The sequence below is a fragment of the Tsukamurella sp. II2bb genome (assembly GCF_057815145.1).
On the sequence record NZ_JBYPZI010000010.1, the window covers coordinates 113,048 to 169,047 of the forward strand.

A 56,000-nucleotide genomic window follows, 5' to 3' on the forward strand; every position below is an offset into this window, starting at 1 on the left:
ACCGAGTAGACCTGTGCGGCGGACGGCGAGGTGAAGACGTTCCCCACCACGGCGCCGCTGGCGAAACCGGGACCGACCAGGCCCGCGAACGCGGGGTAGTGGCCGCAGCCGCCGCCGATCACCACGGCCACCTGGGGCGTGGGACCGCGATGGGCGACGACGCCGCCCGCGACGCCGGAGAGCCGATCCGAATACAGGTCGACGAAACCCGCGAGCTGGTCCTCCGCGAACTCGGCGGGGTCGTTGAAGATCTTCGTCATGATGTCCTACTCGTGCTGTCCGGGGAGGCCCTCGTAGGCGATGTCGCCCGTCTCGAGGTTCTTGTCGATGAGTGCGGGGAGTCCGGCGAGGAAGGCGTCGCGGTCGGTCACCACGTGCCCGAGGACCGCGCCGACGGTGTCCCGCGTGACCGGCGGCATGGTGTACGTCAGGTGCTTGCGGACGGGCCTGCCGCGGGCGATCCGCGCCGCGACGGCCAGACCGGCCGCCAGTTCGACGGTGCCGTGCTGCAGCGATGTGCCGACCAGCTGGCCCGACTCGACCGCGCGGAGGCCGTCCTCGATGCCGTCGATGCCGGCGACCTTGACCCCGGTCCTGCCCGCCTCGCGCAGCGCCTGGAGCGCCCCGAGGGCCATGTCGTCGTTCTGCGAGACCACGGCGGTGATCTGGTCACCGAATGCGGAGATCCAGTTCTTCATCTTGTTGACGGCCTGATCGCGCTTCCAGTTCGCGGTGTCCTTCGCAAGCACCTTGATGTCCGGGTGCTGGGCCAGGACCTTCGTGATGCCCTTGCCGCGATTGAGCTGCGGCGAACTGCCCAGCGGGCCCTCCAGGACCACCACCTGGCCCTTCCCGCCGATGGCGTCGACGATCTGCCGGGCGAGCTGCTCGCCCGCCGCCTCGTCGTCCGGCTGCACGCTGGCGGCCAGCTGGGACCCGGTGAGGGCGGTGTTGACGTCGATCACCGGGATGCCCTTCTCCTGGGCGCGCTTCACCTGGGGTTGGAGCGAATCAGCCTGGACGGGAACGACGATGATCGCGTCCACCCGCGCGTTGATCATCTGCTCCACCTGGTTCGCCTGGGTGGAGACGTCGCCGTTCGCGGACGTCCAGTGCAGCCTGATCCCGTTGGCCTTCGCGTAGGTCTGCATGCCCTCGCGGCCCTGCGCGATGAACGAGGACATGTCGTAGACGGTGACGCCGACGGTGAGGACCTTCTGGCCGTCGGGGCCCACGGCGTTGCGGGTCGGATCGCCCATGCCGCATGCGGACAGGGGCAGCAGGCACGCCACCGCCACGGCGAGGGCGCCGAGTCTGGTGAGAAACCGGGGCATGAGGATTCCTTCTGTGCGGGAGGGGGATTCGTCGTCGATCCGAGCGGGCGGCGGGCCCGGCGGGGCGCCGCTCACTGCTTTCGCTTGTTGGCCCAGATGTCGAGGGCGACGGCGGCGACGATGATCACGCCCTTGATCACGTTCTGCCAGAACGACGGCACGAGGAGCAGGTCGAGTCCGTTGTTGATGGTCTGGATGAGCAGCAGGCCGATGGCGGTGCCCCAGATCGTGCCGCGGCCACCCATGAGGGAGGCGCCGCCGATCACCACTGCGGCGATCGCGTCGAGCTCGTACCCCTGACCGAGGTTCGGGGCGCCGGTGATCACGCGGGAGGCGAGGAGCAGACCGGAGAGCCCGGCCAGGAGACCCGAGATCAGGTACACCGAGAACAGCACGCCCTTGGTGCGGACACCGGCGATCTTGGCCGCCAGCGGGTTCCCGCCCACGGCGTAGATCCGCAGGCCGTAGCTGGTGCGGTGCATGACGAAGGCGAAGACCGCGAGAGCCACCAGCATGAGCAGCACCGGGATCGTGATGCCGAGGATCTTGGTGTTGGCGAAGTCGCCGAACGAGTCGGGCAGGCCGTTGATCGGCGCGCCGTCACCGATGACGTAGGCGATGCCGGACGCGAAGGTGAGCATGCCGAGGGTGGCGATGAACGGGGGAACGTTCAAGCGGCTCACTGCGAAGCCGTTGATCCCGCCGGCGACGAGGCCCGTCAGGACCGCCGCGCCGAGGACGACGAGCGGGTTCGCGGAGATGTTCTTGGCGGTGTACGCGCTCGCCATGGCGCTCGCGGCGATGACGCTGCCGACGGAGAGGTCGATGCCGCCCGTGAGGATGACCAGGGTCTGGCCCAGCGCGATCAGGGCGAACGGCGCGGCGGCGATGAGGATGCTGCCCGCGTTGTCGATGGTGGCGAATCGCGCGCTGCGATAGGCGAAGTAGGCGACGATCAGCACCATGACCACGACCATGATGTGGCTGGAGAGCCAGTTCCGGGTGGCGACGAGGGCCGCACCGGGCGTCTGCTTCGGTGGTGCGGTGACGGAGGTCATGAACGGTTCTCCTTGTTCTGCGAGTGGCCAGCGGCGTGACGGAAGATGACGTCCTGGATGTCGGGGTCGGACAGCCGCTCGCGGCCTAGTTCGGTGACCACCGATCCCTCGCGCATCACCAGGACGCGGTGCGAGAGGCTGAGGACTTCGGGCATGTCGGACGAGGCCATGACGACCGCCATGCCGGCCGATGAGAGGTCCGTGATGTTCCGGTAGATCTCGTTGCGGGCACCGACGTCGACGCCACGGGTGGGCTCGTCGAGCAGCAGGGCCTCGACCTTGTCGGTGAGCCACCGTCCCAGCACGACCTTCTGCTGGTTCCCGCCGGAGAGCTCCCCGAGGTGCTGTTGCAGGCCCGCGCTCTTCAGTCGCATCGACTCCATCACGGTGGTCACCTCCCGCCGGGCGGAGCGGCGCGCGACGACGCCGAGCCGGCTGAACCTGCTCAGCCGGGGGAGGACCGCGTTGTCCAGGATCGAGAGGGTGAGTACGGCCCCCGCGCCCTTCCGGTCCTCCGGAACGATGGCGACGCCGCCCTCGATGGACCGGACCGGATCGCCCGCCCGCAGTTCCCGGCCGCCGACGCGGACGGTCCCCGCCACCGGGTTGCGGATCCCGTAGATGCACTCGATCAGCTCCGTGCGGCCGGCGCCGACGAGCCCGGCGAGCCCGACGATCTCGCCGCGGTGCACGGTGAACGTGATCGGGTCGGCGCCGGGGGTGGTCACCACACCGTCGACCTCGAGGACGGGTTCGTCGCCGGCGTCCGGAAGATCGGGGAAGAGGTTCTCCAGTTCGCGGCCGATCATCGCGGTCACGATCTCGTCGTCGGTGATGTCCTCGAGCGCGCTGTCGGTGATCAGGACCCCGTCCCGGAGGACGACGACGCGGTCCGCCATCGCGCGGATCTCCTCCATCTTGTGGGTCGTGAACATGATCGCCACGCCCGAGTCGCGGAGGTTCTCGACGACCTCGACCAGCCGCGCGACCTCGCGGCGTGCGATCGCGCTGGTGGGCTCGTCGAGGAGGAGCACCCGCGCACCGCGGCCGGTCGCCTTGATGATCTCCACGATCTGGCGGATGCCCACCGGGAGCGAGCCCATGCGGGTGGTCGGGGAGACGTCCAGACCGAACGACTCCAGTTGCTCCCGGGCCGCCGCGATCATCGAACGCCGGTCGAGGGTGCCGAACCGGGTCTTGTGCTCGACGCCGACGTAGAGGTTCTCGTAGACCGTGAGGTCGTCGATCGAGGCCAGCTCCTGGGGCACGATCGCGACGCCGTGCTCGGTCGCGGCGCGGGTGTCGCCGTGGGGCAGGCGGACACCGTCCACCTCCACCGTCCCCTGGTCGGGGCGGTACTGGCCCGACGCTATCTTCATCAGGGTCGACTTGCCGGCGCCGTTCTCGCCGGCGAGCGCGGTGACGGTACCGGGGTACAGGCGGACGTCGGCGCCCTTGAGCACCGGGATCCCGCCGAACGACATGTGGATGCCCGTGCAGCTGATCGCGCTGCCGCCCTGTGAATCCTGCGCCATCCGCTACTCCTCGACGTGGGGATGAGATGCGGGTCACGTTAGAGCCCGCGTACTCAATCGTGCAATCAGCATGCTCTGATGAGCACGCCTTGATGTGGCGGACGTTCTGTGCTCAGATGTGCACGGAGAGGGGATCGGATGGACGAGGAACCCGGGCCCAGCCGGATGTTGCAGCTCGCGCACGTCGCGACCGAGCACTACATCCGCGGCCGTACGCGCATCGAGATCGCCGAGAGCATGCGGCTGAGCAGGTTCAAGGTGGGGCGCCTGCTCGACGAGGCGATCCGCACTGGCATCGTGACCTTCCAGATCGCCAGTCCCTCCCGGATCAGCCTCGACGCGTCGATGCGGCTCAAGGAACGGTTCGGGCTCGACCACGCGGTGGCGGTCGTCGTCTCGGAGGACGCGCCGGCCGAGCTGCAGCGGTCGCTGGGCGACACCGCCGCCGACCTGTTGCGGGAGATCTTGACCGCGGACGACGTCCTCGGGGTCACGTCCGGCCGGACCCTCAACGCGATGGCGCGCTCCTTGCCCACGCTGCCGTGCGGCCAGGTGGTGCAGCTGGCGGGCGTCGCGGGCCCGATCCAGCACACCGGGCTCGAGGTGATGCGCAGGCTCAGCACGCTCGAGTCCGTCCGCCCGTGGCCGATCTACTCGTCGCTGGTGATGAGCGATCGGCAGGCCGCGGCCGGCGTCCTGCGCCAACCGGATGTGCGACAGACCTTCTCGCGTTTCCCGCGGGTCTCGGTGGCCGTGATGGCCATCGGCTCCTGGGTCCCGCAGGACTCGATGATGTGCGACAACCGCGCGCTGACCCCGCGCGACAAGGAGGCCCTCCTCGCACGGGGCGTGGTCGCGGAGACCGCCGCGACGCTCGTCACCGACGCGGGCCAGGTGATCCACGACATCGACGACCGCACCATCGCCATCTCCGAGCAGCAGCTCAGGTCCATCGAGACCCGCATCGCCGTCGCCGGCGGGGCGAGCAAGACGAGGGCGATCCGGGCGGTCCTGACGGCGGGGCTACTCACCGGGCTCGTGACCGACACCGGCACCGTTGAGCGATTGCTGGCGGCCTGACCGGTGGCCGTAGGAGCCCTCGTAGCCGGCGTGGATTCGTCCACGCAGCAGTGCAAGCTCGTCGTCGTGGAGGCGGGGACGGGCACCGTCGTCGACAGCGTGTCCGTCCCGCATCCGGACGGCACCGAGATCGATCCCCGGCGGTGGGCCGAGGCGCTCGACGCGACCGGTGCGGCGCTACGCACCGATATCGCCGCCGTTTCGGTGGCCGCGCAACAGCACGGCGCGGTCTTCCTCGACGCGGCGCACGAGCCGGTGCGCGACGCGGTCCTGTGGAACGACCTGCGCGCCGCCGACGCCGCGAGGCGCCTTCGTGCCGAACGCGGGGACGGGTGGTGGCTCGGGGAGGTCGGCCTCCTGCCGGCGGCGACGCATCCGGTGGCGAAGCTGCGGTGGCTCAGCGAGAGCGAACCGGCGGCGGCCGCCGCCGTCGCTACTGTATCGATGCCCCACGACTACCTCACCTGGCACCTCGGCGGTCGCGGTGAGCTGGTCACTGACCGCTCCGATGCGTCCGCGACCGGATACTTCTCCCTCGCCGCGGGGGACTGGAACGGGGAGGCTCTCGGCTCGGCCCTGGGCCGGGACGTCGCGCTGCCGCGCGTCGCGGGCACTGCGGAACGGGTGGGGCGAACGCCGGGCGGGGCGGTGATCGGCCCCGGCTGCGGCGACAATCCCGCCGCGGCACTGGCTCTGGGGGCGGGCCGGGGCGATGCGGTGCTGTCCATCGGGACATCGCTGACGGTGTCCGTGGCGACGCCCGGATCCGTGGCCGACCCCTCCGGCGAGATCGACGACATGCTTGCGGCGGACGCCTTCCACCGGCCGCTGGCGGTGTCCCTGAACGGGGCGAGGACTCTCGTGGCCACCGCGAAGCTGCTCGGGGTGGGCCTGCGCGAGCTGTCCGTGCTCGCCCGCTCCGGGCGGCCCGACGCCGACGGACTGACCTTTCTCGCCACGCTCGACGGGGAGCGGGGCGGGGCGTCGGAAGCGGGCGCGCTGGTGGGGATGACCAGGCGGAACATGGTGCCCCGCAATCTCGCCCGCGCGGCGGTTCTCGCACTGGCCGATACCGCGGCGCAGTTCCTCGACCGCTTCGGCCAGTGCGGCGTCGACGTCGGCCGGGTGATCGCCGTGGGCGGCGGGAGCCGCTCCGATTCGGTGTGCCAGGCGGTCGCGGACCTGACCCGCCGCGTCGTCGTCCGACCGCCGACGAGCGAGTACGCCGCGCTCGGCGCCGCCCGGCAGGCCGCGTGGACCCTGACCGGCGAGCTGCCCGGGTGGGCCCCGGCGACGAGCGGGCGGACGTTCGCCCCTGCGCCGGAGGAGAAATGGATGGCGGAGGTCCGCCGCCGCCGGCGGGCGGCGCAGCCCTCGCGGTGAGGACGCGCCGCCCTCACGGAACGTCGGTCCGAGCGTCAGGACCGCAGCTCCCGGACCGCGGCGATCGCGCTGAGCGCGACCGCCCACCCGGCGAGCACGACCAGGGCGAGCCACGGCGACCACGTCGCGGTCCGTGCCGGGACGCCGATCGTCGCGAACTGCGCACTGGTGGCCGGCAGCCACACCGCCAGCGCCCGCCCGAAGGGCAGCGCCGGCACGGCGATCGCCTCCACCAGGAACCACCAGCCGAGCACGGCGCCGACCGCCGCCGTGCTCGACGGGACGAGGTGGCCGACCGCGAGGCCGAGAACGGCCAGCAGTGCGCCCGCGATCGGCGCGCGCACCAGGAGATGCACCACCTCGGTGCCGGGGGCGGGCAACCCGGTGACCAGTGCGGCGCCGGTCGCCAGGGTCGCGCTCAGCAGGCCGGCCGCACCGCCCGCCGCCCCTGCGACCAGGGTCTTCGCACCGTATCCGAGCATGCGCCGCGGGAGCAGCATGCGCGTCAGCGCCAGCGTGCCGTGCTCGCGATCGAGACCGATCAGCAGCGCTCCGGCCACGGCGACGAGGGCGCCGCCGACCAGGCCGAAGCCGTAGGCGGCGGTCGTCACCGTCGGCCGGTGGAAGACCGGCGCGAAGACGCCGACCACCACGGTGACCACCGCGGCCACGGCGATAGCGCCGCCGAGCGCCGCGCGGACACCGCGGGAGGTCAGTGCCTTCCGGGCTTCCGCGGCCACGGAACGCCGGACGGCGCCGGGCGGCGGAGCGAGCGCCGTGGCGAGCGGAGGGGGACCGGCACCGTCGACGCCCGTGCACCGGAAGTAGAGCTCCTCGAGCCCGGACCGGCCCGGCGGGGCCGTGTCGACGAGGGCGTCGAGCGGCGCGTCCACGACCACGCGGCCCTCGTGCAGCAGGACGATCCGGTCGGCGGTCTGCTCCAACTCGCCGAGCAGGTGCGAGGACAGCAGCACCGTCCGTCCCTCGTCGGCGAGGGCGCGCAGCGTGCGGCGGATCCACGCGATGGCCTCCGGGTCGAGACCGTTGACGGGCTCGTCGAGCACGATGACCGGCGGGTCGCCGAGCACCGCGCCCGCGATCGCGAGGCGCTGCCGCATGCCGAGCGAGAATCCACCGACGGGCCGGTCGGCCACCTCCTGCAGGCCGACCAGCTCCAGCGCACCGTCGACGCGCCCGTCCGGGAGGCCGATCGCGGCGGCCATCCACCGCAGGTGCTCCCGGGCGGTCCGTGTCGGTGACGCCCAGCCGGCGTCGAGGAGGACCCCGACCGTCCGGCCGGGGTTGGGGAGGTCGGCGTACCGTCGGCCGTCGACGGTGACCGTCCCGGCCGACGGGCGCTCCAGCCCGGCGATCAGCCGCAGCGTGGTCGACTTCCCGGCGCCGTTCGGGCCGATCAGTCCCGTGACCAGGCCCGACGGTGCGGTGAAGGACAGGTCCTCGACGGCCACCGTCGGGCCGTAGTGGACGCTGACCCCGGAGAGTTCGATCACCGCGGCTTCGCTGCGACGGCCGGCCCGGGCTTGGCCGGACGCGCGGTCGTCGGCTGCACCGCGCCGGTGCCCCTGCCGCCGGCGGCGAGGTCCGCGAGTGCGGCGAGCCCGCCGGTCGCGATGGCCGACCACCTGCCGGTCTGCAGACCGATGAGCACCTGATCCTCCCAGGCCACGAGGCACGCGCCGGCGGGGCTCGCGGCCACCTTCTGGAGGGCGGGCGCGGCGTCGTCACCGGCTTGGGTCAGCGCCTCGATCACCTTCGGCCGGTACTGCGCGTACAGGGGCTTGATCGCGTCGTAGACGGCCTGCTCCGCGGCGTTGAGAGCGCCGACGGGGCCCGCGAGTGCGGGCTGCGACCGCTCGATGACGGGCTTGATCGCGGCCAGGAAGGGGCCGAACAGGCTGAGCACCGGGTCGTAGGCCTGACCGGCCGCGAAGGCCTCGTCGGTGAACGCCCCGGCGGCGGGCGCGAGCAGGATGAGCGAGGCCAACCCGCCCTTCTCCCGGGGCTTGGGCCAGCCGAGCGGGCACTGGATGTCGGCCGGGTTCACGCCCGGGGCGCCGGTGGGAGCGGAGGTCGTGGCTTTCGCGGGCGCGGCGATGCTCGGCACCGGCGTGGTGGTCGCCGGTGCGGTGGTTCCCGGCACCGGGGTCGGACGCGGCGAGGGGGTCGGCGCGGCGGTGGCGCTCGTCGCGGCGGGAACCGTCACCGCGAGGACGGCGGCGACGGCGGCACGGGCGAGCGCGGGCGGGATGCGGGTCATGGTGCCTTCTTCGGTGCGGAGGAACGGGACGGATCGGGCTGCCCGGATCCGGTGGGCGGGAGGCCGGGTTCGAAGACGCCTTCGAGGTGCCAGACGCCGGTGAAGTCGTTGAACGGCCCGCCCTGGATGTGGCTGGTCCAGTCGAGCGTGAAGTGCCGGGTCGCGGGATCGAAGGTGCCGGTCGCGGCGGGACCGGTGGATTTCGCCGCGGCGGGCTGGGCGAGCCAGCGCTGCGAGACCACGTCCCAGGCCCTCGCCACCTGCTCCTGGCCCGCCGCTGCGGCGTCGGTGCGCGGCACGGGTTTCGGCGCGCCCTGGTTGAACTCCTGGTTGTTCCAGGACGCCGCCCACGCCGAGACGTCCGCGGTCAACCGCGTCCCGGTCCGCGTGACCGAGGGTGCGGGCAGGGCGGCGCGGGTCTGCGGGTCCACGGCGTTCGTGGAGATGCCGAACAGCACGTCGAAGAACTTCGTCGGCGCGATCACCGACCCGGACAGCGAATCGCCATTGCGGAAACCGGGTTTCGCCTCGGACTGGTAGGCCCCGGTGCGCAGGCCGCCGGCGGTGCCGGGGCGCAGGGCGGTCACGCGGCCCTCGTCGATCGGCGAGTTGGCGTTGTTCACGAACGGCCCGTCGGCCGTGCCGCCGACGATCGCCATCCGGAAGTAGGTGCCGGTCGGCTTCCCGTCGGCGAAACCGCCGGGGGTGAACCGGAACAGCCCGACGAGGGGCTCGGGACCGTCCGGCTGCGCCGGTGCCGGCGTGCCGCAGGCCGCGGATGTCGCCGCGACCAGGGCCACCAGCGCAAGGGAGAGCGGCCGCCGGGCGACGGGGCGGGTGGTCGGGTGGGGCGTCACGGCAGGGCCTTTCGTCGGGTCCCGACCAGCGCGCCCGCCACGACGACGCCGAGGGCGAGCTCCGCCCACGGCAGGACCGCGAAGGTCCCGCCGGGTGTCGGAACGGCGGCATTGGTCGAGGCCAGGCGCCGGTAGTCGGGGAGGTTGTCGTTGATGGTGCCGGTGAGTGAGGCGAGGTCGGAGGAGACCGTCTGCCAGGAGGCGGTGAAGGCGCGGATCTCCGGCGTGCGGCGCACCCCGGTGCCGCGGTCGATCTCGCCGACCGCCCCCACCAGCGCGAGGAAGTCGTGCTGCAGGCGCACCACCTGCTGCTCGGTCATGATCGGCGCGAACCGGTCGATCACCCGGCCCGCGGCCCGGGCACCGTCGACGAGCCCGGAGGCGAACGGATGCACGAGCAGGACCACCGCGCACAGCGCCGCGGCGGTGGCCGCCCACCGGCGCGTCGGCGCCGAGCGGGAGCGCAGGAGCACCGTCGCCGCGACCGCCAGCACGATCCCCAGGAGCAGGAGCAGCTGGGGGAGGGTGCGCAGGCCGCGGATGCGGGTGAGGGCGTCGACGTCGGGCTGTGCGGCCCGCGCGGACGTGAGGAGCTCGCGGGCGTTGCGCTCGACCTCGCGCGAGCCGCTCGCGTAGCCGGCGGTGCGCGGCGCCCCGGTCAGCCGCCCCGCCGCGGACTCCACCCGAACGGCGTCCCCGAACCGGGCGATCGCGTCGACGTCACCGTCGAGCCGGTCCAGGGCGGCGGGTGTCAGCTGCGGCGCGAAGGCGTCGAGCATCTTCGTCGCGCCGGCGGTCGTGGTGGGCAGGCCGCCCGCCACCGAGCCGAGCACTAGGGCCAGCCCGGCGACGAGCAGGAGCCACGCGGGTGGGCGGCGCGGGGACGCCGTCTCCGCCGTGCGGGTCGGCGCCACGGCGCGCAGCCGGGGGACGTCGCCGAGCAGCGTGCCCGTCGCTACTTGCTGTACGTACCGGTGAGATGCCACAGGCCGGTGAAGTTGTTGAACGGGCCGCCGACGATCTGACTGGTCCAGGTGAGGGTGTAGGTGGAACCGTCGATCGAGCCCGTGATGCGGCTGGTCTTGCCAGGGAGGCCGCCGCCGGGCTTGGGCGCGCCCTGGTTGAAGACCTGGCCGTTCCAGGCGACGCCGAACGCGGAGAGGTCGCCCGACAACGAGGAGCCGGTGCGGGTGATCGTGGGGACGGCGGTCGCCGAGCCGGTCTGCGGGTCGACGGCCTTGGTCGAGGTCACGAAGTCGGAGCCGAAGAAGGTGCGCGCCGATGTGACCTGTCCCTGGTACGAGCCCGAGGTCAGCGATCCGGACAGCGGCGTGATCGTCTTGTCGGCGTTGGGCGAGTTGCCGTTCGCGAGGAACGGGCCCGACGCGGAGCCGCTTGGGAGGATCATCCGGAAGTACGAGCCGGAGTCGATCGAGAACGTGCCGGTCAGGGTGTCGGCGTGCGCCGCGGGCGCGGCGACGACTCCGGCAGCTGCGGCCGCGGTCGCTGCCACCGCGGCGACGAAGGTCCGGCGGGGAAGAGTGCGCATGGGGCGATCTCGCTTTCGATGGTGATGGAGGAACCCGATGGAACGAGAACGCTAGTTGCGGTCCTTTGCCCCGCGAAGAGTTCGGATCAGCGCGATCCGGGATCCGTGATCTCGATCGCAGGCGGCGGCGACGGTTCCGGGGTGCGGATCGCGCGGCGCGGCGGTGCGGATCGTGCGTGGCGCGGGCGGCGGGAGGGGCGCCCACTACAGTCGAAGCGTGAGTACTTCCACCATCGCGATCCTCATCGCCGTCGCCGTCATCCTCGTGGTCCTGGTGGCTCTGGCCACCGGCTTCTACCTGAACAAGCGGCGGCGGGTATCGCTGAAGGACGAGACTCCGGAGCCGAAGAGCATCGACAAGTCGGGCGGCTACAAGGCGGGCGGGGGCTTCACCTTCAGTGAGGGCACCCGCGAGGCCGAGGCCGTGCCGCTGGTCCCGAAGGCGCCGCCCGCGCCGAAGACGGCGCCCGCCCCGGAACCGGAGCCGAAGGTCTCGCTCGAGGACCTGCAGGAGACGCCCGAGCAGGAGACGGCCGAGGCCGCGCAGGCGCAGGCCGATGCGCGGGTCGCCGATGCCGAGGAGATCGAACCGGGCATCGCGAACGTCGCGCCCGAGGCGCCCACAGAGATCGAGCTGATCGAGGACGCGGCCCCGGCGGAGACGCCCGTCGTCCCCGAGACCCCCGTCGAGCCCGAGCCCGAGACCCCCGCTGAGCCCGAGGCGCCGGCGGAGCCGGAGGTGCACGCCGAGCCCGTGGCTCCCGCGGCCCCGGCGGTCACTGCTGAGCCGGCGGCACCGTCGGCCCCGCAGCTGGACGAGATCGCCCCGACGGCGGGGCGCCTGGACCGGCTCAAGGGCCGGCTCGCCCGCTCCCAGTCCACGGTCGGCGCCTCGCTGCTCGGCCTCCTCGGCGCGGGTGACCTGGACGAGGAGTCGTGGGAGGAGATCGAGGACACACTGCTGCTCGCCGACCTCGGCACGCCGACCACGATGACCGTCGTCGAGAAGCTGCGCGATCGGATCGCCACGCAGGGCGTCGCCAGTGCGGCGGAGGCCCGGGCACTGCTGCGCCAGGTCCTGGTCGAGGAGGCGCATCCCGAGTACGACCGCAGCATCAGGGCCCTGCCGCACGCGGGGGCGCCGTCGGTGCTGCTGGTGGTGGGGGTCAACGGCACCGGCAAGACCACGACGACCGGCAAGCTGGCGCGCGTGCTCGTCGCCGACGGGCGGCGGGTGCTGCTCGGCGCCGCCGACACCTTCCGCGCCGCCGCCGCCGACCAGCTGCAGACCTGGGCCGAGCGCGTCGGCGCCGAGGTCGTCCGCGGCAAGGAGGGCGCCGACCCGGCCGCCGTGGGCTTCGACGCCGTCGCCAAGGGCACCGAGCAGGGCGTGGACGTGGTGCTCATCGACACCGCCGGCCGCCTGCACACCAAGACGGGACTCATGGACGAGCTGGACAAGGTCAAGCGCGTCGTCGAGAAGAAGGCCAAGGTCGACGAGGTGCTGCTGGTCCTCGATGCGACCATCGGCCAGAACGGGCTCGCACAGGCCAAGGTCTTCGCCGAGGTCGTCGACATCACCGGCGTCGTGCTGACCAAGCTGGACGGCACCGCCAAGGGCGGCATCGTCTACGCCGTGCAGCACGAGCTGGGCGTGCCGGTCAAGCTCGTGGGCCTGGGCGAGGGTGCCGACGACCTGGCGCCGTTCGAACCCGCCGCGTTCGTGGACGCTCTGCTCGGGTAGGCGCCCGGATAGGCACGACGACACCCGGGGAATCGGCGCGACGCCGGTCCCCGGGTGTCGTCGTTTCAGCGCACGGAGTGACCCTGGACACACGCACCCGTCCGACTTATACTCATGAGAATAATCGTGTCGGTCAATTTCTAAGGAGAGCTGCAGTTGGCCACGAAAGACCAGGAAGGCGCGGGTGTGGACCCCGTCGCTCTGTTGACGGAGGAGACCGAGGTGGTCACCGAGGCGCTCGATCGCTGGGCGGCCGTCAGCGGGGAGCGGCGGTTCCTGTTCGACGGTGACCGCGACGTGGAATGGACGTACCGGCGGTTCGCGGACGCGACCGACTCGATCGCGGGGAATCTCGCCGCCTTCGGGATCGGGCAGGGGGATCGCGTCAGCGTCTTCCTCGAGGACTCCGTGACGACGATCCTCTGGATGTTCGGCATCTGGAAGTCCGGCGCGGTGTACTGCCCGATCAATCCCGCGTACACGGGAAGCCTGCTGAGCTACCAGCTCGAGGACACGAGCCCCGGCCTAGTGGTGACCGAGTCGTCCCTGGTCGAGCGGGTGGCGGACGTTCGGTCCGCGCTCGGGAAGGACGTCGCCGTCGTGCTGGCCGCGGTGGAGTCCGATGAGCTTGCGGCGTCGGCGTCCATCGAGGTCGTCGGCGGGGCCCGGTTCCTCGAGCCCGCGGCCGCACCGGTGCTCAGGATCGGCTACGCGGACACCGCCAACATCATCTACACCTCCGGCACCACGGGGCGCTCGAAGGGCGTGGTGCAGAGCCACCGGTGGATGAACCAGTACACGTTGCCGGCGCGCCGGCTCACGACCACCGAGGACGTGATCTACAGCGATCTCCCGATGTTCCACGTCGGCGCCGCGATGTACAACGTGGCCCGTGCGGCCTGGGCCGGCGCCTCGGTCGCGGTGTGGCGCAAGTTCAGTTCGTCGGAGTTCTGGAACCGCGTCGAGTCCTCGGGAGCCACGATCGCGACGTTGATGGGCGTCATGGTGCCCTGGCTGATGAACGCCCCGGCGCGGCCCGACGACCACGTGAACACGCTCAACAAGGTCCACATGCAGCCGCTGCCGAACGATCATCACGAGGTCGCACGCCGCTTCGGGTTCGACTACATCACCACCGGATTCGGTCAGACCGAGGCCGGCCTGGCGATGCTGGGCCTCATCGAGGAGTGCCGGCCGGGGGAGGGGACACCCGCGAGCCACTACCGCGGCCACACCCACGAGGAGCTCAACGAGCGCCTGCGGTCGATCGGCATACCGGTGATCGACGGGCGCACGATCGACGAGCGAGGGTTGATGGGCGGGCCGTCGCCCTTCATCGAGGCCGCGGTCCACGACCCCGAGGGCTACCCGTGCCCGCCGGGGGTCCCCGGTGAGCTCGTCGTGCGCCCGAAGGCACCGTCGGTGATCGCCGACGGGTACCTGCGCAAGCCCGAGTACACCGTGCAGGCCTGGCGGAACCTCTGGTTCCACACGGGAGACGCGGTGTGGCGGCGCGAGGACGGCATGTGGTTCTTCCTCGACCGGATGGGCGACCGGATCCGGCGCCGCGGCGAGAACATCTCCAGCCAGCATCTCGAGGAGCTCGTCGCCGAGTACCCGGGCGTGACCCTGGCCGCAGCCATGCCGATCCCCAGCGCCGACGGCTCCGAGGACGACATCGCGGTCTACGTCCAGGGCGACGACCTCGACGCCGACTCGATCCTCGAATGGGCCAGGACCAGCATCCCCGCGTTCATGTGCCCCAGCCGGATCATCGTCGCCGATTCTCTGCCGACCACCCCGACCGGCAAGATCCAGCGATTCAAACTCCGTGAGCGGTTGCTCGCGGACACCACCTCTGACCGTCAATGACGAGAACGGACACGACGAACCCCATGACATCCCCCTCCACCGGGGCTCCCCGCAGACTCATGGTCGCCGGGCTGCTCAGTAGTGCTCTCGAGTGGTACGACTTCTTCATCTACGGCACCGCGGCCGCACTCGTCTTCGGGAAGTTGTTCTTCCCCAACGTCTCCGGTCCGGTGGGCATCCTGGCATCGTTCGCCACCTTCTGGGCGGGGTTCATCGCGCGCCCGATCGGCGGCGTGATCCTCGGCTCGCTCGGTGATCGCATCGGACGCAAGCCCGTCCTGCTCATCAGCCTGGTCATGATGGCGAGCGCGACGATCCTCATCGGTATGCTCCCGACCGCCGCCACGGTCGGGATCCTCGCCCCGGTGCTGCTCGTGCTCCTCCGGTTCGCCCAGGGCATCGCCGTCGGCGGCCAGTGGGGCGGTGCGGTCCTGCTCCTGACCGAGAGTTCGGGGCCGCGGCATCGCGGCCAGGCCGGGACCTTCGGCCAGATGGGCGCGCCGCTGGGTTTCGTTCTCGGCAGCCTGGTCTTCATCCTCGTCAGCTTCTCGACGACGACCGCGCAGTTCCAGTCCTGGGGCTGGCGCATCCCGTTCCTGGCGAGCGTCCTGCTGGTGCCCATCGTGCTGTTCATCCACTACCGGATCGAGGACAGCCCCGAGTTCCGCAAGCTCAAGGAGTCGAAGGAGCAGACCACGACCGTCGAGGCGGCGCCGATGCGGGAAGTGGTGCGCAACAACCTGGGGCGTGTGCTCACCTGCGCGGGCCTGCTCTTCGCCTGCAACGCCATCTCGTACGTGATCATGACGGGTGTCCTCGCCTACGGCGTCAATCATCTCTCGATGAACCGGAGCGAACTGCTGACCGTTGCGCTGGTCGCCGCCGTCGGCATGATCGTCACGGTCTACTGCAGTGGTGCCGCCTCCGACCGCTACGGCCGCCGGCCGGTGATCATCGTGGGCGCGGTACTGGTCAGTCTGTGGACCTTCCCGTTCTTCTGGCTGGTCAACACCGCGAACATCTGGTTGGTGGGCGTCGCGTCGATCGTCGGTTTCGCCCTCGCCGGCATCACCTTCGGCCCGGTGGCGGCGTTCATCGCGGAGCTCTTCCCGCCCCGGCTGCGGTTCTCGGGTGCGACGCTCGCCTATCAGACGGCGGCGATCCTGGTCAGCGGATCGACGCCGTTCGTGATGACCGCCCTCATCGAGGCGACCGGCGGAACCGCCGCGGTGTCGGGATTCCTGTTGGCGATGGCGTTGGTGACGCTCTGTGCGGCCGTCGTGCTTCCGGAAACCCTCGACCGGAAGGGCGCAGGTGCGGTGGCGTCGTCCGCGACCGCACCCGGGGTGCACGACAGTGGGCAGGATTCGGCTCCATTGCCGTCGTGACACAGGCCTCCCGCTGGTTTATACTTATGCGTATAAACCAGCGGGAAGGTTTCGAAGATGGCGAGCAACGGACCGGTCGAGGTCGGCCTGCGTGGAAGCGTAGTCCGCGATCCCGAGCATCGGGAGAACCAGCGTCGCGAAATCCTCAAGGCGGCGGCGCGGGTGTTCGCGCGGAAGGGATACGAGTCCAGCACCATGGTGGACATCGCCAACGAGATGGGCGTCAGCAAGGGGATCCTCTACTACCAGTTCCGCAGTAAGCAGGAACTGATCGTGGCCACCCGCGTCGCCGCCTCCGGCGCGGCCCTGCATCGGCTCGAAGAGATCGTCGCGAGGCCGGACTCGGTGGTCGACAGGATGGCGGCCGCGCTGAAGAACCTGATCGAATCGAACTTCGACGAGCTCGCCCGGCACGTCATCCTGATCGCCACCAACTTCGGCCTCGACGAGGAGCACGCGGCGGAAGTCCGCCGCACCGAACGCGAGTACGAGCGCCTGATCCGGGATCTCCTGACCGAGGGGATCGCCGACGGCTCGTTCGTCGACGCCGACACCCGCCTGACCACCTTCACATTGATCCGCGGGGCCCAGACCCCGGCCATCTGGTACCGCCCCGACCGCGGTCTCACCCAGGACGAGGTCGTGGTCGGACTGACCGATCAGCTCATGCGCAGCATTCTCGCCCCGGCGCTCCCCGCCGGGGCCTCCGATACACCGTAAGGACCTTCACCGCCATGACCGAAGCAGCACGGGTACTCATCGCCAACCGGGGCGAGATAGCGATCCGCATCGTTCGCGCGATCCACGAGACCGGAGGTGCCGCGATCGCGGTGCACCCGGCGGACGACGAGGACTCGTTGCACGTCCGGACCGCGGACGAGGCCGTGCTGCTCCCCGGCGCCGGCACCGCCGCGTATCTGGACATCGAGGCCGTGGTCGCCGCGGCGGTGGCCGCGGGGGCGCGAGCGGTGCATCCGGGCTACGGGTTCCTCAGCGAGAACGCCGACTTCGCCCGTCGATGCGCGGCGGCGGGCCTGACGTTCATCGGCCCCGCGCCGGAGACGCTGGACCTGTTCGGCGACAAGGCGCGGGCCCGTGACTACGCGATCGAGCGCGGCGTGCCCGTGCTGCCCGGCACCACGACGGCGACGTCGCTCGACGAGGCGCAGAGCTTCGCGGCCCGACACGGTGCGGTGATGGTCAAGGCCCTCGCCGGTGGCGGCGGCCGGGGGATGCGAGCGGTTCTCGACCCCGCCTCCCTGCCGGACGCGTACGCCGAGGCGAGTGCCGAGGCGCTCCGCGCCTTCGGGGCGGGCGAGGTCTACGTCGAGAAGCTGCTGACCGCGCCCCAGCACATCGAGGTGCAGATCCTCGGCGACGGCACGGGCGCGGTCATCGCGCTCGGCGAGCGCGACTGCAGCATCCAACGCCGGCACCAGAAGCTGGTCGAGGTGGCCCCGAGCCCCTGGCTCGACGAGGCCCTGCGCGCCCGTCTGGTCGAGGCCGCGACGACCCTGGCGAAGGGCGTCTCGTACTCCGGCCTCGGTACCTTCGAGTTCCTCGTCGAAGGCGGCGAGTTCTGGTTCATGGAGGCCAATCCGCGCGTTCAGGTCGAACACACCGTGACCGAGGAGGTCACCGGCGTGGACCTGGTCGCGGCGCAGCTGGCGGTCGCCGGCGGAGCGACCCTCGAGAACCTGGGCCTGACCGAGCCCCCCGCGCCGCGTGGTGTCGCGATCCAGGTCCGGGTCAACGCGGAGACGCTCGGTCCGGACGGTGCCCCGGCCCCCAGCGCGGGTCTGCTGCGCCGCTTCGAGATGCCCTCCGGTCCCGGGGTGCGCGTCGATACCTACGGCTACCGGGGTTACCGCACCAGTCCGCGCTACGACTCCCTGCTCGCGAAGGTGATCGTGCACGGCGAGGACCTCGCGCGGGCGAGCGCGCGTACGGTCGGGGCGCTGGAGGAACTCGCGATCGACGGTGTCGCCACGAACGCCGATCTGTTGCACGGGATCGTCTCCTCGGACGGGTTCCGGACGGCTCCGTGGGACACCGGATTCATGGCGCGCAACATCGACGCGCTGGCCGGGCACGCGCGGCCGGCCGGTGCCCACGAAGGTGACGAGGGCGGCGAGGGCGAGCAGGTCCTCGTCGACCTACCGGAGGGCGCGATCGCCGTGACGGCCCCCATGCCGGGAGTCGTCCTGAGCATCGCCGTGGCCGCCGGCGACGTCGTCGGCGCGGGCGGGATCGTCGCCGTGGTGGAGGCGATGAAGATGGAGGTCGCCGTCCGCGCGGAGAGCCCGCTCCGCGTCGAGAAGATACTGACCCAGGTGGGTGACCTGATCGAGGCCGGGTCGGTGCTCGCCTACGGTTCGGCGGCGGACGCGACGGACAGCGCGACGGCGCACTCGCCGCAGACCGAGGAGCGCGACGACTGGTCGCAGGAGGTCGCGGAGATCGACCGGCGCCGGCGTGCCGCGCTCGGCATGGGCGGTCCCGACAAGGTGGCCAGGCAGCACGCGAACGGCAAGCTCGATGCGCGAGCACGGGTCGAGGCGATCAGCGATCCCGGAACCTTCATCGAGATCGGGGCCCTCGCCGGATTCACGGCTCACGGCGACGGTGACGAGCCCGAGTTCACCCCCGCCAACTTCGTCGCGGGCACCGCGAAGATCGACGGCCGCAAGGTGGTCCTGGGCGTCGACGACTTCACGCTGCGCGCCGGCTCCGGAGACGCGGCGATCCACGACAAACAGATCTTCGCCGAGCGCTACGCGAACGAGATGCGCCTGCCCGTCGTGCGCCTCCTGGACGGGGCGAGCGGAGGCGGATCCGTGAAGATGATCGCCGAGGCGGGCTACACCTACGTGCCGGTCAATCCGGGCTGGGACGCGGTCGTCGACAACCTGTCGACGGTTCCGGTGGTATCCGCCGGCCTGGGCCCCGTCGTCGGTCTCGGTGCGGCGCGGATGGTCATGTCGCACTTGGCGATCCTCGTCGAGGGCGTGGGGCAGATGTTCACGGCCGGGCCGCCCATCGTGCTCGGCGGAACCGGGGAGCGCCTGACGAAGGAGGAACTCGGTGGTGCCGGTGTCCACCGGGACAACGGCGCCGTCGAACGGATCGTCGCGGACGAGGAGGCCGCGTTCGCGGTGATCCGCGCGTTCCTGTCCTACCTGCCGCGGAGCGTGTACGAACTACCCCCGGTGACGGCGTCGTCCGACGCGCCGGATCGCCGGGAGGAGTACCTGCTCGGCGCCGTTCCCCGTAATCCGCGGCGCGCCTACGACGTCACCGCGATCCTGGACGCGGTCTTCGACGCGGGCTCCGTGTTCCGGTACGCGGAGTACGGCGGGGGCACCGTGACGGCTCTGGCTCGGCTGGACGGCCACCCCGTCGGCGTGATCGCGGCCGACCCGGAGCTCGGCGCGACGATGTCCACCGAGGGGGCGCTGGCGGTCACCCGGCTGGTCGACCTCTGCGAGACCTTCCACCTGCCGATCGTCAGCCTGACGGACCAGGCGGGGATGACGATCGGCTCCGCCGCCGAGCGCGACGCGACGATCCGGCACGGAGCCCGCGCCATCACGGCCGTCTACCAGGCCCGTGTGCCGCAGGCGGAACTCATCGTGCGGCGCGTCTTCGGCGTCGGCGGCGCCGGCATCATCAACCGGCACCGGGCCGGACGGAGTTGGGCGTGGCCGTCGGGCACATGGGGCTCGCTCCCGTCGCGCGGCGGGATCGAGGCCGCGTTCCGATCGCAGATCGAGCGGGCCGACGACCCGGCTGCGGAGCTCGCGCGCCTGTCCGCGGAACTGGAGGCGGTCTCCTCGCCCCTGCGGACCGCGGAGCGGTTCGGCGTGCAGGACATGATCGACCCCCGCGACAGCCGGCCTCTGCTGTGCGACTGGGTCCACGACGCGTACCGACTGCTCCCCGACAAGCTCGGAAGGCCGGCCTTCGGTACGCGGCCCTGAGCCCGGCCGGCGGGTGCAGCTGAGCCCGGCCGGCGGCGGGTGGCGCGGTGACCGGGGCTCGGTAACAACTCCGTAACCGGAGGTGTTCACCGCGCCCGGACCGGTTACACACGGGCAACACGGGCGCCTCGGCTGGGAAACCACGGGCACAGAAGCTGTTCTCACTCGCGCCGCAAAGGCGGCGCGCCCGAGGAGGTTTCGCCGTGCTCTTGGCTTCAGTACCCGACGAATTGTTCGGGAAAGTGGACACCGGTACCACCGCGTGGATGCTGATGTCCGCCGCGCTGGTGCTGCTCATGACACCCGCGCTCGCGTTCTTCTACGGCGGGCTCTCCCGCCAGAAGTCCGTGCTCAACATGATGATGATGTCGATCGGCTCGCTGGGCGTCGTCTCCGTGATCTACGTGCTGTGGGGCTACTCGACGTCGTTCTCCGGCGAGGGCAACTACCTCGGCCTGTTCGACAACCCGCTCAAGTACTTCGGCCTGAACCAGCTGACGGAGACGAAGACCTCCGGCTCGGACACGCTCGTGGTGCTCAACGCCGCAGGCAGCGGCCTTCCGGCGATCGTCTTCGCCGGGTTCCAGCTGACCTTCGCCGTGATCACCGTCGCGCTGATCTCGGGCGCTCTGGCCGAGCGCGTGAAGTTCGGGACGTGGCTGGTGTTCACGGCCGTCTGGACCACGATCGTCTACCTGCCGCTCGCCCACATGGTGTGGGGCGGCGGCCTGCTCTCCGGCGCTGAGGGCGGCATCGCCGCCAAGCTGTTCGGCACCACCGACGGCCACGCCACCGTGGCGCCGATCGACTTCGCCGGCGGCACCGTCGTGCACATCAACGCAGGTATCGCCGGTCTCGTGCTCGCGATCATCGTCGGCAAGCGTCTCGGCTTCGGCAAGCACTCGTACCGTCCGCACAACATCCCGTTCGTGATGCTCGGTGCCGCGCTGCTGTGGTTCGGCTGGTTCGGCTTCAACGCCGGCTCGGCGGGTACCGCCAACGCCACCGCCGGCCTCGCCTGGATCAACACGACCGCCGCGACCGCCGCCGCGATGCTCGGCTGGCTCGCCGTGGAGAAGTTCCGCGACGGCCACGCCACCACCGTCGGTGCTGCGTCGGGCGTCGTCGCCGGCCTGGTCGCGATCACCCCGGCCTGCGCGAACGTGACCCCTGTGGGTGCGCTCATCCTGGGCGTCGTGGCAGGTGTGGCCGCCGCCTTCGGTGTGGGCCTGAAGTCGAAGTTCGGCTTCGACGACTCGCTCGACGTGGTCGGCGTGCACCTGGTGGCCGGCGTGATCGGCACCGTCGCCCTGGGCTTCCTGGCCAAGGACACCGGCCTGTTCTACGGCGGCGACTACAAGCAGTTGGTGGTGCAGGTGGTCATCGCGGCCGCCGCCCTGGCGTTCACGGCGGTCCTCACCGTGGTCATCGCCTTCGCGCTCAAGCCGCTCGGCTGGCGCGTCGACAAGGAGGGCGAGGCCGACGGCATCGACAACTCCGAGCACGCTGAAACGGCGTACGACCTGGTCTGAGGCGACCGGAACTAAGCTGGATCCGTCCACCGACCCACAGAAGGAAACTCTTATGAAGCTGGTCACCGCGATCGTCAAGCCCTTCACGCTCGAGGACGTGAAGGCGGGCCTCGAACAGGCCGGGATCCTCGGGATGACCGTCAGCGAGGTGCAGGGCTACGGCCGGCAGAAGGGGCACACCGAGGTGTACCGCGGCGCCGAGTACTCCGTGGACTTCGTGCCGAAGGTCCGCATCGAGGTGGTGGTCGACGATGCCGTCGTCGACAGCGTCGTCGATGTGATCGTCGCCGGTGCCCGCACCGGCAAGATCGGTGACGGCAAGGTCTGGGTCACCCCCGTCGAGTCCGTCGTGCGCGTGCGCACCGGCGAACGCGGCAACGAGGCCCTGTAGAGCGCCGAATGACGATGCCGGACAGGGCGACCGCGCCGCACAGGGAGAGCGCACCGGAGGCCGTGCCGGGCGGGGCGAAGGAACTCGTCGCCGCCCGGGCCCGGCTGCTCGACCGCGCGGCGGGGCACCACCGCCTCGACCCCGCGGCGCTGCGCGGCGCGCTCGCCGATCTGGCGGAGGTATGGCTGACCACCCACGGGACGGCCGCCGGGATCGGGCCCGACAGCGGGCTCGCCCTCGTCGCCGTGGGCGGTCTCGGCCGGAGGGAGCTGCTCCCGCACAGCGACTTCGACCTGCTCCTCGTGCACGACGACGGGCTCGACCCCGCGCACGTCACGGCGGTCGCGGAGAGCATCTGGTATCCGCTGTGGGACGCGCACATCAAGCTCGACCACAGCGTCCGCACGGTGCCCGAGGCGGTCCGCGTCGCCCGGTCCGATCTCACCGCGGCGCTGGGACTGCTCGACGCCCGGCACATCGTCGGCGACGAGGAGATCACCAACCTGCTGATCAGCGGCGTGCGCAGGCAGTGGCGCGCCGATATCCGCACCCGCGTCGACGATCTCGCCGACCAGGCCCGCGAGCGGTGGCGCCGCTCGGGGGAGATCGCCCACCGCGCCGAGCCCGACCTCAAGAACGGCCGGGGCGGCATGCGCGACGTCCAGCTGCTGCAGGCGCTCTCGCTCGCCCAGCTCGCCGACGGGATCCCGACACCGTCGGCGACCCCGGGCGGAACCACGGGCAACGACCTGGCCGCGGCCTACGGGCGTCTGCTCGACGTGCGCACCGAGCTGCACCGCATCTCGGGCCGCGCCCGCGATGCGGTGCGCGCGCAGGAGGCCGACGAGATCGGTGCCGCCCTGCGCCTCGGCGACCGGTTCGACCTCGCCCGCACCATCAGCGACAGCGGCCGCACCGTCGCCTACGCCGTGGACGTGGGCATCCGGACGGCGCAGAACGCCGTGCCCCGCCGCGGATTCGCGCGGCTCCGGCGCCCGCCGGTGCGCCGGCCCCTCGCCGAGGGCGTCGTCGAGCACGCCGGCGAGGTGACCCTCGCCCGGGACGCCCGCCCCGACCGCGACTCGGGGCTGACGGTGCGCGTGGCCGCTGCGGCCGCCGCGTCCGGGCTGCCCCTGTCGGCGTCCACCCTGGGCCGCCTCGCCGAGGTCGCCCCCGCTCCGCGCAGCCCCTGGCCCGCGGAGACCGTCGCCGACCTGCTCGCGCTGCTCGGCGCGGGGCGCGGCGCGGTGCCCGTGATCGAGGCCCTCGACCGCACCGGCCTGTGGGGCCGGCTGCTGCCGGAGTGGGGCGCCGTCCGGGATCTGCCGCCGCGCGACGCCGTGCACACCTGGACCGTCGACCGGCACCTGATGGAGACCGCGGCCCACGCGGCCACTCGCGCCACCGACGTGGCCCGCCCCGACCTGCTCGTCCTCGGTGCGCTGCTGCACGACCTGGGCAAGGGGCGCGGCGGCGACCACAGCGTGATCGGCGCCGAACTCGCCGAGGCCATCGCGGCCCGGCTCGGGCTCTCCGCGGCCGACACCGAGCTCCTCGCCGCGATGGTGCGGCACCACCTGCTGCTCCCGGCCGTCGCGACCCGTCGCGACCTGGACGATCCCGCCACCATCGAGATGGTCGCGGACAAGGTCGGCCGCGATCCGGTCCTGCTGGAACTGCTGCACGCCCTCGCCGAGGCGGACTCGCTCGCGACCGGGCCCGGGGTCTGGGGCGAATGGAAGTCGCGGCTCATCGGCGAGCTGGTCCGGCGGACCAGCCGCGTGCTGGCGGGGGAGCCGGCGCCGCAGCCCGCGCCCGTGCCCGACGACGTCGCGGCGCTCGCCGCCGCGGGCGGCACCCACGTGAAGATCACGCCGGCGACCGCGCTCGGCCCGCACACCTTCACCGTGGTCGTCGTCGGACCCGACCGCCGCGGCGTGCTCGCCCGGATGGCCGCGGTGCTCGCCCTCGCCGGCCTGCGGGTGCAGAGCGCTACCGTCGCCGGGGTGGGGGAGTCCGCCGTGAACACCTTCCTGGTGGTTCCCACCTTCGGCGACCCGCCCGATCCCGCGCTGGTGCGGCAGCGGCTCCTCGCCGCCTTCGACGGGGCCGACGTGCTCGCCGAGCTCCGCGACCGCGAGCGTGCGGCGAAGGCCCCCGTCGACGGGAGTGCCGCCGCGCCCCCGCTGCGGGTGGCGGCTCCGCCGCGCCTGCGCTGGTTCGACGAGGCCCCCGGCACCGTCGTCCTCGAGGTCCGCGCCGGGGACACTCCGGGCCTGCTCGCGCGGGTCGCCGGGGCGCTCGACGACGCGGGGATCGACGTGCGCTGGGCCAGGGTGGCCACGCTCGGCGCGACCGCGGTCGACGTCTTCTGCCTCAGCGACCCCGGCGATGGTGCCGCGCTCCGGGCGAGCGCCGAGGAGGCGGTGCTGGCCGTCCTGCCGGAAGCCGTGCCGCCCGCACCACCGGAGGACGGGCAGACGCAGGGCTTTCGGTAGGCTGAGGCAATGTTCGAATCCCTCTCCGATCGGCTCACCGGCGCGCTCAAGGACCTGCGCGGCAAGGGCCGGCTGACCGACGCCGACATCGACTCGACGGCCCGCGAGATCCGGCTCGCGCTGCTCGAGGCCGACGTCGCGCTGCCCGTCGTCCGCGCCTTCGTTGCGCGGGTCAAGGAGCGGGCCAAGGGGCACGAGGTCTCGGCCGCGCTCAACCCGGCGCAGCAGATCGTCAAGATCGTCAACGAGGAGCTCGTCGGGATCCTCGGCGGCGAGACCCGCCGCCTGAACCTGGCGAAGACCCCGCCGACGGTGATCATGCTCGCCGGCCTGCAGGGCGCGGGTAAGACGACGCTCGCCGGCAAGCTCGCGCACTTCCTCAAGAAGCAGGGGCACACGCCCATGCTCGTGGCCTGTGACCTGCAGCGTCCCGGCGCCGTCGACCAGCTCAAGATCGTCGGCGAGCGCGCGGGCGTGCCCACCTACGCGCCGCACCCCGGCACCTCCGTCGGCGGCGAGGGCACGCTCGGCGTCAGTGCCGCGGACCCCGTCGAGGTCGCGCGCGGCGGCATCGCCGAGGCGAAGGCCAAGCAGCACGACGTGGTCATCGTCGACACCGCCGGCCGCCTCGGCATCGACGAGGAGCTCATGGGCCAGGCCCGGGCGATCCGCGACGCCGTGGATCCCGACGAGGTCCTCTTCGTCCTCGACGCCATGATCGGCCAGGACGCGGTGACCACCGCCCAGGCCTTCGCCGACGGCGTCGACTTCACCGGCGTGGTGCTCACCAAGCTCGACGGCGACGCCCGCGGCGGCGCCGCGCTGTCGGTCCGGGAGATCACCGGCAAGCCGATCCTGTTCGCGTCCACCGGCGAGAAGCTCGACGACTTCGACGTCTTCCACCCGGACCGGATGAGCTCGCGGATCCTCGGCATGGGCGATGTGCTCTCGCTCATCGAGCAGGCCGAGCAGCACATGGACCAGCAGAAGGCGGAGGAGGCGGCCGCCAAGATCACCTCCGGCGAGCTGACCCTCGAGGACTTCCTCGACCAGATGCTGATGATCCGCAAGATGGGCCCCATCGGGAACCTGCTGGGTATGCTGCCCGGCGCGGGCCAGATGAAGGACGCCCTCGCCGCGGTCGACGACAGCCAGCTCGACCGGATCCAGGCCATCATCCGCGGCATGACGCCCGCCGAGCGCGCCGACCCGAAGATCATCAACGCCTCCCGCCGCCTGCGTATCGCCAAGGGTTCGGGCGTCACCGTCACCGAGGTCAACCAGCTGGTGGACCGGTTCTTCGAGGCGCGCAAGATGATGTCGCAGATGGCCGGCTTCGGCGGCGGCCCCAAGCGGCTGTCCAAGCGCAAGCAGAAGGGCAAGCAGGGCAAGAAGAACAACCGCGCCCGGCAGTCCGGGCCCTCGGCGCCGCGCATGGGCGGCGGCTTCCCGGGGATGCCCGGCCTGCCCGCCGGCATGGACCTCTCCGGCATGCCGCAGGGGCTCAACCAGCTGCCGCCCGGCCTCGAGGGGATCGACATGGCGGCCCTTGAGGAGCAGCTCCGGAAGAAGCGGTAGCCGGGTTACAGTGCGGGAATGAGCGATCTGCACTTCACCGGCGTCGTCCTGCCCGGCGGCGACGGCGAGTTCTGGGTGTCCGACGGTGCCGTGCACCTGTCGGATCCGGGCGGCTCCGCGACCGAGCTGCGCGGTTTCGCGGTTCCCGGGTACGTGGACGCGCACTGCCACGTCGGCATCGTCGCGGACGGTGAACCGGACCTGGTGCGTGGCCGCGCGCTGGCGCTCGAGGACGTCGCCGTGGGCGTCACCGTCATCCGTGAACCCGGCTCCGACCTCGACACCTCGCCGCTCGACGGGCAGCCGGGCCTACCGCGGTTCGTCCGGATGGGCCGGCACATCGCACTGGTCAAGAGGTACACGCGGGGACTCGGCGAGCAGCTCGACGATCCGTCGCAGCTCGTGGAGGCCGTCCGGCGCCGGGCGGCCGAGGGGCATCCGTGGATCAAGCTGGTCGGGGACTGGATCGACCGGTCCGTGGGGGATCTCGCGCCGCTCTGGCCCGACGACGTGCTCGCCGACGCGGTCGCGGTGGCCCACGACGCGGGCGCCCGGATCACCGCGCACGTCTTCGGCGAGGACGCGCTCCCCGGCCTGCTGGCCGCCGGGGTCGACGCGATCGAGCACGGCTCGGGGCTGACGGCCGACACCATCGAGACCATGGTCGAGAAGGGGATCGGGCTGGTGCCGACCATGATCCAGATCGAGAACTTCCCGTCGATCGCCGCCCCGGCGGAGGAGAAGTTCCCCACCTACCACCGCCACATGATGGCGCTGTACGACCGGCGGAAGGCCACCTTCCGCGCCGCCTGGGAGGCCGGCGTCGCCATGTACGCCGGCACCGACGCCGGGGGATTCAACGTGCACGGCGCCCTGCCCCGCGAGATCGAGGCGCTCGCCACCGTCATGCCGCCCGAGGAGGCCATCGCCGCCGCGTCGTGGCGCGCGCGGCAATGGCTCGGCTTCGCCGGCATCGACGACGGTGCCCCCGCCGACCTGGTGATCTACGACGAGGACCCGCGCGTCGCCCTCGCGCACGGGGGCCTGCCGGCACCGTCGGCCGTGGTGGTGCGGGGTGAGCTCGGCTGAGGTCGAGCACTGTTCCCTAGCGGGACGTGCAGCGCCACGGCGCGCCGTGCATTCCCCATGTCCACGGACGTAGGGAGGTGGCCGCCCCTCTAGGGGGAGCCGGCTGGGCGGCGCTTCGCCGGGCGGGGGCGGCCGACCCACCACTGCGCCTTCGGGGCGCGGCTCAGGAGTTCGACGATGCCGAGCGTGAGCACGATCGTCGCCACGTAGGCCACGGCCGTGCCGAACGGCGACGGGAGCACCGTCGTGAGCCAGGGCGAGCCATCGGCCGCGCGGGGGAGCAGCAGCGTCGACAGCACCATCACGTGCACCAGGAAGACGCCGAAGGAGCGTTGGGCGCCGTACGAGGCGAAGCGGGTCAGGCGGGGCAGACGGTGCCGGTGCCGCGCCAGCAGGAGGCCCACGGTGTAGACCGCCGCGACCAGCGCGACGTACAGCACGAAGTTCGCGGGCTGGAAGACGGCGGACGCCACGATCGGCGCCGTCTCGTCGTCCAACCGCACGCGGTAGAGGACCTGCGCGCCCACGGCCGTCAGGGCAGCGATCCCGAAGACCAGCGGCGCGTGCCGCAGGAGCACGCCCTCGATCCGCTCCCGGTGGAAGGCCGCGATCACGCCCAGCAGGATGAAGAACTGGTACGGGACGACGGTGGCGTACAGGTGCCAGAAGTTCTCGCCCCACCAGCCGGTGGTCGGGTTCCAGTAGGTGGCCGCCACGTAGATGCCCACCTGCAGTACGGCGCTGACCAGCAGGACGCGGCCGTGGTAGCGGCGAGTGCGCTCGACGAACGCGAAGATCAGCGGGAACAGCACATAGATCTGCAGCGTGACGAAGATGAAGTAGAGCTGGTAACCGTTGAGGCCGCCCCACTTGAGGTTGTTCCAGAAGTCGCCGAGGCTGTGCGGGATCCGGCCCGCCTCGCCCGCGACGATCATGTCGTACACCCAGTAGGCGAACGCCCAGAGCACGAACGGGGTGATCACCAGGGTCAGCCGCTTGCGCCAGAACTGCACCGGGCTCATCCGCGCACCGCGTTCGACGATCCCGTAGGCGAGCACCAGGCCGGTCAGCGCGAAGAAGGCGTTGCGCGTGAAGTGGAGGTTCATCGCGATCGCGTTCGTGACGGTGCCGTTGACCTCGTCGTTGGTATTGGTCAGCGTGTGGATGAAGACCACGAGGAGGAACGTGATGGTGCGGACGAAGTCGAGCTGGTGGAGGTAGCCGCCGCGCGACGGGGCGGCCGCCGCGTTCCCGGTGGCTACCGGGGACGTCGTGGGTCGATCCAGGTGCGTGGCCATGAGTTCGAGTCTGCAGTCCGTTCCTGCGAGGGGGCTGAACGCCGCCTGGCAGTGGTCTACACCGGGCTGACGGTGCACCGCGCAGGCGACAACGCGACGAAGTTTACCCGCTGGTAACCAGCGTGCCCCGCACCATCGGCTCATCAGTGGCGCGTGTCACGCGAGGGCGACCGTCCGATTTCCAGGCTACCGGGCGGGCGGCGGCGGTGCCCGCAGCCGCGTGTCCCGTCGCGGCCGCACGGCGATTTCGCGCGGCTCGCAGGGCATGGCAGAATGGACCGCTGCTGACCGGCAGCGGCTGAGATACCGCCCGGCGGTCACGCAACCAGACGGCAAAACCGGGTGCGCTCATCCTGACGCATCGCTGAATTGCACACGTGACTACACACCACGAGGAGACGCCACCATGGCTGTCAAGATCAAGCTCACGCGGCTCGGCAAGATCCGCAACCCCCAGTACCGCGTCGTGATCGCCGACTCGCGCACCCGCCGCAACGGCCGCGCGATCGAGTCGATCGGCAAGTACCACCCCAAGGAGGAGCCGTCGCTCATCGCGATCGACTCCGAGCGGGTCCAGTACTGGCTGGGCGTCGGCGCGCAGCCGACCGAGCCCGTGCTCGCCCTGCTGAAGATCACCGGTGACTGGCAGAAGTTCAAGGGCCTCCCGGGCGCCGAGGGCACCCTGAAGACCGCCCCCGAGAAGCCGTCCAAGCTGGACCTGTTCAACGCCGCGCTCGCCGAGGCCGATAAGGAGCCCTCCGCGGCCGCCACCACGCCCAAGAAGAAGGCGGAGAAGAAGGCCGACGAGGCTGACGCCGCCGCCGAGGCTCCGGCCGAGGGCGAGTAAATGAGCGCCGTCGTCGCCGATGCCGTCGAGCACCTCGTGCGCGGCATCGTGTCGAACCCGGACGACGTCCGCGTCGACCTGATCACCGGCCGTCGCGGCCGCGTCATCGAGGTCCACGTGAACCCGGACGATCTGGGCAAGGTGATCGGCCGCAGCGGCCGCACCGCCACCGCCCTGCGCACCCTCGTCACCGGCATCGGCGGCAAGGGCATCCGGATCGACGTCGTCGACACCGATCGGGTTCGCTGACGAAGATGGAGCTCGTGATCGGCCGCGTCGCCAAGTCGCACGGCATCCGCGGCGAGATCGTCGTGGAGGTGCGCACCGATTCCCCCGAGCTCCGCTTCGCGGACGGCGCCGTCCTCACCGGCCGGCCCCCCCGCGAGAAGCAGAACCGGACGTACACCGTGACGGCCTCCCGGAACCATTCCGGGAGGCTGTTGGTGCGCCTGCAGGGCGTGGACGACCGCACCGCCGCCGACGAACTGCGCGGCACCCTCTTCTACATCGACTCCGCCGACGTGGAGCCGAGCGACGATCCCGACGAGTTCTACGACCACGAGCTCGAGGGCCTCGCGGTCCGCACCGTCGGGGGCGAGGACGTGGGCACGATCGCCGAGGTCCTGCACCCGCCAGGCGGTGAGCTGCTGTCCGTCAAGGCTCCCGACGGCCGCGAGATCCTCATCCCCTTCGTCACCGCGATCGTCCCCGTCGTCGACGTGGCCGGGGGCTTCATCACCGTCGACCCGCCAGAGGGTCTCCTGGACCCCGAATAATGCGGATCGACGTCGTCACCATCTTCCCCGAGTACCTCGCGCCCCTGCGGCAGGCGCTGCTCGGGAAGGCCGTCGACAAGGGCCTGCTCGAGTTCGGCGTGCACGACCTGCGGGACTGGACCCACGACGTGCACAAGGCCGTCGACGACTCGCCCTACGGCGGCGGGCCGGGCATGGTCATGAAGCCCACCGTCTGGGGCCCGGCGCTCGACGACGTCTGCCCCGACGACGCCCTGCTCGTGGTCCCGACGCCCGCGGGTGTCCCGTTCACCCAGGCCATGGCCCACGAGTGGGCGCGCGAGGAGCACATCGTCTTCGCGTGCGGCCGCTACGAGGGCATCGACCAGCGCGTCATCGACGATGCCGCGCGGCGCGTGCGCGTGGTCGAGGTGTCCATCGGCGACTACGTGCTCATCGGGGGCGAGGTCGCCGTGCTCGTCATGGTCGAGGCCTTCGGCCGACTCATCCCCGGGGTGCTCGGCAACAAGCTCAGTCATCAGGACGACTCCTTCTCCGACGGTGCCGGCGGGCTCCTGGAGGGGCCCTCCTACACGCGCCCCGAGACCTGGCGCGACCTGACGGTGCCGCCCGTCCTGCTCTCGGGCGACCACGCCAAGGTCGCGCAGTGGCGCCGCGAGCAGTCCCTCGCGCGGACGGCGGAGCGTCGGCCGGACCTGCTGCCACCCGCGGAGGACTGACCCGGTCCGGTCGGACGCCGGGGCGATGTCGTCCGAATCGGCACGGGGATCGCACGGTCGCGGCATGATGGAGGGCGAGCGGGCGTGGGGGCGTCCGCGGATTCGGGGGAATCATGGCTCGACTCAGCGGTGCCGCCGCGTTGCTCGCCGAGGTCGAGCGGCGCGAGGCCGAACTCGCCCGGCTCGACGAGGAGTTCCGCACGGCGACGGTGACCGCGCGCTCGCCGGACCGGGCCGTCGCGGTCACCGTCGACGTCCGGGGGCACGTCGTGGCGGTGGAGCTGGCGCCCGGCACCCCGCGGGCGCACCCGCCGGAACGCCTGGGGCCCTTGATCGTCGAGCTGGCCGCGCGGGCCGGCAGCACCCTTCGGGAGCACTACGAGCGGCGCGCCGCCCTGACCCGGGTGCCGCAGTGATCTTCGAACTGGACCCCGCGGCGTGGGAGCGGGAGGCGCGCACCGTCGACGCCCTCGCGGAGGCCCTGCGCCCGCCCGGCCCCCTGCCCCTGCCCGACGATCAGTACGCGCGGGCCCTCGGCGCGGTGCCAGCGGAGTCCGATGCGGCGGCCGCGGACGTGCACGCCGCGGCGGTGGCCGACCTGCGGGCGCTCGCGGAGCGGATCCGCTGCCGCGCGCGGGAGTGCGCGGGCACCGACCTCGCCGCGGCGCGCGCGATCGAGGCGCTCGCATGACGGGTCCGTCGTTCTGGCCGCAGGAACCCGGCCCTTTCGCCGCGAGCGGCGAGCAGTACGTCGCCGCGCACGACGAGGCCCGGCGGATCGCCGCGCGGCTCGGGGTGGGGGCACCGTCGGCGGGCCTGCTGGCGGCCGCCGAGCTGGACGGGGCCCGGGCCGCCTTCCACGCCGGCTACGCGCGCCTCGTCGACGACACCCGGGCCCGGATGACCGAGGTCGCGGCGCGGACCGCGCTGGCGCGGCTCGAGGTCAGGGGACGGAACCCACCCGGCGACCCGGGCGCCGAGCAGGCCGCGGAGGTGGCGGAGGAGCGGGGTCGGGCGGAGACGGAGGACGTGGCGGAGGAGGCCCGCCGGCGCTCCGCCGAGCTCGCCGCCGGCCACGGCGCCGCGGTCGGTGGGATGGGGCCGATGACCGCGCTGGGGGCGCTCGGCCGGGCCGACGGCGTACACCGTGCCGCGCACTACACCGTGCCCGCGGCGGCGCCCGCCGACCTCGACGTGCGGCTGCGGGAGCTGTGCGGCTCGGTGACCGGGCCTGCGCGGCAGTGGGTTCGGATGGCCGTCGGGGAGGTCGTCGACGAGAACGGGCGGCCGTGGCGGCTGATCGGCACCACCGAGCTCGACGGCTATCTGCGGCCGGGGGTGGTCCTGCGGGACGGGGAGCTCGCTGCCGGGAACGAGGTCTGGCCGGAGTTGTCGATCGCCACCTTCTGCGCCGCGCACGGCTTCGCGCCTGGGCCCGTCGTCGGCGCGGTGGAGCCGCCGCCCGACGTGTGCCAGCACCTGCGCGACGCCGGCTTCACACCCACCTGGACCACCGACGCCTGGAGCACGACCTGGGAGGATGCCGATGCACCGCTCGACTAGCCTGTCCGACCTCGCCGAGGCCGTCGCCGCCGTGCCCGCCGGGCAGCGGCACGCCGCGGGCGTCGCGCTCGTCGCCGGGGCGCTGGACCGCGCCGCCGACCCGGCCCTGGACGCCGCGGGCGAGGTGCTCGTCGACGAGCGGCGCGCGCCCGGCTCCCGGAGGGGCGGCGCGGACGCCCTGGCCGCGACCGCCGAACGGCTCGACCGGGACGCCCACGCCCGTCGGCTCGACGGCGACCACACCGGCTACATCCTGGGCTTCCAGTCCGCCCGGGCGATGTCGGCGCTGTACTTCCTCGTGCGCGACGGCGGCGCCGGATTGGCCGACGTGGCGTACGAGGCGGTCATGGTCTGCGGCGCCACGGAGCCGGTGATCGCCGAACTCGTCGGTGCCCGCCGGTAGGGTGGCCGCGTGAATTCGAGCGCGCCCAGCAAGTCCGTATCCGCCCGCATCGCCGAGGAACTCTCGGTGGGGGAGAACCAGGTGGCGGCGGCTATCCAGCTGCTGGACGAGGGGTCGACCGTGCCCTTCATCGCCCGCTACCGCAAGGAGATCACGGGCAGCCTCGACGACGCGCAGCTGCGGCAGCTCGAGGAGCGCCTCGGCTACCTGCGCGAACTCGACGACCGTCGCGCGGCCGTGATCGCGTCCATCGAGGAGCAGGGCAAGCTGACCCCGCAGCTGCGGGAGGCGCTGCTCGCCGCGGAGACGAAGGCCCGCGTCGAGGACATCTACCTGCCGTACAAGGTCAAGCGCCGCACCAAGGCGCAGATCGCCCGGGAGAACGGGCTGCAGCCGCTCGCGGAGCGCCTGCTGGCCGATCCCACGCTGGTCCCGGAGGAGACCGCGGCCGAGTTCCTCGGCGAGAACGTCGCCGATGCGGCGGCCGCGCTCGAGGGCGCGCGGCACATCCTCGTCGAGCGGGCGGCCGAGGACGCCGAGCTCGTGGGTTCCGTCCGGGAGAAGTTCTGGTCGGACTCGACGCTGCGGACGGGCCTGCGCGAGGGCGCGGATCCGGCCAAGGCCCAGAAGTTCCGCGACTACTTCGAGTTCTCCGAGCCGCTGGAGCAGATGCCCTCGCACCGCGTGCTCGCGGTGCTGCGCGGGGAGAAGGAGGAGGTGCTCTCCCTGCAGTTCGACGGCGGCGAGGACGCGTCCTACGAGGGCATGGTCGCCGCGACGCTGGGGGTGCGCAACGAGGGCCGGCCGGCCGACAAGTGGCTCGGCACGGTCGTGCGCTGGGCGTGGCGCACCAAGCTGATGGTCTCGGCCACCGTCGATGCCCGGACCCGGCTGCGCCAGCGCGCGGAGGACGACGCGGTGCACGTCTTCGCCACCAACCTCAAGGACCTGCTGCTCGCCGCGCCCGCCGGCACCCGGCCGACCCTGGGCCTGGACCCGGGCTTCCGCAACGGCGTCAAGACCGCCGTCGTCGACGGGACCGGCAAGGTGCTCGACACTCTGATCATCTATCCGCACCAGCCGCAGAACCAGTGGGACAAGAGCAAGGCGCTCCTCGCGGCGCTGATCGCGCGGCACGACGTGGAACTGGTCGCGATCGGTAACGGTACCGCCTCCCGCGAGACCGACGCGCTGACGACGGAGCTCCTGGCGGAGATTCGCAAGGCCGGTGGGAAGGTGCCCGCGAAGGCCGTGGTGAGCGAGGCGGGCGCGTCGATCTACTCCGCGTCGGAGTACGCCTCGCAGGAGCTGCCCGACATGGACGTCTCGCTGCGCGGCGCCGTCTCCATCGCCCGCCGGCTGCAGGATCCGCTCGCCGAGCTGGTGAAGATCGATCCGAAGTCGATCGGCGTCGGCCAGTACCAGCACGACGTCTCGCAGGCGAGCCTCGCGCGAAGTCTGGACGCCGTGGTGGAGGACGCGGTGAACGCGGTCGGTGTGGACCTGAACACCGCGTCGGTGCCGCTGCTGGCGCGGGTCTCGGGCGTCTCCGAGACACTGGCCGCGGCGATCGTCGCCCATCGCGACCGGGCCGGCGCCTTCCGCAGCCGCTCCGGCCTGCTCGACGTCCCGCGGCTCGGGCCGAAGGCCTTCGAGCAGTGCGCGGGCTTCCTGCGGATCCGCGGCGGCGACGACCCGCTGGACGCCTCCGGCGTGCACCCCGAGGCCTACCCCGTGGTGCGGAGGATCCTGGACCGCTCCGGCCTGCAGCTGGCCGAGCTCATCGGCAACAGCGCCGCTCTGGCGAAACTCCGCCCGGCGGACATCGCGGCCGAGTTGGACGACGAACGGTTCGGCGTCCCGACGGTGACCGACATCCTCGCCGAGCTCGACAAGCCCGGTCGCGACCCGCGTCCCGCCTTCGCCACCGCGACCTTCGCCGCCGGCGTCGAGAAGGTCTCCGATCTCAAGCCCGGGATGGTGCTCGAGGGCGTGGTCACCAATGTCGCCGCCTTCGGCGCGTTCGTCGACGTGGGCGTGCACCAGGACGGCCTCGTGCACGTCTCGGCCATGTCCGACCGGTACGTCTCCGATCCGCACGAGGTGGTCAAGTCCGGCCAGGTCGTCAAGGTCAAGGTGGTCGACGTGGACGTCGAGCGCCAGCGGATCGGCCTGTCCCTGCGCCTGAACGACGACGCGGCGCCGAAGGAGCGCGGCCCGCGCGGCGGGGGAGCGCGCGGACAGGGCGGGCAGAACCGTGGCGGCCAGCAGCGCGGCCAGGGCCAGCAGCGCGCGCAGGGGCAGCGCGGCGGCCAGAACCGGTCGTCGCGCGGTGGGCGGGAACAGGCACCGTCGGGCTCGATGGCGGATGCGCTCCGCCAGGCCGGCTTCGGCAAGTAGTTCCCGCGCACGCGCCCCGTGCGCGGGAATCATCCGCGCATGCGGCGCGTGCGCGTGCGCCCGTATCGGCGGCGGCGTTCTTACCTGGGGCGACGGTGCTCGGCGCTAGGTTGGAGGGATGTCCGGCTGGTTCGCGCACGACGTCATCGAGGGGGGACGGCTGCCGCTGTTCGCCTTCTGCGTCGGGCTGATCGTGGGCTTCGTGGGCATCCGGGTCAGTGTCCGGCTGATCCGGGCCAACGTGCGGTGGTGGTTCCGCAACCTCACGCCCGGTGGTCTGCACGTGCATCACATGGTCTTCGGGGTGGTCCTCTGCCTGGGGTCGGCGATCGGATTGATCGCGAACTTCGACAAGGCCACCCAGACCACGGCGGCGGTCCTGGCGGGCGTCTTCGGCGTCGGGGCGGCGCTGATCCTCGACGAGTTCGCGCTGATCCTCTACCTGCGGGACGTGTACTGGCAGGAGGAGGGGCGCGCGTCGGTCGACGCGGTCTTCGTGGCGATCGCCATGAGCGGCCTGCTGCTGCTCGGGCTGCGGCCGCTCGACCTGGTGGACGTCGCCGGCTTCCACGACTCGCCGGAGCGCGCCGCGCAGATCGGCTTCGGGCTGATCAGCCTCGCCACGGCGGCGATCGTCCTGCTCAAGGGCAAGATCTGGACCGGCCTGATCGGGCTGTTCTTCTTCCCCTTGCTGCTGATCGGGGCTATCCGGTTGTCCCGGCCGGGCGCGCCGTGGGCCCGCTGGCGGTACGGGCAGGAGTCCCGGCGCATGCACCGCGCCCTGAGCCGGGAACGCCGGCTACGCCGCCCGCTGATCCGGGCGAAGATCGCGGTGCAGGACCTGATGGCGGGCCGCCCGGATCTGCTGCCGAACCTGCGGGAGGACGCGGAGAAGGAGCTGGACCGCACCGTCGTGCCGGCGCCCGCACCGCCCCGTCGGCCTCGATCGATGGCTCGGCGCCTGACGATTTCGAAAAACCGGCGGCGATCTGGCACAATTAACAGGTTGCCCGGGCTGCGTGCTGCCCGGGTGTATCCGGTTGCGGAGCAGCCGGCACGCCAGGAGTACGAACCGGTCGAACCCCCGCGGCAGTAGTCGCGACGGGCCGCCAGGGTCCTCTGCTCGCGAAGACATGTAAGAAACGGATGATCCAGCGATGAACACGCTCGACTTCATTGACCAGCAGTCCCTGCGCAGCGATGTGCCCGACTTCCGCCCCGGCGACACCCTTGACGTGCACGTCAAGGTCATCGAGGGCAGCAAGGAGCGCGTCCAGGTGTTCAAGGGCGTCGTGATCCGCCGCCAGGGCGGCGGCGTGCGCGAGACCTTCACCGTGCGCAAGGTGTCCTTCGGCGTCGGTGTGGAGCGCACCTTCCCCGTGCACTCCCCGAACATCGCCAAGATCGACGTCCTCACCCGTGGTGACGTCCGTCGCGCGAAGCTGTACTACCTGCGCGACCTCCGCGGTAAGGCCGCGAAGATCAAGGAGAAGCGCTGATCCCAGCGCTCGGCGAAGGGCCCCGACCAGCTGCGATGGCAGCGGTCGGGGCCCTTGCTCATTCTCGGGTCCGGCGATCCGGCCCGTCGGTGCGCCCGCTCTGAAGCAGGGCGCGGATGGCGCCGCCGAGTTCCGCGGCCGACGGTGCGGATTCGGGTGCGATGTACCACTGCAGGGCGAACCCGTTGACCAGTGCGAGGACGAGAGAACCCACTGGGAGATCGTCGTCGGAGACGTCCTCGGGGCCCTTGTCGAGGACGAGGGCGGCAAGGCTCCGCCGGCCCTCGTCGTGCGACCGGTGGATCTGCTGCCGGACATCGGGGGAGAACTCGGCCTCGGTGAGGGCCTGGAGGCTGGAGACCAGGGTGCTGCGCCGATCCGGGAAGCTGGTGGCGAGGCTGTCGACGAACCGTTCGAGACGTGACAGGGGGAGGTCGCTGTCCTGAGGCTGCATCGCCTCCTCGACGGCGGCGCCCCAGTCTTCGAAGCACTCGATCAGCGCCGTGTTGAGGAGCGCGTCCTTCGAGCCGAAGTAGTAGCCGATCGACGCCAGGTTCGCCCCGGACGCCGCGGTGATGTCACGTGCAGTGGTGCGCCCGTACCCCCGCTCGATGATGCACTGCTTCGCCCCCCTGATCAGGTCGTCTCGCTGACTCATATCCGCAGCATACCCTCGCGATCATACGCTTGTTCTATACAAATGTATTAGACGTATGTATGGTGCGGGTATGGCAGACAACGCACCCCAGAATCAGCTCCCCGGCCCGCGCGCGTCGGCCCGGGACTGGATCGGCATGGCCGCCCTGGTCCTCCCGGCGCTCCTTGCCTCCATGGACCTATCGGTCCTGTTCATGGCCATCCCCTGGATCAGCGCCGAGCTGGCGCCGAGCAGCACTCAGCAGCTGTGGATCATGGACGTCTACGGCTTCGTCATGGCCGGCCTGCTGATCACCATGGGCAGCATCGGGGACCGCATAGGCCGCAGGAGAATGCTGCTGATCGGGGCGATCGCTTTCGGCGTGGCCTCGATGCTGGCGGCGTTCGCCTGGTAGGCGGAGGTGCTGATCGCGGCACGGGCCCTGCTCGGCATCGGCGCGGCGACCCTCGCCCCGTCGACGCTCTCGCTGATCCGGGGCATGTTCGAGGACCGGAATCAGCGCCGCGCCGCCGTGGGTATCTGGACGGCCGCCTTCACCGGTGGGATGGCCGTCGGCCCTCTCGTCGGCGGGATCCTTCTCGAGCGCTTCTCCTGGGGTTCGGTCTTCCTCATCAACGTCCCCGTGATGATCCTCCTGCTGATCGTCGCGCCGCTCCTGATCCGTGAGTCCCGCGATCCGGGCGCCGGAGCGTTCGACCTGCTCGGTGCGGCACTCTCCCTCGCGGCGGTGCTTCCGATCATCTACGGACTCAAGAAGGTGGTCGCCGACGGTGTCCGCTGGCAGTACCCGATCATCCTCCTCGTCGGTGTCGCCTTCGCTGGTCTGTTCCTGCTGCGCCAGCTGAAGTCCTCGTCGCCGATGATCGACGTGAGGTTGTTCGCGCGGGCAGCGTTCACCGCGTCGATCGTGGCCAACTCGACGGTCGTCTTCGCCACGGCCGGGATGGGGTTGATGGCCGTCACGTTCATCCAGATGGTGCTGGGGTACGGGCCGTTCGACGCCGCTCTGTGGATGCTGCCGGCGGTCGGCGGAAGCGTGCTCGGCGCAGTCACGGCGTCGATGCTGGGTCGTACGGTCCGCCCGGCGATCCTCGTCGCAGCGGGCCTCGCGATCTCCGCTGCGGGCTTCTTCTGGGTCGGCACGATCGACCCGGGCTCCGGCGTCGGCGTCCTGATCGCCGCGTACGCCCTGCTCACCTTCGGCGTCGGGATCACCTCGACGCTCGCCACCAACCTCGTGCTCACCACGGCGCCCCCGGAGAAGGCCGGTGCCGCGTCGGCGATCTCCGAGACGAGCGCGGAGTTCGGCGGGGCCCTCGGAATCGCGGTGCTGGGCACGCTGTCCGCCGCCGTCTACCGCGATCAGATGCAGGACCGGGTCCCGGAAACGCTCGGTGACGCCGGGCGGGAAGCCGCCGAAGACACCATCGGCGGCGCCGTGGCCGTCGCCGGACGCGGCGCCGACGACGTCGCCGGGCGGTTGCTCGCCGACTCCTTCGCGGCGTACACGCACGGCTTCAACCTCGCGGCCATCGCCGGCGGCGCCCTTGTTGTGCTGGTCGGCGTGCTCGCCGGTATCGCCCTGCGGCGGGTCGGCCCCGACCAGGACGCGGCCGCGAGCGCGCCGGCCGCACGCGTCGAGGTGTAAGGGGCCGTGGCACCGTCGGGAGACGGGTCAGGGCTTGGGCGCCTGGGTCTCGGCGCATTCGGCGAGCACCGCTGCCAGCCCCTCCCGCAGGTCCCGGACGAACAGATCGGACACCTCGAGCGACGGAAAGTGGCCGCCGCGATCGGGCGAGCGCCACCGGACGATGCGCCGGTACCTCCGCTCCGACCACGGGCGCGGGTACTTCTCGATATCGCGTGGATAGATCGTGATCGCGGTCGGCACCTCGACGCGGAGGTCCGGGTCGAGCGAGGCATGGCTCTCGGCGTAGATGCGTGCGGCCGAGGCGCCGGTCCGGGTGAGCCAGTACAGGGTGACGTCATCCAGGATCCGGTCACGCGGGATGGTCTCGAAGGGAGTGTTCTCGGTGTCCGACCACTCGGCGAACTTGTCGAGGATCCACGCGAGCAGACCGACCGGGGAGTCGACGAGCGCGTAGCCGATGGTCTGCGGCCGCGTGGCCTGCTGCTTGGCGTAGCCCGCGCGGTTCGTCCAGAAGTCCTCGGTCTCCGCCGCCCACCGGCGTTCCTCCGGCGTGAGGCCGTCCGTTGTCATGCCGGGCGGCCCCTCGGCGAACGTGGTGTGGATTCCGAGGACGTGGTCCGGAAACCGGCCAGCCAGCACCGTCGTGATGTTCCCGCCCCAGTCCCCGCCGTGCGCCAGGAAGCGCGGGTAGCCGAGCCGCCCCATCAGCTCGACCCACGTCGCGGCGATCTTCTCGGTCCCCCATCCTGTGACGGACGGCTTGTCGCTGAACCCGAACCCGGGGAGCGACGGGATCACCACGTGGAAGGCGGGCGCCCCTTCGTCGGCCGGATCGGCCAGTTCGTCCGCGAGGTCGACGAACTCCGCGACGCTCCCCGGCCACCCGTGGGTCATGATCAGCGGCATCGCGTCGGCGCGCGCCGACCTCCGGTGCAGGAAATGGATCCCGAGCCCGTCGACGGTCGTGCGGAACTGCCCGATCCGGCGCAGGCGATCCTCGAACGCGCGCCAGTCGTAGTCGGTGCGCCAGTACCCGACGAGGTCGACGAGGTCGGCGAGCGGAACCCCTTGATCCCACCGGCGCCGCCCCACCGCGGTGCCGCACACGGTCTCAGGCTCGGGGAGCCGTGCCGCTCCCAACCGCGAGCGCAGATCCGTGATGTCCGCGTCATCGACGCGGACATCGAACGTCTCGATGTCATCGGAACGGAGCACGACCGACCTCCTGAACGTTGCCGGACCGGCTTCATGCTGAACCGCCTATACCGGTTCTATCACCGTGAGTGCCTCGCCGACAACCGGCTATGATGGTTCCATGGCGCCCTTTCTCGACTTCCGCCTCGGTGGCATCTTGGCCACGAGCTTCACCGCGACGCTCACGGAGCGCGCGGGTGATCCCGTGGAACGGATTCCGACGGCGCAGCGGCTCGCCGACTGGTTCGACGCCGTGGGACTACCGGTCGGCTCCTGCACGGACGGCGATAGGGCACGCGCGGTGGAACTGCGCGAGGCGATCCACCGCGCGGCGACCGCCGCCGCCGGCGACGAGCCCCTTCCGCCACGGGCGGTCCGCGTCATCAACGCACACAGCGCCCGAGGCAGGGCCACCGCCGCGCTGACGCCGCACCGCGAACGCCGATGGCGGCTGACGAGGGGCGCCGAGACCGGCGACGCCCTCGGCGTGGTCGCCGCGGATGCCATTGCACTCCTCAGCGGCGAACGCGACGGACGCTGGGCGCTGTGCGCATCACCCACCTGCCGGGCCGCGTTCTTCGACACCAGCCGCAGCCGCAGCCGCCGCTGGTGCGAGATGAACACGTGCGGCAACAAGGAGAAGAAGGCGCGCTACAACGCCGCGCACGGTGTCCCTACGACGCGGTGATCGAACCCGTTGCCGATGCCGCGTCGCCGTGGATCCCGGACAGGACGTGTTCGGTCCGGAGACGGATGCCCGCTCGGCTCTGCAGCTCGGCGGCCGGAACTTCGCTCCGCCTGCTCGGTACTGTGTACTCGTGCCCGAGCAGACGAACTCCCCGGAGAACCCCGATTCCACCGACGGTGGCGAGACGGCCGCGCACCGTCGGACGGGCGGGCGGCACGCGGCCTCCGAACCCGGCCCGGCACCGTCGGGCGACGCGGGTGAGAAGGACGGCGCCGGTGCGAAGAAGGACAAGAAGACGAACTGGCCCCTGGAGGTCGGCGCGATCGTCCTGGTGGCCCTCGTCCTGAGCTTCTGCCTGCAGACCTTCGTCGGGCGGCAGTGGTACGTGCCGTCGGAGTCGATGGAGCCGACGCTGATCGGCTGCGCGGGCTGCACCGGCGACCGGATCGTCACGCAGAAGATCAGCTACTTCACCGGCGATCCCGAGCCGGGCGACGTCATCGTCTTCAAGGGGCCGACGGAGTCCTGGGGGCTGGCGCCCGTGCAGCCGGTGCGCTCGGAGAACACGGTGATCCGCGGGGTGCAGGAGGCCCTCTCGTACGTGGGCCTGCAGCCGCCCAACGAGAACGACCTGGTCAAGCGCGTCATCGCGGTCGGCGGCCAGACGATCGAGTGCCGCCCCCAGACCGGCGTCACCGTGAACGGCAAGAAGCTGGTCGAGCCCTATCTGGCGGAGACCGCCAAGAAGTTCGCCAAGGATCAGGACGCCTGCTGGGGCCGGCCCTTCGGCCCGATCACGGTCCCGGACAGCAACGTCTTCGTGATGGGCGACAATCGCATGGCGTCGGCGGACTCGCGGTACCACCTCGAGGACGAGCTGCAGGGCACCGTGCCCAAGGCCGACATCCGCGGCAAGGTGGCCGCGATCATCTACCCGTTCAGCCGGTGGCAGACGGTGAAGTCGATCAACCCGCAGCAGGGCTAGACGCACATGCGCGACCGATGGCCCCCGCGGCCCGTGGTCCGGGCGTCGTCGGGACTGAGCACCCTCGAGACGGTCTTGGCCCGGGCGGGGCTGGGGCCCGTCGCGGGGATCGACGAGGCCGGACGCGGCGCCTGTGCCGGTCCGATGACGGTGGCGGCGTGCATCCTGCCGAGCCGCATCCCGGCGTCGCTGGTGCGTCTCGACGATTCGAAGAAGCTCACCGAGGCCGCGCGCGAGGAGTTGTATCCGAAGATCTTCGAACTCGCCGTGAGCTGGTCGGTGGTCTCGATCCCGGCCCCGGAGATCGACCGGATCGGGCTGCACGTCGCGAACATCGTGGGTATGCGCCGCGCCGTCGCGGGCCTGCAGGTGCGGCCGGGGTACGTGCTCATCGACGGCTTCACCGTGCCCGGACTGGGCGTGCCGTCGCTGCCGGTGATCGGCGGCGACGCGTCGGCGTCGTGCATCGCCGCGGCCAGCGTGCTGGCGAAGGTGACCCGCGACCGCGTCATGACGGAACTGGACGGCGACTTCCCCGGGTACGGTTTCGCGGTGCACAAGGGCTACTCGACGGCGGTGCACATGGCGGCGCTGGGGGAGCTGGGCCCGAGCAGTCAGCACCGCATGCGGTACCAGAACGTGCGGGCCGCGCTGGCCGCGTCGGCGGGGAGTTCCGCCGCGGCGCGGTAATCTGGAGCGGTTACGACGTCAGACATCAGGTGAGGAGGACTTTCCGTGAGCGCAGAGGATCTCGAGAAGTACGAGACCGCGATGGAGCTCTCCATGTACCGCGAGTACAAGGACGTGCTGAGCCAGTTCACCTACGTGGTGGAGACGGAGCGCCGGTTCTACCTCGCCAACGGGGTCGACCTGATCCCGCGCAACGCGGACGGCGAGGTCTACTTCGAGGTGCGGATGACCGACGCCTGGGTGTGGGACATGTACCGGCCGGCGCGCTTCCTCAAGCAGGCGCGAGTGGTCACGTTCAAGGACGTCAACATCGAGGAGCTGGACAAACCGGAGCTCCGGCTCCCCGAGTGAGCTCCGTTCTCCACAGATTTGCGTACATAACCTTTTCTCTCCACAGGCACCGCCTTCCCGGGCGGTGCCTGTGGTGTGCCGGGGGCACGATCGGCACATGGGGAACAACGAGACGGGGCGCGCGGGCGAAGATCTGGTCTGCGACTACCTGACGGACCGCGGGTGGACGGTACTGGCGCGGAACTGGCGGTTCTCGGGCGGGGGCCTGCGCGGTGAGCTGGACGTGATCGCCCGCGCGCCGGACGGCCTGCTCGCGATCGTCGAGGTGAAGACGCGCACGGGCACCGCCTTCGGTTCCGGTTTCGACGCGGTCACGCCCCGCAAGGTCGCCCGGTTGCGCGCGCTCACTTCGCGCTGGCTGGCGGAGACGGAGGGTGCCTTCGCGCAGGTCCGGATCGACGTGGCCTCCGTCTTCACCCCGCCCGGCGGGCCCGTGACCCTCGAGTACCGGTCGGGGGTGGCGTGATGTCCGCGCTGAGCAAGGTGCATTCGGTCGCGATCACGGGCGTCGACGGTGCCGTGGTCGAGATCGAGGGCTGCATCGGCGCCGGTCTCCCGGCCGTGCACCTCGTGGGGCTGCCCGACACCGTGCTCAAGGAGTCCCGCGACCGGATCCGCGCCGCCATCGTCAACGTGGGGATCCGATTCCCGGATACGCGGGTGACGATCGCCCTCTCACCCGCGACGCTGCCGAAAGTCGGGTCGATCTACGATCTTCCCCTCGCGGTGGCGATACTCGTCGCCGCGGAGCGGGTTCCCATCGGGCGGGTCGACGGGGCCGTCCTGCTGGGGGAGCTCGCCCTCGACGGCCGGGTCCGCGGGGTGCGCGGCGTGCTGCCGGCGGTGCTGGCCGCGAAGGAGGCGGGGTTCAGCCGCGCGGTGGTCCCGATCGCCAACCTCGACGAGGCGGGCCTGATCGACGGCATCGAGGTGCTCGGAGCGGCGCACCTGTCCGAGGTGGTGGCGTGGCTCGCGGGGGAGCGGGAGCTGGCCGTCCCCGAGCCGCTCGCGGCGTACGAGTGCGATCCGACGGTGGCGGACCTGGCCGACGTGGTGGGGCAGCCGGAGGCGAAGTACGCGCTGGAGGTGGCCGCCGCGGGCGCGCACCACGTCATGATGACCGGGCCGCCGGGCATCGGGAAGACGATGCTGGCCTCGCGGCTCCCGGGGATCATGCCGGCGCTGGGGCGGCAGGAGGCGCTCGAGGTGAGCGCGATCCACTCGATCGCCGGGAACCTGCGCGCCGACCGCCCCCTGATCACGGTGCCGCCCTTCGTGGCACCGCACCAGACCTCCTCGGTGAGTGCCCTGGTCGGCGGCGGGACCGGCCTGGCCCGGCCCGGTGCGGTCTCCCTCGCCCACCGGGGCGTGCTCTTCCTGGACGAGTGCGCCGAGATGGGGCCGCGGTCGCTCGAGGCGCTGCGGACCCCGTTGGAGGAGGGCCGGATCCGGCTCGCCCGCCGCGACGGGGTGGTCGAGTACCCGGCGCGCTTCCTGTTGGTGCTGGCCGCGAACCCGTGCCCCTGCGCGCCGGCGCGGAACGCCGACTGCATCTGCACCTCGACGGCCCGCCGCCGCTATCTGGGCCGGCTGTCCGGGCCGCTGCTCGACCGGGTGGACCTGTGGGTGCGGATGGAACCGCCCGGCACGGGCGCCCTGCACGCGGACGGCCCCGCGGAGGAGACCACGGCGACGGTGCGCGCCCGGGTCCGCAGAGCGCGGGAGGCCGCCGCGGCGCGGTGGGGCGACGAGGGCTGGCTCACCAATTCGGAGGTCCCGGGTGTGGTACTGCGCCGCCGGTTCCGGCTCTCGGCGGCGGCGCTGCGCCCACTCGAGCTGTACCTGCGCACCGGGAAGATCACGGCCCGCGGCGCGGACCGCTGCCTCCGGCTGTCGTGGACTCTCGCGGACCTGCTCGGACTCGACAAACCGGGCGAGGCCCAAGTGGTGCAGGCACTGCAGTTCCGGGACAAGGAGTGATGATGGCGGACGAGGCACGACACGCGTGGGCGTACCTGAGCCGGGTGGCCGAGCCGCCCTGCGCGCCGCTGGTCGGTCTGATCGAGGAGGTGGGGCCGGTCGCCGCGGCGGACATGGTGCGCCGGCAGGAGTTCGCGGCGGGCTTCGAGGACGTGGCGGACGGCACCGTCGGGCGGGCGCGGACCGACAGGGCGGAGGCCGATCTCGCGCACATCGCGCGCCTCGGCGGCAGACTCGTGACCCCCGACGACGAGGAATGGCCCGAGCAGGTCCTGCGCCGGCTCGCCGAGCGGACGCCCTCTGAGGACACCGAGCACGAGGACGAGGTGCGCGAACTGCGGCCGGTCGCGCTGTGGGTCGTCGGCGGCGGACGATTGGACGAACTGCTGCAGCGGTCGGTGGCGATGGTGGGGACGCGGGCACCGTCGAGCTACGGGGAGCGGGTGGCGGACGACTTCGCCGGGGACCTCGTGGCCGAGGGCTTCACGATCGTCTCCGGCGGCGCCTACGGCATCGACGGCGTCGCGCACCGCGCCGCGCTCGCCGCCGGCGGGCCGACGGTGGCCTTCGTGGCCGGCGGCCTGGACCGGCCCTATCCCGCCGGGCACGCGGGGCTGTTCCGGCGCGTCGCCGAGTCGGGGCTGCTCGTCTCCGAGTACCCGCCGGGCGTCGTTCCGGCGCGACACCGGTTCCTCAACCGCAACCGGATCGTGGGCACGGCCACCGGGGGAGTCGTGGTCGTGGAGGCGGGGTTCCGGTCGGGCACCAAGAACACCGCCACGTGGGCCCGGCGCCGCGGGGTGCCGGTGTGCGCCGTGCCCGGCCCGGTCACGGCCGTCACCTCGGTGACCTGCCATCAACTGATCCGTGAGGGTGCCGTGCTGGTGACCCGCTCGGCGGAGGTGATCGAGGAGGTGGGGCGGATCGGTGAGCTCGCGGCCGAGCTCGCCGTTCCCGCGCGCCCGACCGACGGCCTCGGTGCGCACGCCCTACGGGTGCACGACGCGCTGCCCGCCAGGGCGGCGCTCCCGGTGTCGGAGATCGCGGTGCTCGCCGGATTGCCGGCCCGTGTGGTGATGGGCGAGCTCGCGCTGCTCGAAACCAGGGGGCTGGTACGCCGCGACGGCGGTTCGTGGCGCCTGGCGCGGGAGGACGAGGCGTCGTGAGCGCGTGCGGTATCCGGGGCGGCGGGCTACGTGCTGTGAGCCACGGCGTTCTCCGGCGCGATCAGCCGGCCGTTCTTCATCAGGTCCGGGTCGGTGCACGAGGAGAGGTCGAAGCAACACGGGCGGCGCTTGCCCGAGCGCATCTTCGAGATCGTCACGTCCACCCGCTTCGCGCGGGTCGCCGGGCTCTTCGTGGCGCCGATCCACCGGACCCACTCCCACCGGGCCATCGGGGTGATGTCGGTCCACATGTCGATGGTGTCCGGGGCGGCGTCGAGCGCTGCCCGCAGGTCGTCGGGCACCGTCGGCTCGGGCCAGTCCTTCGTCGGTGAGATCTCCAGCGCGACCACGTCGCCCGCCGTCACCGGGGCATCGTCGAGGGCGATCCAGTGGCCCTTCCGGCCGTCCGGCTCGACCACGGTGCGGAAGTCACCGCCGTCCAGGCTGCCGACCACCGCGACCTGTCCCCGCGATGGGAGCGCGGCGCTGGCCTCGGCCGGTAGCCGGACGAGGGTCCGCCCGCCCACTGTCTCGGCGACCGCGGTGAACCGGATGGGGGTGGCGCTGTAGCTGCACATCATTGCCTCCTCGTAGCTGGTGCGTCGGCCTGTTCTCGACACTACGAGCTCGGCCCCGCACCGGCTTCTCGATTCGTGACCGATCCGGCGCCGGGTCCGAGGTGAGGGTATCCTTCACGTCAGCGCGGACCCGGTGAGTGTTCTCGCCGCGGGAACTCCCCGTGCCGGTCGAGTGGGGAGCGCAGAGCACAGTGACGGATATCGGAACGCCCACCGGCACCGGCGCGAGGCGGCGTACACAGGTCCTCACCGGCTCGGTGGGGCACCTGGTCGAGTACTTCGACTGGAGCGCGGACTCCTTCCTCGCCATCTACTTCTCCCGGCAGTTCTTCCCCGGTGACGCGGAGTCCGTCGTTCCCCTGCTCGCCACCTTCACCGTCTTCGCCGTCGGCTTCCTCGCGCGGCCCATCGGCGGCGTGCTGATGGGCCGGATGGCCGACCGGTACGGGCGGCGGCCGACCCTGGCCGTCGGGGTCGCGATGATGGGGCTGGGCAGCCTGATGATCGGCCTCGCCCCGACGTACGCGCAGGTGGGAGTCCTCGCCCCGGTGATCCTGGTGGTGGCGCGGCTGATCCAGGGGCTCTCCACGGGCGGCGAGCTCTCCACGGCGACGGCCTTCCTCGTCGAGTCCGCGCCCGCCGGCCGTCGTGGTGCCTACGGCAGCATCGTCAACGTCGGCTCGAGCATCGGCAAGGTGCTGTGCCTGCTCGCCATCACCCTGCTCGTCCGGACCGTCGGGGTCGACGCCATGGCCGACTGGGCCTGGCGCGTCCCGTTCCTCGTGGGCGCGGCCCTGGCGGTGGTCGCGTGGTGGATCAGGCGCAGCGCCGCGGAGACCCTCGTGGGGACGGGCGAGCTCACGGCCGGGGCGAGCCCGTACCGCGAGATCCTCGCCGGGCACCGTGCGGACTTTGGCCGCGCCTTCGTCCTCGCCTCGGCGACCGCGGCGGTCTTCTACGCGTGGAGCACCTTCGTCCCCACCTGGGCGATCCTCACCGCCGGGCTGAACAAGGAGAGCGCCGTGACGATCTCGGCGATCGCCTTCGTCGTCTACGGCCTCATCCAGATCCCGCTGGGCATGCTCTCGGACCGGATCGGGCGCAGGCCCATGATGTACGCCTCGCTGATCGCCGGAGCGGTGTGCACGGTGCCCCTGTTCCTGGTGATCTCGGACGGCTTCCTCACCGTGTTGGCCGTGCAGTGCGCGGGCATGGGAATCACGGCCCTGATGATGGCCTGCCTCGGCACCGCGCTCGCGGAGATGTTCCCCGCGCGGATCCGCGTCCTCGCCACTGGCACCGCCTTCGCGCTCGCCACCGCGATCTTCGGCGGCACGGTTCCCGCGATCGGCACGGCCCTGCACGAGCGCGGTCTGGACCTGGTGTTCCCGCTTTACCTGGTGCTGCTGCACCTCGTCGCGCTACCCGTCGTGTACCGCTGCCGCGAGACGGCGCACGCACCGCTCCCGGATTGACACCCGCCCTCGGCCTACGCTGGAGCCATGACCGAGGCGCTGGCGGAGTACGAGAGGTACCTGCGGCTCGAGCGCGGCCGCAGCGAGCACACGGTGCGCGCGTACCTCGCGGACCTGACCTCCCTGCTGGCCTTCGCGGAGGAGCGGGGGGTGGCGGCGCACCGTCTGGACCTGGCGACGCTCCGGGCCTGGCTGGGGGAGCGGGCCGCCTCCGGTGCCGCGCGGACCACCCTGGCGCGCCAGGCATCGTCGGCCCGTGCCTACACCGCCTGGGCCGCCCGGCGCGGCCACCTGGACTCCGACCCGGGCGTACGGCTCAAAGCCCCGCGGGCGCGCCGCACGCTGCCCACGGTCCTCTCCGCCGACGATGCCGGGCAGGCGCTCACGAACGCGACCTCCGGGGCGGCGGAGGGCGATCCGATAGCCGTCCGGGACCTCGCGATTGCGGAGATCCTGTACGCCACGGGGATTCGCGTGAGCGAGCTGTGCGGCCTCGATCTCGGCTCGGTCGACCACGGGCGCCGCGTGCTCACCGTGATCGGCAAGGGGGACAAGGAACGGATCGTGCCCTTCGGGGCGCCCGCCGGGGCCGCGCTGCGGCGCTGGCTCGACGAGGCCCGGCCGGCCCTGGTGACCGAGCGGTCCGGCCATGCCCTGTTCCTCGGCGCCCGCGGCGGGCGGCTCGATCCGCGGCAGGCGCGCACCGTCGTGCACCAGGTGACCGGCTCGGTGCCGGGCGGTCGCGAGGTGGCGCCGCACGCGCTCCGGCACACCGCCGCCACCCACCTCCTCGACGGTGGCGCCGACCTGCGCGTCGTACAGGAGCTCCTCGGACACTCGTCCCTGGCGACCACGCAGCTCTACACCCACGTGAGCGTCGCCCGGCTGCGGGCCGCGCATGAGCAGGCGCACCCGCGCGCCTGAACCGGTTCCGTACGGTGGGGGCCATGCGCCCGACCGGACTGGAAGCCCTGGCCGAATCCGAAGTGCGGCGCGGTGCCGGTGGCCGCGTCCGGCGCCCGGCGGGCTCCACCGACGCCGATATCGCCTACGCGCGTCCGGCGCCGTCGAACCCGATCCCGCTCGTAGTGCTGCCGGGCGGACCGGGAATGGCCTCCCTGGTGCCGTACCGCGCCTTTCGCCGACGGGCGGCGGCGCGCGGTTTCGACGTGGTGATGATGGAGCACCGCGGGGTCGGAGCGTCGCGACGGGATCAGGCCGGGCGGGACCTGCCGCGCGACGCGGTCACCATCGGGGCGGTGGTCGACGACCTGGCCGCCGTGCTCGACGACGCCGGTATCGCCCGCGCCGTGATCTACGGGTGTTCCTACGGCACGGCCCTCGCGCAGGTCTTCGGCGCGCGACATCCGGATCGGGTCGCGGGCATGGTGCTGGACTCGACGATGCTCGACGTCGAGGGCGACCTGGTGATGACCCGGGCGTACCGGCGGGAACTCCTCCTGACCGGTGACGGCCCGATCGCCGCGCTGGTCCGGGGCCTGATCGACGGTGGCGTCGCCCCGATCGACGAGGTCGGGCACGTCGCACAGGTGGTCTACGAGTTCAGCGGGCCCGCGGTGCTGGAACGGTTGCTGCGGGAGCGGGCCCGCGGCCGTGGCCTGCGGGCCTGGCGCGCCATCGCCGGACTCGGAGCGGACGAGGTCGCGGGGACCGGGCGGCGGTTCGTGATCGAACCGGACCTGGTGGAGGACATCAGCCACGCCGAGCTCGGGGCGTCGTACGCGCCGGACGGGCTACCGCTGGATCCACAGGCGATGTTCGTCCGCGACGACGCCCCGGCCTTCCGCGGCGAACCCGAAGACCTGCTGGCGCGACTGCCCACGTTCGCGTGGCCCACCGCCGTCGTCTCCGGCGATAGGGACCTGCGGACGCCGCGGCCGGTGGCCGAACGCGCCGTCGGACTCCTGCCCGACGGGGTACTGGTGCCTCTTGCCGACACCGGTCACAGCGCGCTGGACACCCATCGGCTGGCGGGGCTCGCCGTCGCCCGGGGCGTAGCCGAGGGCACCCATCACCTGCTTCCGGCCCTGGCCCGCGACATCGCCGCCCTGCCCCGCGAGGGCGCCTCGGGCGCGCTCGGCCGGCTGATCCGCGCGGGGCTCGCCGTCGACCTGGCGCTGCCGGGCGGTACCCGCCCGGGTGAAGACTAGTCGCGCCAGTTCCGCTCGAAGGGCAGGCGCCAGGCGTTCGGAGCGATCAGCTGGTGGATCGAGTTCGGGCCCCACGAGCCCGGCTCGTACTGGCGCACCGGCGGCGGATCGTCGAGCAGCGGGATCGACCGCTCCCAGAGCGATTCGATGCCCTCGGCCGTGGTGAACAGCGTGTGGTCACCGTTGATGGCGTCGAGGATGAGCCGCTCGTAGGCCTCCAGGACGTCGTCGGCCTGATCGGTGTGCTCGGTGGAGAACTGCATCGCCAGCTTCGACAGGCGCATGCCCGGACCGGGCCGCTTGCCGTAGAAGGAGAGCGAGACCTTGGACTCGTCCGCGAGGTCGAAGGTGAGGTGGTCGGGGCCCTGCTGGCCGATGCCCGAGCCGGCCGGGAACATCGACTTCGGCGCCTCCTTGAAGGCGATGGAGATGATCCGCATCCCCTGGGCCATCTTCTTGCCGGTGCGCAGGTAGAACGGTACGCCGGCCCAGCGCCAGTTGTCGATCCGCGCCTTGAGCGCGATGAAGGTCTCGGTGTCGGACTCCGGGTCGACGCCCTTCTCCTGCCGGTAGCCGGCGTACTGGCCGCGGATCACGTCCTCGGGCTGGATCGGTTCGAGCGACCGGAAGACCTTGTTCTTCTCCTCCGAGATCGCGCGCGGTTCCAGGGCGGTGGGCGGCTCCATCGCGACGAAGGCCATCACCTGGAACAGATGGGTGACCACCATGTCCTTGTACGCGCCGGTCGGCTCGTAGAACGCGGCGCGCGCGTCGAGTCCCAGCGACTCCGGGATGTCGATCTGGACGTGGTCGATGAAATTGCGGTTCCAGATCGGTTCGAAGAGCCCGTTGGCGAACCGGAAGGCCAGGATGTTCTGCGCCGCCTCCTTGCCGAGGAAGTGGTCGATCCGGAAGATCTGCTTCTCTTTGAAGGTCTTGTGGACCTCGTCGTTGAGGGCCAGTGCCGATTCCAGGTCCTCGCCGAAGGGCTTCTCCATGACGACCCGCGAGCGTTCCACCAGGTTCGCCGCATCGAGCGTCGCGATCACCTTGGTCGCGGCCTTCGGCGGCACACTGAGGTAGTAGAGGCGGCGCACCCGCTCCACGTCGCCCTCGGCGTCGACGTCGGCGAGTTCCTTCTCCTTCTCCGCGACGGCGGCGGCCAGGACCTCGGGGCCGGCGGAGGTGTTGACGTAGGACAGCTTGGGGGCGAACTGTTCCCACTGCGCAGCGGTCAGCTTGCGGGCGCCGAGATCGTCGATGGCCTTCTTGGCGAAGGCGCGGAACTCGTCGTCGGTCATGTCGTCGAGGCTGGTGCCGATGACCCGCATGTCCGGGGCGAGCCCGGAGACGGCGAGGTAGCCGAGGCCGCAGAGGAGCTTGCGCCGCGAGAGGTCGCCGGTGGCACCGAACAGCACCACCAGCGTGGGGGCCTCCTGCGGCGGCTTGCGGGAGCGCCGCGTGGAGCCGCTGGGGTAGGCGATCGACTGGGCCTCCTGCAGCCGTTCCGCGGTGGTGGAACCGTCTCCCGTGTCCGACGGTGCGCTGTCTCGGGTGTGTTCGTCCGTCACGGCACCATCGTCGCACTCGTGTCCGGTACGTGTCGGGTTACCCGGTCAACCGGTGTACGCCGCCGGGTTGAATCGCAGTTCGAGGGGGCGGGGAGGGCTTCGCAACAGCTAGGCGACAGAGCTGCCGACGCCCGGTTCGTAGCGGGCGAGGTCGCTTTCGGTGAGGAATCGCACGCCGGGATGCGCCTCGGTGAGCATGGTGCGGGCGCGGGCCAGGTACTGCTCGACGAGCGTCTTGTTGTCGCGGTTGCCTTCGACGTCGAGGGCGACGGGGTATTCGGGCAGCCACGATGAGGTGTCGCGCGTGTAACCGCGGGCCCACTCGTCCTCGCCGTCGAACTCGGGAAGATCGTCGAGCACGGCAGCGGCGGCGGCGACCTGTTCCTCGGTCACGCCGCCGACCTTCAGCGTCCGCTCATAGGCTCCCACGTCGCCATGATACTGCGATCGCACCGAGGTTTGAAGGGACGATCATGACGAGTTCGTCGAGGTTGACACCGTGTTTCTCGACTGCGGCCCGAAGTTCGCCCACCGCCTGGCCAGGGGCGACTGTTGTGGCCCGGGCGTCGACCACGCCGCGACGGCACTTGACGGCGATCTCCTCGACGTTGTCGAGCATGGTCAGGTGGTTGTAGCCGCGCACGACTGTGGGATCGAGCTTCTTGAACTCGACGGGCTCGTTCCCCACCACCGTGATCGAGTCGGGTGGGCGGCGCTTCTTGAACTCCCGCACCGATCGGACCCGAACCCCTTTCTCCTGCAGGAACTCGGCGATCGCGCGTTCGTCGTCATTGAAGTACTTCCACCGCTCCGCGTCGGTGTCCGGAGCGATGGCGTTGAAACGGACCAGTTCGCAATAGCTCAGCACGATGGACGGATCCGTCTGTGTGCCACTGGGCGTGGCAGTGACGTGAACGTCGGCGGGCAGAACCCAGTCCATCGCGGGGGCATCGTCCGGGCCGGTGAGCGGGGGCGGCAGCGTCACGGAGCATCCGCATCGGGCAGCAGTCGCACCGGGGCGGCGCCGACGAGCAGGAGCGGGTTGTAGTACTGCGCCGCCCTGCCCGCGCCGCGCCGCAGCCCCCAGTGCAGGCACGCTGTGGTGGGGCAGCCCTCGTGGCCGGCTGCGACCCGGCCCAGCGGGGATCCGCGACCCACCTCGTCGCCGGCGCGGACAGCGGGTTCGTCGATCGGCTCGTACGTGGTCAGCAGGCCGTTCGGGTGCAGGACCGAGACCACGACCCGATCGTCGACCCGTCCCACGTGGTGCACCCGTCCGGCGCCGGCGGCGTAGACGATCTGGCCGGCGGCGGCCGCGAGGTCGGCACCGCGGTGGCCGGGCTGCCACCGCTTCTCCGGGTTCGCGAACAGGCGGGCGACCGCCGGCCGCGGGTCGAGCGGCCAGTCGTAGTCTCCCGCAGCGCCGGCCGGGGGCGCGCCGAGCAGGAGGACGAGGAGGACCAGGGCGGAGCGGACCGTCGTGCGCATGCTCCGACGGTGCCGCACGGCACCGTCGGGAACGGGGCCCGGGCGGCCTGCATGTGGAGGAAAACGCGTTATCCACAAGGCGGGTGCGGAGCGCCGTTTCGGACCCCGGTCCACCGATCGTCGGGCGTACACTGCGCCCCATGACCGCCGTGCCGCAGCATCCCGAACGGATGTCGCTGGAGCAGTGGTGTGCCTTGGGGGAGGACACATCCGCGCGGTTCGTTGCTTATCGCGCCGAGACCGTGCGCGGAGCGTTCACGTCCACGGTGCCCTGTCCGCTGCGGATCGACCTGGACGCGCTGTTCCCGCCGGACTGACCTACCCTCCGCGGCCTCGGGGCGTGGTCCGCCTCGAAGGACGGCCCGGTGCTCACTCGCCCTCGTCGTGCTTGCGGGCCGCGTTCCGGCGCCACTCGTCGATCTTGCGGCCGACCCCGGTCGCGACGTCGGTGACGCCCTGGCCGACGGTGTTCACCGCCGAGGCGCCGAAGTCGCGCAGGGTGGTGATCAGCGGGTCGGCGGAGGCGTCGAAGCCGTCCTTGTAGCCGCGCGCCGCGGCCTTGAACTCCTCGGCGGTGCTCGCCGTGTCGTCGTCGGCCCGGCGGGGGTAGTCGCCGCCGAGGATGCGGCCGTAGTCCCCGCGCTCGACCCACCTGTTCAGGTCGGCGGCGCGCAGCACCGAGAAGGGGTGCGACCGGAGTTCCAGGTTGAGCAGCTTGAGCACGCCGTCGCGCAGATCGCCGGTGCGCTCGTACTCGGCGGCCTGGGCGAGGAAGCGCTGCGTGTCCATCTCGGAGAGCCGGGTGCCGCCGGCCGTCTTCATGTGCACGCGCAGCGCGACATCGGGGTCCTGCACGCACAGCAGGCCCGCACGGTCGCCGGAGAGTTCCGACTTGCGCTGCCACTCCATGAGCGCCGCGACGATGGCGCGCAGCGCCCACCCGCCGATCGGGACCCAGCCGAAGCTGCCCGCGAGCCGCAGCAGGTGCATGAGCATCGTGCGGTAGACGGCGTGCCCGGACAGTGCGTGGCCGAGCTCGTGGCCGACGACGAAGCGCTGCTCCTCCGCGTCGAGCAGCTCGAGCAGGCCCGTGGTGAGCACGATGAAGGGCCGGTCCATGCCGATGGTCATGGCGTTCACGGTCGGGTCCTGCACGACGTACAGTTCGGGCGTCGACGGGGCGTCCAGGACCCGGACGCAGTCCTCGAGAAGGTCGTGCAGGTGCGGGAACTGCCGGTCGTCCACGCGCACGCCGGAGGCGAGGTAGAGGAGACGGTGCTGGCGCTCGCGCAGCAGCGCCGAGATCGCCTTGAGCACGGTGTCGAAGCCCTTGAGGTTGCGCAGGGCGACGAGCGCGGCCCGATCTGCGGGGTGCTCCCACGCGCGAGTGCTGATTCCGGGTAGCGAACGGTAGCTCCGAGCGACTGAATCGGTCATACTGCCACGTTACCGACTCGCGGTTGGGAACCGCTTGGCGATTACGAAGGACACCGCGGCGCCCACGGCGCAGAAGACCATCACCGACCCCAGGACGACGGGGTTCCCGCCGGCACCGGCGAACAGCGCCGCGACTCCACCCAGGCCCATCCGTGCCGCGCCCAGCGCCGCTGAGGCGGTCCCCGCGAGGTCGCCGTGATCGCGCAGGGCGAGCGCGGCCACCGTCGGCATGACCAGACCGAGGCTCGAGACCGTGACGAACAACGAGACGATCACCAGCGGCGGGTGCCCGATCGTCAGGGCGACGAGCGAGGCCGCGGCACCGGCCACCATGCACGCGAGCCCGATCCGCAGCAGCGTCGCCAAGGGCACCCTGCCGACCAGTCGCCCGCCGACGAGGTTCGTCACGAGCAGGCCCACCGCGTTCGCCGAGAAGACCAGGCTGAACTCCGCCGCGGAGTAGCCGTAGTGGCTCTGGAAGACGAACGCGGAGGTGGAGACGTAGGCGAACAGGACCGCGAAGGCGAGGCCGCTGGTCAGCGTCAGCGCGACGACCCGGCGGTCCCGGGCCAGGATGGCGAAGGCGCCCGTGACGGATCCCCAGCCGGTCGGCCGGCGGTCCGCCGCCGGCAGCGTCTCGGGTACCGCCGCGGCGGCGACCACCAGCAGCGCGACGCCGAGCCCCGCGAGCACCACGAACAGCCCCCGCCAGTCGGTGAACCGCAGCAGCTGCGCGCCCGCGAGGGGCGCGACGATCGGCGCGATCCCGCCCACCGCCATGAGGGTGGAGATCATCCGTGCGGCGGCGGCACCGTCGAACAGGTCTCGGACGATGGCCAGGCTCAGGACGATCCCCGTCGCGCCCGCGGCGCCCTGCAGTATGCGCGCGACGTCCAGCAGGTACACCGACGGTGCGACCGCGCACAGCAGCGAGCTCGCCACGAACAGCGCCATCCCGACGATCAGCGGTCGGCGCCGCCCGATCGAATCCGAGAGCGGTCCCACGAGGATCTGGCCGATGGCGAGGCCGAGGAGGCACGCGGTGAGCGTGCCCTGGATCGCGGGCTGGGAGGCGCTGAGATCGTCGGCCGCGGCGGGAAGGGCGGGGAGGTAGAGGTCCGTGGTGATCGGCCCGAACGCCGACAGCGAGCCCAGGATGAGGGCCAGGCGGAGCTCTCCTGGGGGTTTTCGGGAGTCCTCGCGGGATCGTTGCACCCGTCAATCCAATCGCAGGTGCACAGTAGGGCGAAATCCGGGCCGAGCGGCATTCCGCTCAGCGTGAGCGAA

53 protein-coding genes and 1 pseudogene (1 of these 54 cut by a window edge) are annotated in these 56,000 nt (G+C 71.7%); 35 read left to right on the forward strand and 19 right to left on the reverse strand.

Going from position 1 to position 56,000, the window contains the following annotated elements; translation table 11 throughout:
• From AC21LY_RS20290 to AC21LY_RS20305, 4 genes are all read right to left on the reverse strand, one after another.
• On the reverse strand, positions 1–260 hold the 5' portion of the coding sequence (locus AC21LY_RS20290; RefSeq protein WP_489048371.1) for a dihydroxyacetone kinase family protein. It extends 1,447 nt beyond the left edge of the window; the window shows 260 of its 1,707 coding nt (coding positions 1–260); its start codon is at positions 258–260; its stop codon lies beyond the left edge, outside the window.
• Between the two features lie 6 nt (positions 261–266).
• Positions 267–1,334: a substrate-binding domain-containing protein gene (locus tag AC21LY_RS20295; protein ID WP_489048372.1), complete on the reverse strand. Its 1,068-nt coding sequence runs from the start codon at positions 1,332–1,334 to the stop codon at positions 267–269.
• Positions 1,335–1,405: 71 nt separating this feature from the next.
• Positions 1,406–2,392, reverse strand: coding sequence for an ABC transporter permease (locus AC21LY_RS20300; protein WP_489048373.1), 987 nt, complete (start codon positions 2,390–2,392; stop codon positions 1,406–1,408).
• Positions 2,389–3,927 carry a sugar ABC transporter ATP-binding protein gene (locus AC21LY_RS20305; protein ID WP_489048374.1) on the reverse strand — a complete coding sequence of 513 codons (1,539 nt, stop codon included), beginning with the start codon at positions 3,925–3,927 and terminating at the stop codon, positions 2,389–2,391. The genes AC21LY_RS20300 and AC21LY_RS20305 overlap by 4 nt, the downstream gene beginning before the upstream one ends.
• A gap of 138 nt (positions 3,928–4,065) precedes the next feature.
• Between AC21LY_RS20305 and AC21LY_RS20310 the strand changes: the two genes are divergently transcribed.
• Together AC21LY_RS20310 and AC21LY_RS20315 are read left to right on the forward strand one after the other, a co-directional pair.
• Complete coding sequence (locus tag AC21LY_RS20310) at positions 4,066–5,007, forward strand: sugar-binding transcriptional regulator (RefSeq protein WP_489048375.1); 942 nt, start codon at positions 4,066–4,068, stop codon at positions 5,005–5,007.
• A 30-nt stretch (positions 5,008–5,037) separates the two neighbouring features.
• Entirely contained in the window at positions 5,038–6,390 is a 1,353-nt protein-coding gene (locus AC21LY_RS20315) for a xylulokinase (RefSeq protein WP_489048376.1), read from the forward strand.
• A 35-nt stretch (positions 6,391–6,425) separates the two neighbouring features.
• On the opposite strand, the gene AC21LY_RS20320 is transcribed toward AC21LY_RS20315, so the two are convergent.
• Genes AC21LY_RS20320 through AC21LY_RS20340 form a run of 5 tightly spaced genes read right to left on the reverse strand, consistent with a single transcriptional unit; the run spans position 6,426 to position 11,074 of the window.
• The gene (locus AC21LY_RS20320) at positions 6,426–7,901 is read right to left on the reverse strand and encodes an ABC transporter ATP-binding protein (protein ID WP_489048377.1); all 1,476 of its coding nucleotides are present in this window, start codon (positions 7,899–7,901) and stop codon (positions 6,426–6,428) included.
• On the reverse strand, positions 7,898–8,668 hold the full coding sequence (locus AC21LY_RS20325) for a hypothetical protein (protein ID WP_489048378.1): 771 nt from the start codon (positions 8,666–8,668) through the stop codon (positions 7,898–7,900). Before AC21LY_RS20325 ends, AC21LY_RS20320 begins: the two co-directional genes overlap by 4 nt.
• Positions 8,665–9,525, reverse strand: coding sequence for a hypothetical protein (locus AC21LY_RS20330; protein ID WP_489048379.1), 861 nt, complete (start codon positions 9,523–9,525; stop codon positions 8,665–8,667). Before AC21LY_RS20330 ends, AC21LY_RS20325 begins: the two co-directional genes overlap by 4 nt.
• A complete protein-coding gene (locus tag AC21LY_RS20335) occupies positions 9,522–10,511 on the reverse strand; it encodes a hypothetical protein (RefSeq protein ID WP_489048380.1) in 990 nt (329 codons plus the stop codon). Before AC21LY_RS20335 ends, AC21LY_RS20330 begins: the two co-directional genes overlap by 4 nt.
• On the reverse strand, positions 10,481–11,074 hold the full coding sequence (locus AC21LY_RS20340; protein WP_489048381.1) for a hypothetical protein: 594 nt from the start codon (positions 11,072–11,074) through the stop codon (positions 10,481–10,483). The genes AC21LY_RS20335 and AC21LY_RS20340 overlap by 31 nt, the downstream gene beginning before the upstream one ends.
• 217 nt (positions 11,075–11,291) lie before the next feature.
• Between AC21LY_RS20340 and ftsY the strand changes: the two genes are divergently transcribed.
• The 10 genes from ftsY (at position 11,292) to AC21LY_RS20390 (ending at position 27,146) form a co-directional block, all read left to right on the forward strand.
• Complete coding sequence (gene ftsY / locus AC21LY_RS20345; RefSeq protein ID WP_489048382.1) at positions 11,292–12,818, forward strand: signal recognition particle-docking protein FtsY; 1,527 nt, start codon at positions 11,292–11,294, stop codon at positions 12,816–12,818.
• A gap of 186 nt (positions 12,819–13,004) precedes the next feature.
• On the forward strand, positions 13,005–14,690 hold the full coding sequence (locus AC21LY_RS20350; RefSeq protein WP_489048383.1) for a class I adenylate-forming enzyme family protein: 1,686 nt from the start codon (positions 13,005–13,007) through the stop codon (positions 14,688–14,690).
• A gap of 23 nt (positions 14,691–14,713) precedes the next feature.
• Complete coding sequence (locus tag AC21LY_RS20355) at positions 14,714–16,078, forward strand: MFS transporter (protein ID WP_489048384.1); 1,365 nt, start codon at positions 14,714–14,716, stop codon at positions 16,076–16,078.
• A 57-nt stretch (positions 16,079–16,135) separates the two neighbouring features.
• The gene (locus tag AC21LY_RS20360; protein WP_489048385.1) at positions 16,136–16,798 is read left to right on the forward strand and encodes a TetR/AcrR family transcriptional regulator; all 663 of its coding nucleotides are present in this window, start codon (positions 16,136–16,138) and stop codon (positions 16,796–16,798) included.
• A 14-nt stretch (positions 16,799–16,812) separates the two neighbouring features.
• Positions 16,813–20,058 carry a carboxyl transferase domain-containing protein gene (locus AC21LY_RS20365; protein WP_489048386.1) on the forward strand — a complete coding sequence of 1,082 codons (3,246 nt, stop codon included), beginning with the start codon at positions 16,813–16,815 and terminating at the stop codon, positions 20,056–20,058.
• Between the two features lie 266 nt (positions 20,059–20,324).
• Positions 20,325–21,590, forward strand: coding sequence for an ammonium transporter (locus tag AC21LY_RS20370; protein ID WP_489048458.1), 1,266 nt, complete (start codon positions 20,325–20,327; stop codon positions 21,588–21,590).
• Between the two features lie 52 nt (positions 21,591–21,642).
• The gene (locus AC21LY_RS20375) at positions 21,643–21,981 is read left to right on the forward strand and encodes a P-II family nitrogen regulator (RefSeq protein WP_489048387.1); all 339 of its coding nucleotides are present in this window, start codon (positions 21,643–21,645) and stop codon (positions 21,979–21,981) included.
• A gap of 14 nt (positions 21,982–21,995) precedes the next feature.
• Complete coding sequence (locus AC21LY_RS20380) at positions 21,996–24,479, forward strand: [protein-PII] uridylyltransferase (protein WP_489048459.1); 2,484 nt, start codon at positions 21,996–21,998, stop codon at positions 24,477–24,479.
• Positions 24,480–24,488: 9 nt separating this feature from the next.
• The gene (ffh, locus tag AC21LY_RS20385; RefSeq protein WP_489048388.1) at positions 24,489–26,057 is read left to right on the forward strand and encodes a signal recognition particle protein; all 1,569 of its coding nucleotides are present in this window, start codon (positions 24,489–24,491) and stop codon (positions 26,055–26,057) included.
• An 18-nt stretch (positions 26,058–26,075) separates the two neighbouring features.
• Entirely contained in the window at positions 26,076–27,146 is a 1,071-nt protein-coding gene (locus AC21LY_RS20390; protein WP_489048389.1) for an amidohydrolase family protein, read from the forward strand.
• Between the two features lie 89 nt (positions 27,147–27,235).
• Here AC21LY_RS20390 and AC21LY_RS20395 read toward each other — a convergent pair whose 3' ends face one another.
• Positions 27,236–28,444, reverse strand: a complete 1,209-nt coding sequence (locus AC21LY_RS20395; RefSeq protein WP_489048390.1) for an acyltransferase — start codon at positions 28,442–28,444, stop codon at positions 27,236–27,238.
• Between the two features lie 406 nt (positions 28,445–28,850).
• On the opposite strand from AC21LY_RS20395, the gene rpsP reads away from it, so the two are divergent.
• The 11 genes from rpsP to rplS all read left to right on the forward strand — a co-directional run bounded on the left by rpsP (position 28,851) and on the right by rplS (position 36,630).
• Positions 28,851–29,291, forward strand: a complete 441-nt coding sequence (gene rpsP, locus AC21LY_RS20400; RefSeq protein ID WP_489048391.1) for a 30S ribosomal protein S16 — start codon at positions 28,851–28,853, stop codon at positions 29,289–29,291.
• Positions 29,292–29,540: an RNA-binding protein gene (locus tag AC21LY_RS20405; protein ID WP_013126270.1), complete on the forward strand. Its 249-nt coding sequence runs from the start codon at positions 29,292–29,294 to the stop codon at positions 29,538–29,540.
• 5 nt (positions 29,541–29,545) lie between these two features.
• Positions 29,546–30,067 carry a ribosome maturation factor RimM gene (gene rimM / locus AC21LY_RS20410; RefSeq protein ID WP_489048392.1) on the forward strand — a complete coding sequence of 174 codons (522 nt, stop codon included), beginning with the start codon at positions 29,546–29,548 and terminating at the stop codon, positions 30,065–30,067.
• Positions 30,067–30,765: a tRNA (guanosine(37)-N1)-methyltransferase TrmD gene (trmD, locus tag AC21LY_RS20415; RefSeq protein ID WP_489048393.1), complete on the forward strand. Its 699-nt coding sequence runs from the start codon at positions 30,067–30,069 to the stop codon at positions 30,763–30,765. Before rimM ends, trmD begins: the two co-directional genes overlap by 1 nt.
• 113 nt (positions 30,766–30,878) lie before the next feature.
• Positions 30,879–31,181 (forward strand): YbaB/EbfC family nucleoid-associated protein, encoded by a 303-nt coding sequence (locus AC21LY_RS20420; RefSeq protein WP_489048394.1) that lies wholly within the window; start codon positions 30,879–30,881, stop codon positions 31,179–31,181.
• Positions 31,178–31,456, forward strand: coding sequence for a hypothetical protein (locus AC21LY_RS20425; protein WP_489048395.1), 279 nt, complete (start codon positions 31,178–31,180; stop codon positions 31,454–31,456). Before AC21LY_RS20420 ends, AC21LY_RS20425 begins: the two co-directional genes overlap by 4 nt.
• Positions 31,453–32,328: a hypothetical protein gene (locus tag AC21LY_RS20430; protein ID WP_489048396.1), complete on the forward strand. Its 876-nt coding sequence runs from the start codon at positions 31,453–31,455 to the stop codon at positions 32,326–32,328. Before AC21LY_RS20425 ends, AC21LY_RS20430 begins: the two co-directional genes overlap by 4 nt.
• Positions 32,312–32,731, forward strand: coding sequence for a hypothetical protein (locus AC21LY_RS20435; protein ID WP_489048397.1), 420 nt, complete (start codon positions 32,312–32,314; stop codon positions 32,729–32,731). The genes AC21LY_RS20430 and AC21LY_RS20435 overlap by 17 nt, the downstream gene beginning before the upstream one ends.
• A gap of 9 nt (positions 32,732–32,740) precedes the next feature.
• Positions 32,741–35,131: a Tex family protein gene (locus tag AC21LY_RS20440; RefSeq protein WP_489048398.1), complete on the forward strand. Its 2,391-nt coding sequence runs from the start codon at positions 32,741–32,743 to the stop codon at positions 35,129–35,131.
• A gap of 118 nt (positions 35,132–35,249) precedes the next feature.
• Entirely contained in the window at positions 35,250–36,227 is a 978-nt protein-coding gene (locus AC21LY_RS20445) for a hypothetical protein (RefSeq protein WP_489048399.1), read from the forward strand.
• Positions 36,228–36,288: 61 nt separating this feature from the next.
• Positions 36,289–36,630 carry a 50S ribosomal protein L19 gene (gene rplS / locus AC21LY_RS20450; protein WP_019203499.1) on the forward strand — a complete coding sequence of 114 codons (342 nt, stop codon included), beginning with the start codon at positions 36,289–36,291 and terminating at the stop codon, positions 36,628–36,630.
• A gap of 58 nt (positions 36,631–36,688) precedes the next feature.
• Here the strand turns inward: rplS and AC21LY_RS20455 are convergent, their stop codons facing one another.
• Positions 36,689–37,288, reverse strand: a complete 600-nt coding sequence (locus AC21LY_RS20455) for a TetR/AcrR family transcriptional regulator (RefSeq protein ID WP_489048400.1) — start codon at positions 37,286–37,288, stop codon at positions 36,689–36,691.
• Between the two features lie 136 nt (positions 37,289–37,424).
• Between AC21LY_RS20455 and AC21LY_RS20460 the strand changes: the two are divergent.
• Positions 37,425–38,936 (forward strand): annotated as a pseudogene (locus tag AC21LY_RS20460) (MFS transporter).
• A gap of 27 nt (positions 38,937–38,963) precedes the next feature.
• On the opposite strand, the gene AC21LY_RS20465 reads toward AC21LY_RS20460, so the two are convergent.
• A complete protein-coding gene (locus AC21LY_RS20465; RefSeq protein WP_489048401.1) occupies positions 38,964–40,154 on the reverse strand; it encodes an epoxide hydrolase family protein in 1,191 nt (396 codons plus the stop codon).
• Between the two features lie 100 nt (positions 40,155–40,254).
• Between AC21LY_RS20465 and AC21LY_RS20470 the strand changes: the two genes are divergently transcribed.
• From AC21LY_RS20470 to dprA, 7 genes are all read left to right on the forward strand, one after another.
• Positions 40,255–40,821, forward strand: a complete 567-nt coding sequence (locus tag AC21LY_RS20470) for a CGNR zinc finger domain-containing protein (RefSeq protein WP_489048402.1) — start codon at positions 40,255–40,257, stop codon at positions 40,819–40,821.
• A 130-nt stretch (positions 40,822–40,951) separates the two neighbouring features.
• Positions 40,952–41,806 (forward strand): signal peptidase I, encoded by an 855-nt coding sequence (gene lepB / locus AC21LY_RS20475; protein ID WP_489048403.1) that lies wholly within the window; start codon positions 40,952–40,954, stop codon positions 41,804–41,806.
• A gap of 6 nt (positions 41,807–41,812) precedes the next feature.
• A complete protein-coding gene (locus tag AC21LY_RS20480) occupies positions 41,813–42,496 on the forward strand; it encodes a ribonuclease HII (protein ID WP_489048404.1) in 684 nt (227 codons plus the stop codon).
• A gap of 45 nt (positions 42,497–42,541) precedes the next feature.
• A complete protein-coding gene (locus AC21LY_RS20485) occupies positions 42,542–42,847 on the forward strand; it encodes a DUF2469 domain-containing protein (protein WP_040768524.1) in 306 nt (101 codons plus the stop codon).
• A 97-nt stretch (positions 42,848–42,944) separates the two neighbouring features.
• Complete coding sequence (locus AC21LY_RS20490) at positions 42,945–43,313, forward strand: YraN family protein (RefSeq protein ID WP_489048405.1); 369 nt, start codon at positions 42,945–42,947, stop codon at positions 43,311–43,313.
• Positions 43,313–44,827 (forward strand): YifB family Mg chelatase-like AAA ATPase, encoded by a 1,515-nt coding sequence (locus AC21LY_RS20495; RefSeq protein WP_489048406.1) that lies wholly within the window; start codon positions 43,313–43,315, stop codon positions 44,825–44,827. Before AC21LY_RS20490 ends, AC21LY_RS20495 begins: the two co-directional genes overlap by 1 nt.
• A 2-nt stretch (positions 44,828–44,829) precedes the next feature.
• Positions 44,830–45,993: a DNA-processing protein DprA gene (gene dprA, locus AC21LY_RS20500; RefSeq protein WP_489048407.1), complete on the forward strand. Its 1,164-nt coding sequence runs from the start codon at positions 44,830–44,832 to the stop codon at positions 45,991–45,993.
• Between the two features lie 26 nt (positions 45,994–46,019).
• Here dprA and AC21LY_RS20505 read toward each other — a convergent pair whose 3' ends face one another.
• Entirely contained in the window at positions 46,020–46,571 is a 552-nt protein-coding gene (locus AC21LY_RS20505; protein ID WP_489048408.1) for a YdeI/OmpD-associated family protein, read from the reverse strand.
• A 191-nt stretch (positions 46,572–46,762) separates the two neighbouring features.
• Here AC21LY_RS20505 and AC21LY_RS20510 point away from each other — a divergent pair, with 191 nt between their 5' ends.
• Genes AC21LY_RS20510 through AC21LY_RS20520 form a run of 3 tightly spaced genes read left to right on the forward strand, consistent with a single transcriptional unit; the run spans position 46,763 to position 50,217 of the window.
• A complete protein-coding gene (locus tag AC21LY_RS20510) occupies positions 46,763–48,046 on the forward strand; it encodes an MFS transporter (protein ID WP_489048409.1) in 1,284 nt (427 codons plus the stop codon).
• Between the two features lie 27 nt (positions 48,047–48,073).
• Positions 48,074–48,970 carry a tyrosine recombinase XerC gene (locus AC21LY_RS20515; protein ID WP_489048410.1) on the forward strand — a complete coding sequence of 299 codons (897 nt, stop codon included), beginning with the start codon at positions 48,074–48,076 and terminating at the stop codon, positions 48,968–48,970.
• Positions 48,971–48,993: 23 nt separating this feature from the next.
• On the forward strand, positions 48,994–50,217 hold the full coding sequence (locus AC21LY_RS20520) for an alpha/beta fold hydrolase (RefSeq protein WP_489048411.1): 1,224 nt from the start codon (positions 48,994–48,996) through the stop codon (positions 50,215–50,217).
• Here AC21LY_RS20520 and zwf read toward each other — a convergent pair.
• The 4 genes from zwf to AC21LY_RS20540 all read right to left on the reverse strand — a co-directional run bounded on the left by zwf (position 50,214) and on the right by AC21LY_RS20540 (position 53,276).
• Positions 50,214–51,719: a glucose-6-phosphate dehydrogenase gene (gene zwf / locus AC21LY_RS20525; RefSeq protein WP_489048460.1), complete on the reverse strand. Its 1,506-nt coding sequence runs from the start codon at positions 51,717–51,719 to the stop codon at positions 50,214–50,216. The genes AC21LY_RS20520 and zwf overlap by 4 nt on opposite strands.
• A 177-nt stretch (positions 51,720–51,896) precedes the next feature.
• Positions 51,897–52,217: a hypothetical protein gene (locus tag AC21LY_RS20530; protein ID WP_489048412.1), complete on the reverse strand. Its 321-nt coding sequence runs from the start codon at positions 52,215–52,217 to the stop codon at positions 51,897–51,899.
• Complete coding sequence (locus AC21LY_RS20535; protein ID WP_489048413.1) at positions 52,204–52,773, reverse strand: hypothetical protein; 570 nt, start codon at positions 52,771–52,773, stop codon at positions 52,204–52,206. The genes AC21LY_RS20530 and AC21LY_RS20535 overlap by 14 nt, the downstream gene beginning before the upstream one ends.
• The gene (locus AC21LY_RS20540) at positions 52,770–53,276 is read right to left on the reverse strand and encodes a M23 family metallopeptidase (protein WP_489048414.1); all 507 of its coding nucleotides are present in this window, start codon (positions 53,274–53,276) and stop codon (positions 52,770–52,772) included. The genes AC21LY_RS20535 and AC21LY_RS20540 overlap by 4 nt, the downstream gene beginning before the upstream one ends.
• 140 nt (positions 53,277–53,416) lie before the next feature.
• Between AC21LY_RS20540 and AC21LY_RS20545 the strand changes: the two genes are divergently transcribed.
• Positions 53,417–53,593, forward strand: coding sequence for a hypothetical protein (locus tag AC21LY_RS20545; RefSeq protein ID WP_489048415.1), 177 nt, complete (start codon positions 53,417–53,419; stop codon positions 53,591–53,593).
• Positions 53,594–53,645: 52 nt separating this feature from the next.
• On the opposite strand, the gene AC21LY_RS20550 is transcribed toward AC21LY_RS20545, so the two are convergent.
• Both AC21LY_RS20550 and AC21LY_RS20555 read right to left on the reverse strand, forming a co-directional pair.
• Positions 53,646–54,713 (reverse strand): M48 family metallopeptidase, encoded by a 1,068-nt coding sequence (locus AC21LY_RS20550; protein ID WP_489048416.1) that lies wholly within the window; start codon positions 54,711–54,713, stop codon positions 53,646–53,648.
• 9 nt (positions 54,714–54,722) lie between these two features.
• A complete protein-coding gene (locus tag AC21LY_RS20555; protein WP_489048417.1) occupies positions 54,723–55,928 on the reverse strand; it encodes a multidrug effflux MFS transporter in 1,206 nt (401 codons plus the stop codon).
• Between the last annotated feature and the right edge of the window lie 72 nt (positions 55,929–56,000).

What these genes read in the sequence shown, in the direction of transcription:
- AC21LY_RS20295 (WP_489048372.1), bottom strand. Translation starts at nt 1,334, where the DNA reads ATGCCCCGGTTTCTCACCAGACTCGGCGCCCTCGCCGTGGCGGTGGCG.
- AC21LY_RS20300 (WP_489048373.1), bottom strand. Translation starts at nt 2,392, where the DNA reads ATGACCTCCGTCACCGCACCACCGAAGCAGACGCCCGGTGCGGCCCTC.
- AC21LY_RS20305 (WP_489048374.1), bottom strand. Translation starts at nt 3,927, where the DNA reads ATGGCGCAGGATTCACAGGGCGGCAGCGCGATCAGCTGCACGGGCATC.
- AC21LY_RS20310 (WP_489048375.1), top strand. Translation starts at nt 4,066, where the DNA reads ATGGACGAGGAACCCGGGCCCAGCCGGATGTTGCAGCTCGCGCACGTC.
- AC21LY_RS20325 (WP_489048378.1), bottom strand. Translation starts at nt 8,668, where the DNA reads ATGACCCGCATCCCGCCCGCGCTCGCCCGTGCCGCCGTCGCCGCCGTC.
- AC21LY_RS20340 (WP_489048381.1), bottom strand. Translation starts at nt 11,074, where the DNA reads ATGCGCACTCTTCCCCGCCGGACCTTCGTCGCCGCGGTGGCAGCGACC.
- AC21LY_RS20355 (WP_489048384.1), top strand. Translation starts at nt 14,714, where the DNA reads ATGACATCCCCCTCCACCGGGGCTCCCCGCAGACTCATGGTCGCCGGG.
- AC21LY_RS20360 (WP_489048385.1), top strand. Translation starts at nt 16,136, where the DNA reads ATGGCGAGCAACGGACCGGTCGAGGTCGGCCTGCGTGGAAGCGTAGTC.
- AC21LY_RS20365 (WP_489048386.1), top strand. Translation starts at nt 16,813, where the DNA reads ATGACCGAAGCAGCACGGGTACTCATCGCCAACCGGGGCGAGATAGCG.
- AC21LY_RS20370 (WP_489048458.1), top strand. Translation starts at nt 20,325, where the DNA reads ATGCTGATGTCCGCCGCGCTGGTGCTGCTCATGACACCCGCGCTCGCG.
- AC21LY_RS20375 (WP_489048387.1), top strand. Translation starts at nt 21,643, where the DNA reads ATGAAGCTGGTCACCGCGATCGTCAAGCCCTTCACGCTCGAGGACGTG.
- AC21LY_RS20380 (WP_489048459.1), top strand. Translation starts at nt 21,996, where the DNA reads ATGCCGGACAGGGCGACCGCGCCGCACAGGGAGAGCGCACCGGAGGCC.
- ffh (WP_489048388.1), top strand. Translation starts at nt 24,489, where the DNA reads ATGTTCGAATCCCTCTCCGATCGGCTCACCGGCGCGCTCAAGGACCTG.
- AC21LY_RS20390 (WP_489048389.1), top strand. Translation starts at nt 26,076, where the DNA reads ATGAGCGATCTGCACTTCACCGGCGTCGTCCTGCCCGGCGGCGACGGC.
- AC21LY_RS20395 (WP_489048390.1), bottom strand. Translation starts at nt 28,444, where the DNA reads ATGGCCACGCACCTGGATCGACCCACGACGTCCCCGGTAGCCACCGGG.
- rpsP (WP_489048391.1), top strand. Translation starts at nt 28,851, where the DNA reads ATGGCTGTCAAGATCAAGCTCACGCGGCTCGGCAAGATCCGCAACCCC.
- AC21LY_RS20405 (WP_013126270.1), top strand. Translation starts at nt 29,292, where the DNA reads ATGAGCGCCGTCGTCGCCGATGCCGTCGAGCACCTCGTGCGCGGCATC.
- rimM (WP_489048392.1), top strand. Translation starts at nt 29,546, where the DNA reads ATGGAGCTCGTGATCGGCCGCGTCGCCAAGTCGCACGGCATCCGCGGC.
- trmD (WP_489048393.1), top strand. Translation starts at nt 30,067, where the DNA reads ATGCGGATCGACGTCGTCACCATCTTCCCCGAGTACCTCGCGCCCCTG.
- AC21LY_RS20420 (WP_489048394.1), top strand. Translation starts at nt 30,879, where the DNA reads ATGGCTCGACTCAGCGGTGCCGCCGCGTTGCTCGCCGAGGTCGAGCGG.
- AC21LY_RS20430 (WP_489048396.1), top strand. Translation starts at nt 31,453, where the DNA reads ATGACGGGTCCGTCGTTCTGGCCGCAGGAACCCGGCCCTTTCGCCGCG.
- AC21LY_RS20435 (WP_489048397.1), top strand. Translation starts at nt 32,312, where the DNA reads ATGCACCGCTCGACTAGCCTGTCCGACCTCGCCGAGGCCGTCGCCGCC.
- AC21LY_RS20445 (WP_489048399.1), top strand. Translation starts at nt 35,250, where the DNA reads ATGTCCGGCTGGTTCGCGCACGACGTCATCGAGGGGGGACGGCTGCCG.
- rplS (WP_019203499.1), top strand. Translation starts at nt 36,289, where the DNA reads ATGAACACGCTCGACTTCATTGACCAGCAGTCCCTGCGCAGCGATGTG.
- AC21LY_RS20455 (WP_489048400.1), bottom strand. Translation starts at nt 37,288, where the DNA reads ATGAGTCAGCGAGACGACCTGATCAGGGGGGCGAAGCAGTGCATCATC.
- AC21LY_RS20470 (WP_489048402.1), top strand. Translation starts at nt 40,255, where the DNA reads ATGGCGCCCTTTCTCGACTTCCGCCTCGGTGGCATCTTGGCCACGAGC.
- AC21LY_RS20480 (WP_489048404.1), top strand. Translation starts at nt 41,813, where the DNA reads ATGCGCGACCGATGGCCCCCGCGGCCCGTGGTCCGGGCGTCGTCGGGA.
- AC21LY_RS20490 (WP_489048405.1), top strand. Translation starts at nt 42,945, where the DNA reads ATGGGGAACAACGAGACGGGGCGCGCGGGCGAAGATCTGGTCTGCGAC.
- AC21LY_RS20495 (WP_489048406.1), top strand. Translation starts at nt 43,313, where the DNA reads ATGTCCGCGCTGAGCAAGGTGCATTCGGTCGCGATCACGGGCGTCGAC.
- dprA (WP_489048407.1), top strand. Translation starts at nt 44,830, where the DNA reads ATGGCGGACGAGGCACGACACGCGTGGGCGTACCTGAGCCGGGTGGCC.
- AC21LY_RS20505 (WP_489048408.1), bottom strand. Translation starts at nt 46,571, where the DNA reads ATGTGCAGCTACAGCGCCACCCCCATCCGGTTCACCGCGGTCGCCGAG.
- AC21LY_RS20515 (WP_489048410.1), top strand. Translation starts at nt 48,074, where the DNA reads ATGACCGAGGCGCTGGCGGAGTACGAGAGGTACCTGCGGCTCGAGCGC.
- AC21LY_RS20520 (WP_489048411.1), top strand. Translation starts at nt 48,994, where the DNA reads ATGCGCCCGACCGGACTGGAAGCCCTGGCCGAATCCGAAGTGCGGCGC.
- AC21LY_RS20540 (WP_489048414.1), bottom strand. Translation starts at nt 53,276, where the DNA reads ATGCGCACGACGGTCCGCTCCGCCCTGGTCCTCCTCGTCCTCCTGCTC.
- AC21LY_RS20545 (WP_489048415.1), top strand. Translation starts at nt 53,417, where the DNA reads ATGACCGCCGTGCCGCAGCATCCCGAACGGATGTCGCTGGAGCAGTGG.
- AC21LY_RS20550 (WP_489048416.1), bottom strand. Translation starts at nt 54,713, where the DNA reads ATGACCGATTCAGTCGCTCGGAGCTACCGTTCGCTACCCGGAATCAGC.